The sequence below is a fragment of the Alteromonas sp. MmMcT2-2 genome, from assembly GCF_022348305.1.
Lineage (GTDB): Bacteria > Pseudomonadota > Gammaproteobacteria > Enterobacterales > Alteromonadaceae > Alteromonas > Alteromonas macleodii.
Map to the genome: position 1 here is coordinate 1 of NZ_JAKRFA010000024.1, position 57,671 is coordinate 57,671.

General features: G+C 45.1%; 53 protein-coding genes and 1 tRNA gene (1 of these 54 running past the window's edge). 38 read left to right on the plus strand and 16 right to left on the minus strand.

The window, feature by feature from the left end; genetic code table 11:
* Positions 1 to 186: 186 nt before the first annotated feature.
* Together MHM99_RS13930 and MHM99_RS13935 are read right to left on the minus strand one after the other, a co-directional pair.
* Positions 187 to 489 (minus strand): DUF3301 domain-containing protein, encoded by a 303-nt coding sequence (locus tag MHM99_RS13930; RefSeq protein ID WP_014948544.1) that lies wholly within the window; start codon positions 487 to 489, stop codon positions 187 to 189.
* Positions 490 to 1,539, minus strand: a complete 1,050-nt coding sequence (locus tag MHM99_RS13935) for a DUF3549 family protein (protein WP_239219863.1) — start codon at positions 1,537 to 1,539, stop codon at positions 490 to 492.
* A 210-nt stretch (positions 1,540 to 1,749) separates the two neighbouring features.
* Here MHM99_RS13935 and MHM99_RS13940 point away from each other — a divergent pair, with 210 nt between their 5' ends.
* The 3 genes from MHM99_RS13940 to MHM99_RS13950 all read left to right on the plus strand — a co-directional run bounded on the left by MHM99_RS13940 (position 1,750) and on the right by MHM99_RS13950 (position 3,442).
* A complete protein-coding gene (locus MHM99_RS13940) occupies positions 1,750 to 2,094 on the plus strand; it encodes a YqcC family protein (RefSeq protein ID WP_231506420.1) in 345 nt (114 codons plus the stop codon).
* Between the two features lie 16 nt (positions 2,095 to 2,110).
* Positions 2,111 to 2,926 carry a tRNA pseudouridine(65) synthase TruC gene (gene truC, locus MHM99_RS13945; protein WP_239219865.1) on the plus strand — a complete coding sequence of 272 codons (816 nt, stop codon included), beginning with the start codon at positions 2,111 to 2,113 and terminating at the stop codon, positions 2,924 to 2,926.
* A gap of 66 nt (positions 2,927 to 2,992) precedes the next feature.
* Positions 2,993 to 3,442, plus strand: coding sequence for a flavodoxin domain-containing protein (locus MHM99_RS13950; protein ID WP_039223258.1), 450 nt, complete (start codon positions 2,993 to 2,995; stop codon positions 3,440 to 3,442).
* Positions 3,443 to 3,572: 130 nt separating this feature from the next.
* Here MHM99_RS13950 and dapD read toward each other — a convergent pair whose 3' ends face one another.
* From dapD to map, 3 genes are all read right to left on the minus strand, one after another.
* Positions 3,573 to 4,397, minus strand: a complete 825-nt coding sequence (gene dapD / locus MHM99_RS13955; protein WP_014948549.1) for a 2,3,4,5-tetrahydropyridine-2,6-dicarboxylate N-succinyltransferase — start codon at positions 4,395 to 4,397, stop codon at positions 3,573 to 3,575.
* Complete coding sequence (gene glnD / locus MHM99_RS13960; protein WP_049585981.1) at positions 4,394 to 7,045, minus strand: [protein-PII] uridylyltransferase; 2,652 nt, start codon at positions 7,043 to 7,045, stop codon at positions 4,394 to 4,396. Before glnD ends, dapD begins: the two co-directional genes overlap by 4 nt.
* A 321-nt stretch (positions 7,046 to 7,366) precedes the next feature.
* Entirely contained in the window at positions 7,367 to 8,161 is a 795-nt protein-coding gene (map, locus tag MHM99_RS13965) for a type I methionyl aminopeptidase (RefSeq protein WP_014948551.1), read from the minus strand.
* Positions 8,162 to 8,573: 412 nt separating this feature from the next.
* On the opposite strand from map, the gene rpsB reads away from it, so the two are divergent.
* The 17 genes from rpsB to tilS all read left to right on the plus strand — a co-directional run bounded on the left by rpsB (position 8,574) and on the right by tilS (position 28,445).
* On the plus strand, positions 8,574 to 9,305 hold the full coding sequence (rpsB, locus tag MHM99_RS13970) for a 30S ribosomal protein S2 (RefSeq protein ID WP_014948552.1): 732 nt from the start codon (positions 8,574 to 8,576) through the stop codon (positions 9,303 to 9,305).
* Between the two features lie 121 nt (positions 9,306 to 9,426).
* Entirely contained in the window at positions 9,427 to 10,299 is an 873-nt protein-coding gene (tsf, locus tag MHM99_RS13975; protein ID WP_014978551.1) for a translation elongation factor Ts, read from the plus strand.
* A 237-nt stretch (positions 10,300 to 10,536) separates the two neighbouring features.
* The gene (gene pyrH / locus MHM99_RS13980; protein WP_014948554.1) at positions 10,537 to 11,274 is read left to right on the plus strand and encodes a UMP kinase; all 738 of its coding nucleotides are present in this window, start codon (positions 10,537 to 10,539) and stop codon (positions 11,272 to 11,274) included.
* A gap of 23 nt (positions 11,275 to 11,297) precedes the next feature.
* A complete protein-coding gene (gene frr / locus MHM99_RS13985) occupies positions 11,298 to 11,855 on the plus strand; it encodes a ribosome recycling factor (RefSeq protein ID WP_239219867.1) in 558 nt (185 codons plus the stop codon).
* A gap of 9 nt (positions 11,856 to 11,864) precedes the next feature.
* Positions 11,865 to 12,647 (plus strand): polyprenyl diphosphate synthase, encoded by a 783-nt coding sequence (gene uppS / locus MHM99_RS13990; protein WP_014948556.1) that lies wholly within the window; start codon positions 11,865 to 11,867, stop codon positions 12,645 to 12,647.
* A 54-nt stretch (positions 12,648 to 12,701) separates the two neighbouring features.
* Positions 12,702 to 13,565, plus strand: a complete 864-nt coding sequence (locus tag MHM99_RS13995) for a phosphatidate cytidylyltransferase (protein WP_014948557.1) — start codon at positions 12,702 to 12,704, stop codon at positions 13,563 to 13,565.
* A complete protein-coding gene (ispC, locus tag MHM99_RS14000) occupies positions 13,565 to 14,752 on the plus strand; it encodes a 1-deoxy-D-xylulose-5-phosphate reductoisomerase (protein WP_239219869.1) in 1,188 nt (395 codons plus the stop codon). The genes MHM99_RS13995 and ispC overlap by 1 nt, the downstream gene beginning before the upstream one ends.
* On the plus strand, positions 14,746 to 16,098 hold the full coding sequence (rseP, locus tag MHM99_RS14005; protein WP_049585985.1) for a sigma E protease regulator RseP: 1,353 nt from the start codon (positions 14,746 to 14,748) through the stop codon (positions 16,096 to 16,098). Before ispC ends, rseP begins: the two co-directional genes overlap by 7 nt.
* 58 nt (positions 16,099 to 16,156) lie before the next feature.
* The gene (bamA, locus tag MHM99_RS14010) at positions 16,157 to 18,634 is read left to right on the plus strand and encodes an outer membrane protein assembly factor BamA (protein WP_049585986.1); all 2,478 of its coding nucleotides are present in this window, start codon (positions 16,157 to 16,159) and stop codon (positions 18,632 to 18,634) included.
* Positions 18,635 to 18,696: 62 nt separating this feature from the next.
* Positions 18,697 to 19,212 carry an OmpH family outer membrane protein gene (locus MHM99_RS14015; protein ID WP_014948561.1) on the plus strand — a complete coding sequence of 172 codons (516 nt, stop codon included), beginning with the start codon at positions 18,697 to 18,699 and terminating at the stop codon, positions 19,210 to 19,212.
* 193 nt (positions 19,213 to 19,405) lie between these two features.
* On the plus strand, positions 19,406 to 19,855 hold the full coding sequence (fabZ, locus tag MHM99_RS14020; protein ID WP_156077995.1) for a 3-hydroxyacyl-ACP dehydratase FabZ: 450 nt from the start codon (positions 19,406 to 19,408) through the stop codon (positions 19,853 to 19,855).
* A gap of 1 nt (position 19,856) precedes the next feature.
* Complete coding sequence (gene lpxA, locus MHM99_RS14025; protein ID WP_156077996.1) at positions 19,857 to 20,627, plus strand: acyl-ACP--UDP-N-acetylglucosamine O-acyltransferase; 771 nt, start codon at positions 19,857 to 19,859, stop codon at positions 20,625 to 20,627.
* 2 nt (positions 20,628 to 20,629) lie between these two features.
* Entirely contained in the window at positions 20,630 to 21,778 is a 1,149-nt protein-coding gene (lpxB, locus tag MHM99_RS14030; protein ID WP_156077997.1) for a lipid-A-disaccharide synthase, read from the plus strand.
* Positions 21,771 to 22,343 (plus strand): ribonuclease HII, encoded by a 573-nt coding sequence (rnhB, locus tag MHM99_RS14035; protein ID WP_156077998.1) that lies wholly within the window; start codon positions 21,771 to 21,773, stop codon positions 22,341 to 22,343. Before lpxB ends, rnhB begins: the two co-directional genes overlap by 8 nt.
* 4 nt (positions 22,344 to 22,347) lie before the next feature.
* Positions 22,348 to 25,812: a DNA polymerase III subunit alpha gene (gene dnaE / locus MHM99_RS14040; RefSeq protein WP_239219871.1), complete on the plus strand. Its 3,465-nt coding sequence runs from the start codon at positions 22,348 to 22,350 to the stop codon at positions 25,810 to 25,812.
* A gap of 68 nt (positions 25,813 to 25,880) precedes the next feature.
* Positions 25,881 to 26,837, plus strand: coding sequence for an acetyl-CoA carboxylase carboxyl transferase subunit alpha (accA, locus tag MHM99_RS14045; protein ID WP_014948567.1), 957 nt, complete (start codon positions 25,881 to 25,883; stop codon positions 26,835 to 26,837).
* Positions 26,838 to 27,119: 282 nt separating this feature from the next.
* Positions 27,120 to 28,445 carry a tRNA lysidine(34) synthetase TilS gene (gene tilS, locus MHM99_RS21385; RefSeq protein WP_239219873.1) on the plus strand — a complete coding sequence of 442 codons (1,326 nt, stop codon included), beginning with the start codon at positions 27,120 to 27,122 and terminating at the stop codon, positions 28,443 to 28,445.
* A 125-nt stretch (positions 28,446 to 28,570) separates the two neighbouring features.
* Here tilS and MHM99_RS21390 read toward each other — a convergent pair whose 3' ends face one another.
* Complete coding sequence (locus tag MHM99_RS21390; RefSeq protein ID WP_239219875.1) at positions 28,571 to 29,470, minus strand: GGDEF domain-containing protein; 900 nt, start codon at positions 29,468 to 29,470, stop codon at positions 28,571 to 28,573.
* 263 nt (positions 29,471 to 29,733) lie between these two features.
* Here MHM99_RS21390 and MHM99_RS14060 point away from each other — a divergent pair, with 263 nt between their 5' ends.
* On the plus strand, positions 29,734 to 31,701 hold the full coding sequence (locus MHM99_RS14060; RefSeq protein ID WP_239219877.1) for a cation:proton antiporter: 1,968 nt from the start codon (positions 29,734 to 29,736) through the stop codon (positions 31,699 to 31,701).
* Positions 31,702 to 31,776: 75 nt separating this feature from the next.
* On the opposite strand, the gene MHM99_RS14065 is transcribed toward MHM99_RS14060, so the two are convergent.
* A complete protein-coding gene (locus MHM99_RS14065) occupies positions 31,777 to 32,004 on the minus strand; it encodes a hypothetical protein (RefSeq protein ID WP_156079099.1) in 228 nt (75 codons plus the stop codon).
* Between the two features lie 323 nt (positions 32,005 to 32,327).
* On the opposite strand from MHM99_RS14065, the gene tadA reads away from it, so the two are divergent.
* Entirely contained in the window at positions 32,328 to 32,951 is a 624-nt protein-coding gene (tadA, locus tag MHM99_RS14070; protein WP_049585992.1) for a tRNA adenosine(34) deaminase TadA, read from the plus strand.
* Between the two features lie 101 nt (positions 32,952 to 33,052).
* Here the strand turns inward: tadA and MHM99_RS14075 are convergent, their stop codons facing one another.
* Complete coding sequence (locus tag MHM99_RS14075; protein WP_014997583.1) at positions 33,053 to 33,208, minus strand: hypothetical protein; 156 nt, start codon at positions 33,206 to 33,208, stop codon at positions 33,053 to 33,055.
* A 267-nt stretch (positions 33,209 to 33,475) separates the two neighbouring features.
* On the minus strand, positions 33,476 to 34,879 hold the full coding sequence (gene mltF / locus MHM99_RS14080) for a membrane-bound lytic murein transglycosylase MltF (protein ID WP_239219878.1): 1,404 nt from the start codon (positions 34,877 to 34,879) through the stop codon (positions 33,476 to 33,478).
* Positions 34,880 to 35,055: 176 nt separating this feature from the next.
* Between mltF and purL the strand changes: the two genes are divergently transcribed.
* Together purL and MHM99_RS14090 are read left to right on the plus strand one after the other, a co-directional pair.
* The gene (gene purL, locus MHM99_RS14085; RefSeq protein ID WP_239219879.1) at positions 35,056 to 38,943 is read left to right on the plus strand and encodes a phosphoribosylformylglycinamidine synthase; all 3,888 of its coding nucleotides are present in this window, start codon (positions 35,056 to 35,058) and stop codon (positions 38,941 to 38,943) included.
* 259 nt (positions 38,944 to 39,202) lie between these two features.
* Positions 39,203 to 39,343: a hypothetical protein gene (locus tag MHM99_RS14090; protein WP_162889815.1), complete on the plus strand. Its 141-nt coding sequence runs from the start codon at positions 39,203 to 39,205 to the stop codon at positions 39,341 to 39,343.
* A gap of 169 nt (positions 39,344 to 39,512) precedes the next feature.
* On the opposite strand, the gene smrA is transcribed toward MHM99_RS14090, so the two are convergent.
* From smrA to MHM99_RS14105, 4 genes are all read right to left on the minus strand, one after another.
* On the minus strand, positions 39,513 to 40,100 hold the full coding sequence (gene smrA, locus MHM99_RS14095) for a DNA endonuclease SmrA (protein ID WP_239219880.1): 588 nt from the start codon (positions 40,098 to 40,100) through the stop codon (positions 39,513 to 39,515).
* Between the two features lie 161 nt (positions 40,101 to 40,261).
* Positions 40,262 to 40,387, minus strand: coding sequence for a hypothetical protein (locus MHM99_RS21245; RefSeq protein WP_014948577.1), 126 nt, complete (start codon positions 40,385 to 40,387; stop codon positions 40,262 to 40,264).
* A gap of 132 nt (positions 40,388 to 40,519) precedes the next feature.
* Positions 40,520 to 40,594, minus strand: a tRNA-Arg gene (locus MHM99_RS14100).
* A gap of 484 nt (positions 40,595 to 41,078) precedes the next feature.
* Positions 41,079 to 42,260, minus strand: coding sequence for a flagellar assembly protein T N-terminal domain-containing protein (locus MHM99_RS14105; RefSeq protein ID WP_239219881.1), 1,182 nt, complete (start codon positions 42,258 to 42,260; stop codon positions 41,079 to 41,081).
* Positions 42,261 to 42,580: 320 nt separating this feature from the next.
* Between MHM99_RS14105 and MHM99_RS14110 the strand changes: the two genes are divergently transcribed.
* Entirely contained in the window at positions 42,581 to 43,066 is a 486-nt protein-coding gene (locus MHM99_RS14110) for an LPP20 family lipoprotein (RefSeq protein WP_014948587.1), read from the plus strand.
* A 146-nt stretch (positions 43,067 to 43,212) separates the two neighbouring features.
* Here MHM99_RS14110 and flgN read toward each other — a convergent pair whose 3' ends face one another.
* The 3 genes from flgN to flgA form a co-directional block, all read right to left on the minus strand.
* Positions 43,213 to 43,644 (minus strand): flagellar export chaperone FlgN, encoded by a 432-nt coding sequence (gene flgN, locus MHM99_RS14115; RefSeq protein WP_156078006.1) that lies wholly within the window; start codon positions 43,642 to 43,644, stop codon positions 43,213 to 43,215.
* A 39-nt stretch (positions 43,645 to 43,683) separates the two neighbouring features.
* Positions 43,684 to 44,013, minus strand: a complete 330-nt coding sequence (flgM, locus tag MHM99_RS14120) for a flagellar biosynthesis anti-sigma factor FlgM (RefSeq protein ID WP_014948589.1) — start codon at positions 44,011 to 44,013, stop codon at positions 43,684 to 43,686.
* A 102-nt stretch (positions 44,014 to 44,115) separates the two neighbouring features.
* Positions 44,116 to 44,832: a flagellar basal body P-ring formation chaperone FlgA gene (gene flgA, locus MHM99_RS14125; RefSeq protein ID WP_049586007.1), complete on the minus strand. Its 717-nt coding sequence runs from the start codon at positions 44,830 to 44,832 to the stop codon at positions 44,116 to 44,118.
* A gap of 278 nt (positions 44,833 to 45,110) precedes the next feature.
* On the opposite strand from flgA, the gene MHM99_RS14130 reads away from it, so the two are divergent.
* The 13 genes from MHM99_RS14130 to flgL form a co-directional block, all read left to right on the plus strand.
* Entirely contained in the window at positions 45,111 to 46,040 is a 930-nt protein-coding gene (locus tag MHM99_RS14130) for a chemotaxis protein CheV (protein WP_049586000.1), read from the plus strand.
* A 15-nt stretch (positions 46,041 to 46,055) separates the two neighbouring features.
* Positions 46,056 to 46,886: a protein-glutamate O-methyltransferase CheR gene (locus MHM99_RS14135; RefSeq protein WP_014978562.1), complete on the plus strand. Its 831-nt coding sequence runs from the start codon at positions 46,056 to 46,058 to the stop codon at positions 46,884 to 46,886.
* Positions 46,887 to 47,088: 202 nt separating this feature from the next.
* Complete coding sequence (gene flgB / locus MHM99_RS14140) at positions 47,089 to 47,523, plus strand: flagellar basal body rod protein FlgB (protein ID WP_014948594.1); 435 nt, start codon at positions 47,089 to 47,091, stop codon at positions 47,521 to 47,523.
* A gap of 2 nt (positions 47,524 to 47,525) precedes the next feature.
* A complete protein-coding gene (gene flgC / locus MHM99_RS14145; protein WP_012517627.1) occupies positions 47,526 to 47,948 on the plus strand; it encodes a flagellar basal body rod protein FlgC in 423 nt (140 codons plus the stop codon).
* Between the two features lie 31 nt (positions 47,949 to 47,979).
* The gene (gene flgD / locus MHM99_RS14150; RefSeq protein ID WP_012517628.1) at positions 47,980 to 48,666 is read left to right on the plus strand and encodes a flagellar hook assembly protein FlgD; all 687 of its coding nucleotides are present in this window, start codon (positions 47,980 to 47,982) and stop codon (positions 48,664 to 48,666) included.
* Between the two features lie 14 nt (positions 48,667 to 48,680).
* Positions 48,681 to 50,066, plus strand: a complete 1,386-nt coding sequence (gene flgE / locus MHM99_RS14155) for a flagellar hook protein FlgE (protein WP_014948596.1) — start codon at positions 48,681 to 48,683, stop codon at positions 50,064 to 50,066.
* Positions 50,067 to 50,290: 224 nt separating this feature from the next.
* Entirely contained in the window at positions 50,291 to 51,034 is a 744-nt protein-coding gene (locus MHM99_RS14160; RefSeq protein WP_014948597.1) for a flagellar basal body rod protein FlgF, read from the plus strand.
* Between the two features lie 46 nt (positions 51,035 to 51,080).
* Positions 51,081 to 51,869, plus strand: coding sequence for a flagellar basal-body rod protein FlgG (gene flgG / locus MHM99_RS14165; RefSeq protein ID WP_014948598.1), 789 nt, complete (start codon positions 51,081 to 51,083; stop codon positions 51,867 to 51,869).
* An 11-nt stretch (positions 51,870 to 51,880) separates the two neighbouring features.
* On the plus strand, positions 51,881 to 52,561 hold the full coding sequence (flgH, locus tag MHM99_RS14170) for a flagellar basal body L-ring protein FlgH (RefSeq protein ID WP_014948599.1): 681 nt from the start codon (positions 51,881 to 51,883) through the stop codon (positions 52,559 to 52,561).
* 22 nt (positions 52,562 to 52,583) lie between these two features.
* Positions 52,584 to 53,696 carry a flagellar basal body P-ring protein FlgI gene (locus tag MHM99_RS14175; protein ID WP_014975877.1) on the plus strand — a complete coding sequence of 371 codons (1,113 nt, stop codon included), beginning with the start codon at positions 52,584 to 52,586 and terminating at the stop codon, positions 53,694 to 53,696.
* A 63-nt stretch (positions 53,697 to 53,759) separates the two neighbouring features.
* Positions 53,760 to 54,710 (plus strand): flagellar assembly peptidoglycan hydrolase FlgJ, encoded by a 951-nt coding sequence (gene flgJ / locus MHM99_RS14180; RefSeq protein WP_239219882.1) that lies wholly within the window; start codon positions 53,760 to 53,762, stop codon positions 54,708 to 54,710.
* A 16-nt stretch (positions 54,711 to 54,726) separates the two neighbouring features.
* Positions 54,727 to 56,769 carry a flagellar hook-associated protein FlgK gene (gene flgK / locus MHM99_RS14185; protein ID WP_239219883.1) on the plus strand — a complete coding sequence of 681 codons (2,043 nt, stop codon included), beginning with the start codon at positions 54,727 to 54,729 and terminating at the stop codon, positions 56,767 to 56,769.
* A 7-nt stretch (positions 56,770 to 56,776) separates the two neighbouring features.
* Positions 56,777 to 57,671 carry the 5' portion of a flagellar hook-associated protein FlgL gene (flgL, locus tag MHM99_RS14190; RefSeq protein ID WP_239219884.1) on the plus strand. The gene runs 329 nt beyond the window's last position, so 895 of the gene's 1,224 nt are visible here — the first part of the coding sequence; the start codon lies at positions 56,777 to 56,779; its stop codon lies beyond the right edge, outside the window.

A 57,671-nucleotide genomic window follows, 5' to 3' on the forward strand; every position in this document is an offset into this window, starting at 1 on the left:
AACTGGCGTCAGGCGATGAGTCGTTTTATTATCGAGTTCGAGGAACGCCTCGAAAAGCATATTAACTAATGGCAGTTACACAGAATCTGTTACAGGCTCTGTTATTACCAATCCGTGTGCACTTGTTATGTAAAACCTGACCTGAATGGTGAATTAAGAGCCGCTCACGCTCTTCGACATAGAAGCTTAAACCCTATGCGGCGGCACCTCTGTTCGCATAACCCTTACACCTATTAATTCAACTTCCCCAGTATATCGGTCCTCACCATTACTCGAGAACTCAAAGTTGAATACACTGTGCCAGTCTGGCTTACCATATTTAAACGAGAACCGAGTTTTTGCTCTTGCCACGCTCAACAACTGCAAACCATGTTTATCGCAGTATTGTTTTAGGTAAGCGTTTGTTCGTTCAGAAATAGCCCGTATGCGCCAAAACTGATAGCCAGTAAACCCAATAACCATCCACACCACTAACTCAAGTAACGTCATTTACTTTCTCGCTTGTGCAAACAATTGTTGAAATGCATTACTGAGAATCTGAGGGTTGGCTTTGGAATGCAGAAGTGTTAGCACTTGTCTGCGTAACTTCGGGATTTGAACTAAATCCGAAAAGAAGCCTGCGAATAAGGTGCCCTTATGACCCTCTTTTTCATCAACGTTTGCCGCCTGCTCTAAAAAGGCACTAAGCAGTAGTGGTTCCATTTGCTCGAAATGACGTGCTGCAATAACGCTTAAAATATCAAGTCTCTGCGACTTTTCGCTTTTTAATAGTTCGAGTAGTTTGTTGTTAATGGTCGGGTTAAAGGTACCCTCTGACGTGCCTCTTAACGCCGCTAAATTGATGTCGTCACTTTTATCTATCTCATCCAAATACGCCGCTAATAAATTTTCAGGCAGAGAAACGCTTTCACTCATTTCCATCAATGTGTTAAGGAAAACGTCCGAGTAAAGTGAGGTGTTGGTTTTAATTGCCTGCGCTAATACATCTTGTTTGGGGTGATGGCTTAGGCTATGTACAAAGTCGGCCACGCTCTGCATGGATATTTGCTGCCAATCAACAAGTTGCGGGGCTTGAACGTAGGCCTCAACTTTTTGCGCCTCTTCACTTAAAGGTTGGCTTAGGGTGCGTTTAACTAGTGCGTTAAATTGAGCAAGCTGCGATTGATTGGGAACAAACGAATAAGGATTGTCAGGCAGTGTTTGTGCGTTTTCAGTATCTTCAGCAACCGACTGACCTAGTGCATCAACAATAATCTCTAGAAAATGATTTCTTGCTGCGGCAACCACTAAGCCTTGCTCATCAAGCGGCAGTTTCACAAACCAAATATAGTGTTGCGTGGAGGCATTTTTATTCCAAAAGACGATGCCGAACCACGCATGCTGCTGACGAGGGTAGGGCGCGTAAGCACTGCCGTTTTCTATTTCTAGAAAGGTTTGACTATCGGTGGGTTCAAGGCGACGACCTAAATCAAAAACCTGATATTCAGTGCCTGCATGTAACAAAAACTCGCTGATAGAATTAATACCGTTAGCGCTCATAACTCGTTCCAAAATACTGCTTTAATCAAAATTTGCCAGGCTGTCACATCTATTCAAAGGGGCACATCGATGAGATACCGCCAACAAAGACGGGTAATGGTATCACAGCAGAAGAAATTCAACGATAAGACACGCGGACTTATGTTGACCTTTAGCCCCTGATATACTGCGCGCTTCGAAATAGAAGCGTTTTTGAATTGCGGAGAGGATGTGATTAAAACGAATAGCACTCATCACATAGCATTAAGTAAAGCATTGATACAATTAGAAACAGACATGTATCAGGATGGTATTTGGCCAAATGAAGAGCCTTCGGAACAAGACCTAAATAATGCTATGGAAAGTGCGGTTCCTTTTGCGGTCGACTGTTTAGCGTTTGAGAGTTGGTTGGCTTTTATTTTTATACCCAAAATGCGCATTTTGTTGAAACAGGAAATGCCTTTACCACCCATGCAAATTGCGCCCGCAGCAGAAATATATCTGTCATCGGCGCATCAGCGCACTCTGTCCCAGCTTCAAGTTATTGATAATATTGCCAATGGAGACATTGGGTGAGTAAACACAACGCACTATGCAGAACGATTTAAAAGGCCAATTAACTGTGCATTCAGATGAGCAAACAATAGGAAAGGTAGACGTTGGTGAGGAAGATAGCGTTAATGCTCTTCATTTACCTGTGCTGTACCAAGATGAACATATCATCGCGATTGAGAAGCCGCCTGGCCTACTAGTACACAGAAGCCCGATTGATAGACATGAAACGGTGTTCGCAGTACAGACACTTAGAGACCAAATAGGCCAGCACGTCTATCCTGCTCATCGTTTAGACCGACCCACTTCAGGTGTGCTGGTGTTTAGCTTTAGCTCAGAAATTGCAGCAAAGCTTGGACAGCAGATGATGGACAAGCAGGTAGTAAAAACGTATCACGCTATAGTTCGCGGTTTTGTGCATCACACAGGGTATATCGATTACGCCCTAAAATACCGCTACGACAAAATTGCAGACAAGCATAAGCGCCCGCAGCAGCCGCCACAACCTGCATCAACTATGTATCAGTCAGTGGCAAAGTTCGAAGTGCCTGAGCCTGTGGGCAAATACCAAAGTGCACGATATTCGCTAGTTAAGCTTTCTCCTAGTACCGGTCGCAAACATCAGCTTCGTCGGCACATGGTTCATATTCGTCACCCCATTATCGGCGACACGACTCACGGGGACGGTAAACAAAACAAATTCGCCAAGCAGCACTTTAATTTTAACAATTTGGCCTTAAGTTGTACTCAAATGGGCTTTTCTCATCCTATCACTGGAAAGTGGGTAACGATTAATTCACAGATGCACAGTGAAATGCGACTATGGCTCGAAAAATTAGCGCCGTTTTGCGTTTAGGTTGATAAAATAGTAAGAATTTCCGCCTGTCGACAAAGGCGACGATCATTGGTTTAAGAGGTAAAAATGGCAACATTGAAAATTATTGCGGGTACAGTTTACGGCAATGCGCAACACGTAGCTGAGCAGGTGGAAGAGAACTTAGCTGAACAGGGCGTGGATTGCTCACTTGAAAGCGACCCGTCGGTTGCAGATTTTACTGATGCTGACGCACTTTTGATCATTACCTCTACAACAGGGCAGGGCGATGTACCACCAAACCTTGAGTTTGTGTTTTCAGATCTGAAAGACGAATCGCCTATGCTAACCGGCAAGCCATTCGCGGTGGCAGCCCTAGGCGATAGCAGCTATGGCGAAAGTTTCTGTGGTGCAGGTAAACAGTTTCATGCGTTGCTTACCGAGCTACAAGGTAACGCAGTTGCCGATATGTTAGAGGTTGACGCGATTGAAACCCTAGAGCCCGAAAAAGACGTAGTTGAGTGGGTCAACACCATTAAAGACAAGCTGTTGGCTTAAGTCTTAGGAGTGTCCTGATTACGAAAAGAAAGAGGCGCATAAGCGCCTCTTTTAATTTGTGAGTCTTTCAGCATGTGGCTCGGCTAATTGAAATTAACCCGAGCCGTTAGCGATAAGCCAGAAGTACTGCTTATTCTACGCCGCGAAGTAGCGCGTTGATACCTACTTTCGCGCGGGTCTTCGCATCTACTTTCTTCACGATGATAGCGGCGTAAAGGCTGTATTTACCATCTGCGCTTGGCAGGTTGCCCGCCACTACTACTGAACCTGCTGGTACACGGCCATAGTGAACTTCACCGGTTTCGCGGTCATAAATACGAGTGCTCTGACCGATGTAAACGCCCATTGAGATAACAGAACCTTCTTCAACAATCACGCCTTCTACGATTTCAGAACGCGCGCCGATAAAGCAGTTATCTTCAATAATGGTGGGGTTAGCCTGAAGTGGTTCTAATACGCCGCCAATACCCACGCCACCTGAAAGGTGAACATTCTTACCAATTTGCGCGCACGAGCCTACTGTCGCCCATGTATCAACCATAGTACCTTCATCAACAAACGCACCAATGTTTACGTAAGAAGGCATAACAACCGCGTTCTTACCTACGAATGTACCCGTACGTACCGCTGCTGGTGGAACAATACGCGCGCCGTCAGCCGCAAACTGTTCAGCAGTATAGTTTGTATACTTAAGCGGTACTTTGTCATAAAATTTACTTTCGGCGCCTTCAATCACATCGTTGTTGTGAAGACGGAAGAAAAGTAGAACAGCTTTTTTAAGCCATTGATGTACTACCCATTCGCCAGCAATTTTTTCTGCAACGCGCGCTTTACCTGTGTTTAAAAGGTCAATAGCTTGTGCTACTGCATCTCTTACTTCATCAGGTGCAGATGAAGGGCTAATGCTATCGCGATTTTCGAAGGCGTCTTCAATGATGGCTTTCAATTCATTCATGGTATTGTGATATCTTCAAGTTGGTCGAGTTTGAACAGGATACGCTTTTTAAGGTTCACCTGTTGTTCTTGGGTTAATGCTTTGCCAGCCTCATTGCTGACGATAAAAATATCTTCGGCTCGCTCGCCAATGGTAGCAATTTTCGCAAGCTTAAGCGTCATATTAGTATCAACGAATGCGTGACCAATTTTAGCTAAAATGCCCGGAGCGTCTAGGGCTTCTAACTCAATAAGCGTGGCTTCATCGTTGATATTGAAAAAGCGTACCTTAGTAGGCACGTCAAGTTGTTTCATTTGCCGAGGCAATTTACGCTTATTTTCGTGCGAACGCCCCGGCTTTTCAAGTTGGGCAGAAATAGCATTTTCAATGGACGCAATGCGAGACTCTGAGCTTATACGACTGCCGTCATTTTCAAGAATAAGCATGCTATCGAACACATAGCCGTCTCTAGTTACGGTAACGTGGGCGTCGTGAATTGAACAGTTGCGACTGTCCAGCACTGACGCGACTTGCGCAAACAATGCTTTTCTATCTTTGCCGTAAACAAACACCTCAGTGCCACCTTTCGCACTGTTATCATTTGCTTTTACTAACAGACCATCGTGCTCTGGTGTAAGCCATTCATTCTGAGCTTTAATAATTTCGTCAGTATGCCACGCGATTTGAGTAGGCTTAAAGCGAACAAAGTAATCGTCGTCCAGGCGGGCCCACAATGCATCAATAGCAACAGGCTCAATAGCGCGCTCTTGCAAAATTTGCCTTGCTTGGTGTTTGTGAGTAGTTACTCGCTCGTTCAATGTTACTTGACACTGTAGTCCATTATCCAATGCCTTTTGCGTCATTAAATATAATTCGCGAAGTAAAGATGCTTTCCAGTCGTTCCAAAGATTGTCATTGGTGGCACGAATATCGGCAAGGGTGAGCGTATAAAGCAAATTAAGGTGATTGTGGCTTCTTACCGCGCCAGCAAACTCGCTTATAACGTCAGGGTCATAAATATCGCGGCGTTGGGCTACCACTGACATCAGTAGGTGGTTTTCTACAAGCCATGCAATCATTTCAGCATCGTCGCTGGGAACATCGTGTTGCTGACAGAACTTTGCTACATCTTGGGCGCCTAATGTGGAATGATCGCCATTTCTACCTTTGGCGATATCGTGGAAAATAGCAGCGATGTAAAGCACTTCTGGTTTATCAAGGTTTCTGCAAATTCTGCCGCAGCGTGGGAAGTCTTTATTTGCCTTTGAGAAAAAGTAGTTAACATGCTTCACTAATCGGTGAGTGTGTTCGTCCACCGTGTAGGCGTGAAACAGGTCGAACTGCATCATACCAACAATGGCATCCCATTCAGGAAGGTAAGCTTGTAAAATGCCGTATTGATGCATGATGTCCCATGCAAAATCAAAGAACTCAGGCTGTTTCATTAAGCGCATGAATTTTTCGCGGCACAGCGGGCGCTCAACATAGTATTCTGCTTCAAAAGCGCGGTGAGCGTTGCGCAGCTGACGTATGCAAATCGTACTGAGGCCTTGTACTTCTGGCGTGTTAGCCACCAAATGCAGAAAGTCCAAGATTGCTTCGGGAGAGGAGAACACGGTTTCGTGTCGTGGCGATATCATGTTATCGAGCAGTTCGAAATCTTCGTTTATGATCACGCTTTTCTGAACGCTTTGGTTCAGCATGTCGTACTTGAAGCGCTGAAGCAGCATTTGGTTTAGCTCAGACACCCGCGCCACGGTACGGAAAAAGTCCCGCATCATTTTCTCGACAGATGATTTGCCTTCTTCACCATATCCCATCATTTTTGCGACGTCAGGTTGGTAATCAAACAGCAGTCGGTTTTCGCTTCTGCCTGCAATCAGATGCAGTGCACAGCGCATTTTCCAAAGGTGCATGCGACAAGCAATTAACTCACTGTGCTCTTGCTCGGTAAAGTAGCCGTGGCCAACTAAGTTCCAGCCGTCGTATTCTTTAAAATGCTTTTTCGCGACCCAGCCAATAGACTGAATATCTCGCAAACACCCTGGGTTTTCTTTGATGTTAGGTTCAAGGTTATAAGCGGTACCGTTGAATTTGGCGTGGCGTTTTTTTTGCTCGTCATACTTGGCTGAGAAAAACGCTTTGCTCGACCATGAGTTTCGACCGTTAACTTCATCCCACAATTTATCAAAGGTGGCTTCGCTTCCACAAAGTAATCGGCTTTCCACTAAATTGGTTGCAATCGTAATATCGTCTTTTGCTAGCTTAACCGTTTCTTTAATAGTGCGAACTGACTGCCCAACATCTAATTTGATATCCCATAAAAGAGTGATGAACATGCCAATTTTTTCTTGTACATCGGGCTTAAGCTTCTTTTTACTAACTATGAGTAAATCGATGTCTGAATGAGGTTGCAGATGACCACGGCCGTAACCACCAACGGCGCAAAGCGATAATTCGTCGACGGTATCTAAACCATAAAGTTGCCAAAGGTGACAAAGCAACGCATCGACGAACTGTGCACGACCGGTAACGAGTTGATTAACCGGCGTAGCGTCGAAGGACTCCGTTATCCAGGCATAACTGGCTTCCACGCACGATTTAATGGCGGGGATTTCATCAACAGAGCTAATTGTGTCGATATTCTTTATCAGTGATTGCAGCGTCAAAATACACCTTTGAAATAGACTTCTTTTTAGACGCTAAGAACAATAGCATGAATTGCTAGTAGTTCGCAGTAGCAAATTAATGCATAAGTTAGGTTGAATTGTGAATATTTATGGTTTTTTGTTATAGGTGTGTAGCGCAGTAAATATGAGGGGAGTGCGAACACGATGCCGAACTTTGATAGTTGGAATTTGAGCTAACGAGCCAATAAAAAAGCAGCCGCGAATTCAACGGCTGCTTTGCATAATTCGATAGACTCAATCTTCTGAAATCATATTTTTAACGCGATTATTCGAAACGTTATCAATATTGTCGAAGTCGATTTATCCGTGAGAAATGATGCGTTCCAAGGTTTCTTCTTCGCGAAGCGTAAGAATCTCAACGCCGGTTTCAGTGACCAATAGGGTGTGCTCCCATTGAGCGCTTAAACTTCTGTCTTTAGTTACCACAGTCCATTGGTCTGGTAGCACTTTTGAGTAGCGCTTGCCTGCGTTGACCATAGGCTCGATGGTAAAGCACATACCTGGCTCTAACACATCACCTGTACCTGGCTTACCGTAGTGAACAATTTGTGGTTCTTCGTGGAAACTAGCGCCAATACCGTGGCCGCAGTATTCACGAACTATTGAATAGTTATGCGCTTCTGCGTGGGTTTGACAAATATGACCGATATCGCCAAGGCGCATACCCGGTTTCACTTGCTCAATAGCTTTATATAAGCATTCTTGGGTAACGCGAATTAGGCGCTCTGCAAGGATAGAAGGCTTACCCACCACAAACATCTTTGACGTATCGCCATGATAGCCATCTTTAATAACTGTGACGTCGATATTAATGATGTCGCCGTCTTTCAGTTTCTTATCAGAAGGAATACCGTGGCAAATACAGTGGTTTACTGACGTGCAGATAGATTTAGGAAAAGGCGGGTGGCCGTAGTTTAAAGGCGCAGGTACCGCTTTTTGCTCATTTACAATATAGTCGTGGCAAATAGTATTTAGCTCATCAGTGGTAACGCCTTTCTTTACGTAAGGCCCTATCATAGTAAGCACTTCGGCTGCCAATTTACCGGCTACGCGCATTTTTTCGATTTCTTCTGGGGTTTTGATAATAGCTGTCACAGCGCCTCTCAAATCGTTTGAAACTAGTTTGATGAAGAATTTTGATTACTTACGCATTATAACACTATTCAGGTCAATCTTAGTAAGGTTTTGATATTGCGGGATTTTATCTGGTAAGGGCTGAGGTGGAAAGCGAGCTCATTAAGGGTTCTATACTTTCTTTTACCTAAATACTTCAGTTTGTCGCTTTTTACCCTCAAAACTTGAGGCTTAGATGGGATTGTGGTATAAAGCGCGCGCCCTGACGGAAAGCTCATTTTGCCACGTGCATTTGGCACCGTTTTAGAGGGTAAATTTATTTTATTAAAACACACATATACCGACACTTCGTATCGGGGTGTTCAGTTCAATTTAGGTTGGCCTGAATCGATACAAGGGGTATATGGAGGCCTAACCCCAAGAGGAAAATAAAATGGCTAATGTTTCTATGCGTGACATGCTGAAAGCAGGTGTGCATTTCGGTCACCAAACTCGTTACTGGAACCCAAAGATGAAGCCTTTCATCTTCGGCGCTCGTAACAAAGTTCATATCATCAACCTTGAAAAAACGGTTCCACTTTTCAACAACGCACTTAACTACCTTTCAGGTGTTGCGTCTAAGAAAGGTAAAATCCTTTTCGTTGGTACTAAGCGCGCAGCTGGCGAAGCAGTTAAAGATGCTGCTCTTAAGTGCGACCAGTACTACGTAAATAAGCGTTGGTTAGGTGGTATGCTGACTAACTGGAAAACAGTACGTCAGTCAATCAAGCGTCTTAAAGATCTTGAGCAGCAAAGCCAAGACGGTACGTTTGAGAAGCTAACTAAGAAAGAAGCACTTATGCTTCAGCGCGAAATGGACAAGCTTGAAAACAGCCTTGGCGGTATCAAAGACATGGGCGGTCTTCCAGACGCGATCTTTGTTATCGACGCAGATCACGAGCACATTGCTGTAACAGAAGCTCGTAACCTAGGTATTCCTGTTGTTGGTGTTGTTGATACTAACTCTAACCCAGACGGTGTTGATTACATCATCCCTGGTAACGACGATGCTATCCGCGCTATCCAACTTTACTTGGATGCTGCTGCAAACGCTATCAACTCAGGTCGCGAAAGCAACCTTGAAGTACAAGCTGAGCAAGACGACTTCGTAGAAGCAGCAGAGTAATTCTGATTGCTTACTGTCATATCTTAATAATATGGCAGTACTACAATACGAAACGTATTGAGAGGGGCGACATCGCCCCTTTTACCTAACGAATTTATATTTAATGCTGAGGAATTGAAAAATGGCAGTGACTGCAGCACTAGTTAAAGAACTGCGCGAACGTACTGGCGCAGGTATGCTGGATTGTAAAAAAGCCCTGGTTGAAACGGATGGTGACATTGAGTTAGCCATTGAAAACATGCGTAAATCAGGCCAAGCGAAAGCGGCTAAAAAAGCAGGCCGTATCGCAGCTGAAGGTGTAATCCTTACTAAGGTTGAAGCAGGTCGTGCGACTATGCTTGAACTTAACTGTGAAACTGACTTCGTAGCACGTGACGAAGGTTTCCTTAAGTTCGGTAACGAGCTACTAGAAGTAGCTGCTGCTAACAACATCAACGACATCGACGCGCTTAACGATGCAGAACTTAACGGTTCTAAAGTAAGCGAAGTTCGTGACGCACTTGTTGCTAAAATCGGCGAAAACATCTCTCCTCGTCGCGTTATCAACGTTGAAGGCGATACACTAGGCGCGTATGTACACGGCGGCCGTATTGGTGTTATCTCTATTCTTACTGGCGGTGACGAAGAGCTAGCGAAAGACGTTGCAATGCACGTTGCAGCTGCAAGCCCGCAGTTCGTTAAGCCTGAAAACGTTCCAGCAGAAGTTGTTGAGAAAGAGAAAGAAATCCAAATCGAAATCGCTATCCAGTCTGGTAAGCCAGCTGATATCGCTGAGAAAATGGTTGCAGGCCGCATGAAGAAGTTCACTGGCGAAGTGAGCTTGACTGGTCAGCCTTTCGTTAAAGATCCTTCAATCTCTGTTGCTGAGCTTCTTAAGAACAACAGCGCAGACGTAATCAACTTCGTACGTTTCGAAGTTGGTGAAGGTATCGAGAAGAAGACTGAAGACTTCGCTGCTGAAGTAGCTGCTCAAATGGCTGCTGCTAAGAAATAATTGAGTGTTTATCTTTTGCATTAAGCAATAGTTAGATAAACTACAAAGCACCTCTTAGGAGGTGCTTTTTTATAGCTGAACGTCTTTAGTGTTGCCATTGCAATGCGTAAGTGTGAAGCTAGGCGAGATTAAGTACGCGCCTGCCTGACAAACGAAAGCGCTTTGTCCTATGTTTTTTACATCAGTGGCTTGTTGAAAGACATAGGACAAAACGGGTTTACGAGGACAATTCAAACTATGAGTATCACACCAAAATCAGCATACCGACGCATTTTGTTAAAGCTTAGTGGTGAAGCCCTAATGGGGGCGGAAGGCTTTGGCATAGACCCTAAAGTGCTAGATAGAATGGCGCAAGAAATTAAAGAGCTGGTTGAACTTGGTGTTCAAGTTGGTCTTGTTATCGGTGGTGGTAACTTGTTCCGTGGCGAAGGCTTAGCAAAAGCGGGAATGAACCGCGTTGTTGGCGATCACATGGGAATGCTGGCTACCGTAATGAATGGCTTAGCCATGCGCGATGCGCTTCATCGTGCATTTGTAAATGCGCGAATGATGTCAGCAATACCGCTAAACGGTGTTTGCGATGCCTACAACTGGGCAGAAGCCATTAGCCTTCTTAAGTCAGGCCGTGTTGTTATCTTCTCTGCCGGTACAGGCAACCCTTTCTTCACCACAGACTCAGCGGCTTGTTTACGCGGTATCGAAATTGAAGCCGATGCGGTATTGAAAGCGACAAAAGTTGATGGTGTTTATAGTGATGATCCGGTGAAAAACCCAGAAGCAACGCTTTACGAAGAACTGACTTATCAAGAAGTACTAGAAAAAGAACTTAAAGTGATGGACTTGTCAGCGTTTACTTTGGCGCGCGATCACAGCTTGCCAATTCGCGTATTCAACATGAATAAGCCAGGTTGCCTGAAGCGTGTTGTGATGGGCGAAAAAGAAGGTACTGTTATTCGCCACGCTGACAACGATTAATTAAGAACAATAGGATACAAATCGTGATTGATGAAATTGAATTAGATGCGCAAGAGCGCATGGAAAAAAGCCTAGTTTCTCTTAAGGGCCAATTCAGCAAAATCCGCACAGGTCGTGCGCATCCAAGCTTTCTAGATGGCATCATGGTACCTTATTACGGCGTAGACACGCCGCTAAAGCAAGTGGCTAACGTCGTAGCAGAAGACAGTCGTACCCTAGCGTTAACTGTGTTTGATAAAAGCGCCATTCAAGCGGTAGAAAAAGCCATTATGCAGTCTGATTTGGGTTTAAACCCAATGAGTGCAGGTGGTTCAATTCGTATTCCACTTCCTCCTCTTACTGAAGAGCGTCGTAAAGACCTTATCCGCGTTGTTCGCAATGAAGCGGAAGGTGGTCGTGTCGCTATCCGTAACATCCGTCGTGACGCGAACGGTGACATCAAAGATCTTCTTAAAGAAAAAGAAATCAGTGAAGATGAGAGCCGCGCTGCTGAAGAGAACATTCAATCTATTACTAACGATTTCATTAAGAAAGTTGACAGCATGCTTGCTGACAAAGAAAAAGAACTAATGGAAGTATAAGTAAGTATTATGATTGGAAAGCGTTTAAGCGCAGCCAAATCGACAAAAGCAGAGGTGCCAGCAGAATCTGCTGGCCCGAAGCATGTTGCAATCATTATGGATGGCAATGGTCGATGGGCGCAAAAGAAAGGGAAAATTCGTACCTTTGGTCATAAAGCCGGGGTAGAGTCTGTTCGTTCTGTTGTGCGCTTTGCACGTCAAAACGGTATTGAATCACTTACGCTATTCGCGTTTTCAAGTGAGAACTGGAAACGTCCTGAGGAAGAAGTCAGTGTCTTAATGGAGCTGTTCAATCTTGTCCTCAATAGCGAAGCAAAAAGACTACACAAAAATGGTGTACGTCTACAGGTTATTGGTGATGTTGAGGCGTTTGATGCCAAGCTTGTCGAAAAAATTCGTAAAGCTGAAGACATGACCAAAGACAACAAAGATTTGGTCTTGAATATCGCCGCAAATTACGGTGGTAGATGGGACATTGTAAACGCGGCTAAGCAGCTTGCTACGCAAGTGAAAAGCGGCGAACTTGATGTGGAAAGCATCTGTGAAGACGCACTGAATGCGCACATTTCAACAGCTAACCTTCCTGAGTTAGACCTTCTTATTCGCACAGGTGGCGAACACCGTATTAGCAACTTCTTGCTGTGGCAATGTGCCTATGCAGAGTTGTACTTTACCGACGTACTATGGCCCGACTTCAACGAAGACGTGTTTCAATTGGCCGTAGACGATTTTAACGTTCGCCAACGTCGCTTCGGTTTAACCGGTGAACAGGTAGTCACAGCCGATGGTTAACACCATACAGGCAATTATCAGGCTTGCCCTGGTAACGATAGCCAAGGGCAAATTATGCTAAAACAACGAATAATAACTGCATTAATCCTCGCGCCACTGGCGCTTTACGCTATTCTTTTTCTTCCTATTTTTTGGTTTGAAATAGCCATTGCTGGTGTTGTCGGCATTGGCGCTTATGAATGGGCGAATATGTCGGGCGTATGTGAACGTCCTAAAAAGCTCATTTATATGGCAGGTGCCTTTGCCATATGTATAGCTTTGTCTCTTATTGTTGATGCCAGCACGATTTGGTATCAAGGCCAATTACATGGTTTATACCGTGCCATATTAACGGTTGCCGTATTATGGTGGATAGCGTCTTTATTTATGGTGCTAGCCTATCCCAAATATTCCAAGTTCTGGAAAGACAGTCGCAGCGTTAGAACCTTATTTGGGGCACTTACGCTTATACCCACATGGGTAGCGGTTGTTGCGCTTCGTACGAGCTTGCACGATGTTGATCCTTTCTACGGCGCTTCACTCATCTTCTATGTGCTGGGGATTGTTTGGGCTGCAGATATAGGTGCATTCTTTGTTGGCGTGAAATTCGGACGCCATAAGCTACGCCCTAACGTATCGCCAGGTAAAAGTTTAGAAGGCTTGTTAGGCGGTATTGCAGCTTCATTCGCTATTATCGCTTTTGCGGCCCTTCACTATCAGGTAGAGCCTTCGCGTATTTGGCTTCACCTTGCTATTGGCGGTATTACGGTGGCTGTTTCCGCCCTTGGCGATTTAAACGAAAGCATGCTTAAGCGTTGTGCGGGCATTAAAGACAGCGGCAAAATTCTCCCTGGACACGGTGGTGTACTCGATAGAATCGACAGCTTAACCGCGGCATTCCCTGTTTTTGCGTTCTGCTATGTAACCTGGATGGCGTAATGCAAACAGTAACAGTGTTAGGGGCCACAGGCTCCATTGGTTGTAATACACTCGACGTAATAAACCGCCACCCAGACAAATATCGCGTATTTGCTATTACTGGCAACTCACAGCTTGAATTGCTTATGGAGCAGGCTCAAAAGTGCGCGCCGCGCTATGTGGTAATTGCAGATGACGCTCACTACAAACTAGCCTGTGAGTTAGCATCTCAGTACGGTGTTGATGCAGAGATCCTCGCTGGCGCTAAGGCGCTGGAAGAAGTATCGAGCGCGCCTGAAGTTGATGCTGTAATGGCAGCCATTGTGGGTGCAGCAGGGCTTTTACCCACACTGGCGGCAGTAAAGGCGGGTAAACGGGTTTTGCTTGCCAATAAAGAAGCGTTAGTCATGTCTGGTGCTTTATTTATCGAGGCTGCGAACCAAAGCGGCGCTGAAATTCTTCCTATTGACAGCGAACACAACGCCATATTCCAGTGCCTACCGCACGATTATGAATACGGTAACTTTGCCGCATCCGGCATTCGTAAAATTCTCTTAACGGGTTCTGGTGGTCCGTTTAGAGAAAGACCGCTTGATAGCTTCTCGTCAATTACAATCGATGAAGCCAGTACACACCCTAACTGGTCGATGGGCAGAAAAATTACAATCGATTCTGCAACTATGATGAACAAGGGGCTGGAGTTCATTGAAGCCTGTTGGTTGTTCGGTGCTGGTGCAGATGATATTGATGTGGTTATTCACCCGCAAAGTATTATTCATTCTATGGTGCAATATGTTGATGGCTCGGTGATCGCACAAATGGGTAACCCTGACATGCGTACCCCTATTGCCTATGGTTTGGCGCATCCTGAGCGAATCGAAGCGGGCGTTACGCCGCTCGACTTTTCTGACATTGGCAATTTCAGTTTTCAAACCCCTTGCTTTAAACGTTATCCGAATTTGAAGCTGGCTATTGATGCGTGTAAAGAAGGGCAATGTGCAACAACGCGAGTGAATGCGTCAAATGAAGTGGCAGTCGAGGCCTTTCTAGAAGGCAAAATTCAGTTTTGCGATATTGCTAAAGTAAATGACGCCACGCTTAATGCTCTGCCCAATGTGTCGGTGAATTCTATTCAGCAAATACTAGAGCAAGACAGCCTTGCAAGAACAAAGGCTAACGAGATTATTCGAGGTAAATTCCAGTGCTAGCATTTTTATGGAGCCTTGGTGCATTCATTGTAGCCCTAGGTATTTTGGTTGCCGTACATGAATGGGGACACTTTTATGTGGCTCGTAAATGCGGTGTACAGGTAGAGCGCTTCTCAATTGGTTTTGGAAAGCCTATATGGCGTAAAACAAGTAAATCAGGCACAGAATATGTCATCGCTATGATCCCATTAGGTGGATACGTGCGCATGCTCGATGGACGCATTGACGACGTACCGCCGGAGTTAGAAGATAAAGCCTTCAACAATAAACCCGTATTGCAGCGCATGGCGGTTATTGCGGCAGGTCCTGGCGTTAACTTTATTTTTGCGTTTTTCGCATTGTGGTTGATGTATTTAGTAGGCTTGGAAACCGTGAAACCTGTGGTTAAAAGCGTTGAACCAGAGAGCATCGCTGCACTAGCTGGTGTGCAAGCGGGTGATGAAATCATCAAAGTAGGCGACAGGGTTACGCCTGATTGGGAAGCGGTAAACCTGGAAATAGTCTCTAATATTGGCGCCGAAAAAGCCAATGTTACGGTTAAAAATTCGTCAAATGTTGAAAAAGAACTGACTTTTACACTGGGTTCTTGGAACTTTGACCCAGATAGCGAGTCTCCTTTAAGCAGCTTAGGGTTAACCCCTTATCGTCCAGATGCAACGTTAACCGTTGGGTTTGTAGGTGAAGGAAGCGCGGCTCAGCAAGCGGGTTTAAAACCCGGTGATGAGCTTCTTGCATTAAATGGCGCTAAGTTGTCATCGTGGGAGCGATTAGTTGACGTTATTGTTGAAAGTCCCGGCGAGAATATCTCGCTTGATATACAAAGGGATGGACAACAACTGACGTTAGATGCCACGATAGCGCGCCGCGATACACCACAAGGGCAAAGTGGATATCTCGGTGTAAGCCCAACATTTGAGCCTTGGCCAGAAGGGTATGTGTTTACGCATCAATATGGCATTATAGAGGCTATTGGGAAGGCGCTAGATAAAACATGGCGTCTTATGACACTCAGTGTCGAAATGATAGGTAAGCTCATCACGGGCGACGTGTCAGTGAAGAATTTGAGTGGGCCTATCTCAATTGCTCAAGGTGCGGGAACAAGTGCTGGGTATGGACTTGCGTACTTTTTGAGTTTTCTTGCCTTAATAAGCGTAAATTTAGGCATAATAAATTTATTACCCTTGCCCATGCTTGACGGTGGTCACCTCATGTTTTTTATCGTGGAGTGGATCACAGGCAAACCTGTGCCTGAAGCGGTGCAGGAATGGGGTTACAGAATAGGTGGCGTGCTTCTGTTTATGATCATGGGTATCGCAATTTTTAACGATATCGCTCGCATAACCTGATACAAATCAGGAAGTACAAAACAGCTAATACAAAACGCGGCCAGGAAAAGAAAAATAGATGAAGTTAAAACAGTTAGTAGCAGCCGGAGCCATTCTTTCCAGTGCTAGCTTTGCCAATGCTGCGGCGCAAGACAGTGAATTTGTCGTTGAAGACATTCGCGTAGAAGGTTTGCAACGAGTTGCACTTGGTGCAGCCTTAACCTACTTGCCCGTTCAAGTTGGCGACGAGCTTAATACATTCAGGGTAACGCAGCTTATTCGCTCGTTGTACTCTTCAACTCACTTTGAAAATGTTGAAATTCTCCGTGATGGCAATACGCTTGTCGTGCGTGTCGCTGAGCGTCCTACCATTAGTAATATCATCTTTGAAGGCAACGATGATATTAAAGATGAGCAACTTCAGGAAAGCTTAGACGGAAACGGCGTTCGTATTGGTGAGCCGCTCGATAAGACCGTACTAACCTCTATCGAGAATGGCCTGAAAGACTTCTTTTACAGCATAGGTAAATATAATGCTGACGTGACGGCTATTATAACGCCGCTACCGCGTAACCGTGTTGACTTGAAATTACTTTTCGAAGAGGGCGACGCGGCTGAAATTGAACAAATCAATATTGTAGGTAACGAAATCTTCTCAGACGAAGAGCTGATGGAGGCTTTCGAGCTGCAATACGATACGCCTTGGTGGGATTTCCTGTCGGAAACTCGCTACCAGCAGCAAACGCTGCAAGGGGATATGGAAACGCTGCGTAACCATTACTTAAACCGTGGTTACCTTCGCTTTAATGTTGACTCTACCCAAGTATCAATGACACCCGAAAAGTCGGGCATCTACATTGCTATGAATGTAACCGAAGGTGAGCAGTACACTATTTCAGAAGTTGAATTAGTAGGTGATGTACTTGGCCATGAAGAATATATTGAGCGCGTGCTTCCGCTGACAGAAGGTGAGCTATATAACCAAGCCGAAGTAACCTATACAGAAGAGTTCATCAGTAAATATCTTGGTCGTTTCGGATATGCTTATCCAACGGTTACTACCGTTCCTGAAATTAATGACGAAGACAAAACAGTTAAGTTGACGTTATCTGTTGATCCGGGCAAGCGTATTTATGTTAACCGCATTAAATTTAACGGCAACGTAGTAACTGCCGATAGTGTTCTGCGTCAAAATGTCAGCCAGATGGAAGGCACGTGGCTTTCAAATAACTTGCTAGAGTCTTCCAAGAACCAGCTTTCTCGACTTACTTATATGGAAGAAGTAGAGTATGAAACTGTACGTATTCCTGGCTCTGAAGATAAGGTTGACGTTAATTATAACGTTAAAGAGCAGCCTTCTGGCTCATTTAATGCGGGTATCGGCTATGGTGACAGAACCAAGTTAAGCCTACAGGCGGGTATCCAGCAAGATAACTTCTTGGGTACAGGTAAACGAGTTGGCCTTAACCTAAGCACAGTTTCATATCAGCGCAGCGCACAGATTACTTATAACGATCCTTACTTCACGATTGACGGGATTAGCTTGGGTGGTAGTTTAGGTTACAGTGAGTTTGACGGCTCAGACTTTAACGTTATCCAGTACAATTCTAAGCGTTGGTCAATTGGTGCGAATGTTGGTTATCCAATAAACGAATTCAACCGCATTAATTTTGGCTTAACCTATAGTAACGTTGAGCTATACAACCGTGGTTACTACGAGCAAACTGAGCAGTTTTATAACCAGTTTACGAACGGTGAAGACCCAGATGCAGCGATTAAATACGATAGTTACCTGGCAAGCATAAGCTGGAGTCGAAGTACGCTAAACCGTGGTTTGTTCCCAACGGCGGGTTCATCTCAACGAGCTTCATTTAGCATTACCACACCAAACTCAGATGTTAACTATTTTAAAACGGTATTTGACGGTAAGTGGTACTTCCCATTATCTCGTAACCAGCGCTGGTCTTTCCTAGCGCGCGTACGTCTTGGCTACGGGAATGGTTACGGTGATATTAACGGCAATGAGCAAATATTACCGTTTACAGAGAACTTTACAGCAGGTGGTTCTGATTCACTACGAGGATTCGAGAATAACACGGTAGGTCCTCGCGGTGTATTCCTAGGCAATACGGGTACTATAGTTGGGCCTGATGGTGAAGTGTTCCCAGGCGATCCAGCTGATGCGCAGCTGTCTTGGTCAACGCGAAGCCTAGGTGGTAACGCGATGGCACTTGGCGGTATCGAGCTTATTGTTCCTACGCCATTTGTTGAAGAAGAAATGGATAACTCAGTTCGTACAAGTTTGTTTGTGGATGTGGGTAACGTGTGGGATACTGAGTTCGACTATGACTATTACCGTCAGTTTGACATAGCATCTACACAACGCGGTGAGCTATTGGACTATTCTGATTGGAGCCTGTATCGTAGCTCGGCAGGTATATCGGTCCAATGGGTATCACCAATGGGACCGATGGTATTCAGCTTCTCGAAAGCGATACAGCAACGTGATGGTGACGATGCGAGATTCTTCACTTTCAACATTGGTCAAACTTTCTAAGACATTAAAGCGAGCGCGTTTTTAGGCGCGCTCTATAATAAGATTCACAAAAGGAGTTCCCTTTGAAACAGTTGGTTAAACATATCGTTGCAGGAGCAATGTTGGGTAGCGCTTTAGTTAGTACATCTGTAATGGCTGAGCAGAAAGTTGCAGTTGTCGATGTGCAAGGTATTTTCCAAGCGATGCCTCAAGCGGCTGAAATTCAAAACGCTATTCAGGCTGAATTTAAAGATCAGCTTGAAGAAGTGAATCAACTGCAGCGTGATGGTCAGTTCTACGCAGAACGTCTTCAGCGCGACGCAGCGACAATGAGCGATGCAGAGAAGAAAGAACTAGAACAAAAAATCTTGTCAGTACGTGAAGAGCTAGCTAAGAAAGGTCAACCTTTGCAGCAAAACATTCAACGTCGCAGCAACGAAGAGCGCAACAAGCTTCTTGGACTAATCAAGCAAGCTATTGACTCTGTTGCAGCAAAGCAAGGTTATGACCTAGTGCTTAACGCTGGTGCGGTTGCGTTTGCAAAAGAAGAGCACGACTTATCTGAGCAAGTTCTTCAGCAAGTAAGCAAAACTAACTAATAACTGCACTAGTCAGTTGTAAAATTTATCAGACCAACTCCCCAAAGGTGTTGGTCTGATTTGTTTTTTGCGCTTAACAGCGTATGGTTGCCGCCGTTTTTAGTTTTTACGGCGAGTTTGACCAGAATGCCAATCAATCATCTGTATTGGTATAAAATAGTTGTAGGTCATGCTTGTATACAGGAGAAAGTTTTTGGCCAATTCACTTAATACCATCGAAATTCAGGAAATATTGGAACTGTTACCTCATCGGTATCCATTCCTACTTGTTGATCGTGTAACAGACTATGTTCTGGGTGAGTCTGTAAAGGCTTATAAGAATATCACTATCAATGAGCCGTGTTTCATGGGGCACTTCCCTGAACAGCCAATTTTCCCAGGTGTATTAATTCTTGAAGCTATGGCACAAGCTGCCGGTGTTTTAGGATTTAAGACAATGGGTAGCAATGATAAGTTATACTTGTATGCAGGGATTGATAACGCACGCTTTAAGCGTCCTGTTGTTCCAGGTGACAGGCTTGAGTTTGATGTTGCTCTAGTTAAAGAGCGCAGAGGGATTTGGAAATTTAAAGGCACTGCAAGCGTTGATGGCGATATCGCTTGTGTTGCAGAGTTTATGTGTGCGATGAGAGAGATAGCTTAACGTGATCCATCCAACTGCGGTAATTTCAGAAAGTGCAACGATTGGTGAAAATGTCACCATTGGTCCATTTTGTGTGGTAGACGACAATGTCACCATAGGCGATGGCTGTATTCTGAAATCACATGTGGTGGTACGCGGCCCAACGCGTATCGGTAAAAACAATAAATTTTATCAGTTTTCTTCAATTGGTGAAGACTGCCAAGATAAGAAGTATGCGGGCGAGCCTACTGAACTTGTCATCGGTGACGATAATGAGTTTAGGGAAGGGGTAACCGTTCACCGAGGCACTATTCAAGACAACAGCATTACTATAATTGGTTCTCGCTGTTTATTTATGGCCAACTCTCATGTTGCCCATGATTGTGTCCTTGGCAACGACATTATTATTGCAAACAGTGTTGCGATTGCAGGCCATGTTCACATGGACGACCACGTCATTGTTGGCGGTGCCGCAGGTATTCACCAGTTCTGTAAGATTGGAGCCCATTCGTTCTTGGGGGCTGGCGGCATTATTCTGCGCGACGTGCCTCCCTTTGTTATGGTCAGCGGCCAGAAAAATATTCCTCAGGGTATTAATTCTGAAGGACTTAAGCGTCGTGGCTTCAGCAAAGAAGAAGTTATGGCCATTAAACGCGCTTACAAAGCAATATACCGTGAAGGCAATACCGTAGACGAAGCCATTGAAAAACTTGCCGATCCCGCACAGGAGTTCCCTGGTGTGGCCCTTATGGTGAAGTTCTTACAAGACTCTGAGCGAGGCATTATTCGCTAATTATGTCTACGCCTATCCGTATCGGCATGGTTGCCGGAGAGCCCTCTGGTGACGTGCTTGCCGCCGGAATGGTTGCAGAGTTAAAACGCCAATACCCTGATGCTGTTATCGAAGGTATTGGCGGTCCAAATATGATAAACGCGGGTTTTCATAGTCTTTTCGATATGGAAACCTTGTCGGTTATGGGACTTGTTGAAGTTCTCTCCCATCTACCTGCCATCTTGAAAGTTAAAAAGCAGCTTCTTGCTCACTTCGAGCAAAATCCGCCAGATATTTTTGTGGGTATTGATGCGCCTGATTTTAATCTAAGAGTAGAAAAAGCGCTTAAAGCACGCGGTATCAAAACCATGCACTATGTGAGTCCTACTGTGTGGGCGTGGCGTGAAAAGCGCATCCATAAAATAGCGAAAGCGACTAATCGTGTGTTGGGTTTATTTCCTTTCGAGCAGCAGGTTTACGATAAATACCACGTTCCCTATACCTTTGTGGGACACACAATGGCTGACGCTATAGCAATTGAGCCCGACCAAAATGCGGCGCGCCAAGAATTAGGTGTAGATGGTAATGCTTCCGTATTGGCTGTACTTCCAGGCTCACGCAGAGGCGAAGTAGAAACGCTACTTCCAGTATTTCTGGAGACCATAGAAGCTATTCATGCTAAACGCAGCGACATTCAATTTCTTATCCCTGCTGCTAACGAACATCGTCTTACGCAAATAAAGGCACTCTTGCTGGAAGCCAATAAGGCAGAGGAACGTTTACCCATTCAGGTAACGCAAGGCACATCGCGAGATGCGATGATAGCTAGCGATGTTATCTTGCTTGCTTCAGGCACGGCTACCTTAGAGGCCATGTTATGTAAGCGCCCCATGGTGGCCGCTTATTTACTCGCACCGCTTACATATAAAATTATGCAGCGCTTGTATAAAGCGCCTTTCTTCACGTTGCCAAATCTATTGGCTAATGAAGCTATTATTCCTGAATTACTACAAGAAGAAGTAAATGCAGAGAATATGAGCAATCAGCTACTCAACTTCTTCGAAAGTGATAATTCAGCCCTTATTTCCCGTTTCACCGACCTCCACCATACGCTAAAATGCAACGCTGATAAAACAGCAGCAAAAGCTGTCGTGGAGGAATTGTTTGCATAAGTTAATTGCCGGCGTTGATGAAGTAGGTCGTGGCCCGTTAGTTGGTGATGTGGTCACCGCCGCGGTCATTCTTGACCCTGAAAACCCCATTGAAGGGCTAACCGACTCTAAAAAACTGAGTGAAAAAAAGCGCGTAGCGCTTGCCCAAGAAATTCGTGAAAAAGCACTCTACTGGAATATCGGTAGAGCGAGCCCAGAAGAAATAGACAAACTTAATATACTGCACGCTACCATGCTCGCCATGATCCGCGCCGTCGAAGGTTTACCTGTAAAACCTGACTTTGTGCGTGTAGACGGCAACCGGGTTCCGGCGTGGAACTATGAGTCTGAAGCGGTAGTGAAAGGCGATAGCCTGCACGCAGAAATTTCAGCGGCTTCCATTATTGCCAAAGTAGAGCGAGATAACGATATGCTTTCGCTTCACCAGGCCTATCCGCAATATAACTTTGCCGGGCACAAAGGTTACCCCACAAAAGCACACTTTGAAGCCATCGCTGAATATGGCATCTTGGATTGCTATCGAAAAAGTTTTAAACCTGTAAAAGCGCTACTCGAAGAGAAATAACATCATGTCATCGCCATTTATTCATTTACGTGTTCACAGCGACTTTTCGATGATGGACGGCCTGAATAAGGTTAAACCTATTCTAGGTAAAGTGGCCGCGCTTGGCATGCCTGCCGTGGCGATCACCGACCAAATGAATATGTGTGGCTTGGTAAAGTTTTATTCCGAGGCACATAACTTAGGTATTAAGCCCATCATCGGCACTGATTTTTGGGTTACTAATGAAGTCTTTGGCGATGAACCTTTCAGACTAACCCTTATTGCAATGAACAATGAGGGATATAAGAACATTACTATTCTTATCTCCAAGGCCTATCTTCGCGGGCATCTCTCACACCGAGCGGTCATTGATCAAGAATGGTTGGCAGAGCACAGTGAAGGTGTGATTATATTATCGGGTGCACAGCATGGTGATGTTGGTGTGGGTTTAATGAAAAACAACGCCAAAATTCTCGACAGTGCCCTCGAGTTTTATAAAACTCATTTTCCCGACCGCTTTTATTTAGAGCTTATTAGAACCGGTAGACAAGGTGAGGAAGACTACTTGCACCTTGCCGTTGAGCTTGCTGAGCAGCGTGATTTACCCGTGGTAGCCACCAATGAAGTGTGCTTTATTGATCGTGAAGGTTTTGATGCTCACGAAATTCGTGTATGTATTCACGATGGCTACACGCTTGATGATAACCGCCGCCCTAAACGCTACAGCGACCAGCAATATCTGCGCACTGCTGAAGAAATGGCTGAGTTATTTAGCGATATTCCTGAAGCCATAGAAAATACGGTTGAAATTGCCAAGCGCTGTAACGTTACCGTACGGTTAAACGAATATTTCTTGCCACAGTTTCCAACTGGCGGCATGACCACCGAAGACTTCTTGGTTAAAGTGTCTGAAGAAGGGTTGGAAGAACGTCTAGAATTTTTATTCCCCGATGAAGAAGTGCGCAAAGCCAAACGCCCAGAGTACGATGACCGACTTCGCGTTGAGCTTGAAGTTATCAACCAAATGGGTTTCCCAGGCTACTTCCTTATTGTAATGGAGTTCATTCAGTGGAGTAAGGATAACGGAATTCCTGTAGGGCCAGGGCGGGGTTCTGGTGCGGGCTCATTGGTGGCGTATGCCTTAAAAATTACCGACCTAGACCCGCTTGAATTCGACTTGCTATTCGAACGTTTCTTGAACCCAGAGCGTGTATCCATGCCCGACTTCGACGTCGACTTCTGTATGGATAGACGAGACGAGGTAATCGACCACGTTGCTGAGCTTTACGGGCGTCAGGCGGTATCGCAGATCATTACATTCGGTACTATGGCGGCAAAAGCGGTAGTGCGCGACGTGGGCCGCGTGCTTGGTCACCCTTACGGCTTTGTAGACAGAATTTCAAAGCTTATTCCACCCGATCCTGGCATGACGCTTGAAAAGGCGTTTAAAGCAGAACCACAGCTACCAGAAGTGTATGAAAGCGATGAGGAAGTGAAAGACCTTATCGATATGGCGCGAATACTTGAAGGGGTTACCCGAAATGCCGGTAAGCACGCTGGTGGTGTTGTTATTGCGCCAACCACAATCACTGATTTCTCGCCTTTGTATTGTGATGACGAAGGTAAAAACCCCGTAACCCAGTTCGACAAAAACGACGTTGAAACGGCGGGCTTAGTAAAATTCGACTTCTTAGGTCTTCGTACGCTGACTATTATTCAGTGGGCAATAGATATGATCAAAGAAGGGAAGAACGTTGATGTAGATATCAGCGCTATTCCGCTTGAAGATCCTAAGAGTTTCAGAACCCTTCAAAACGCTGAGACAACTGCGGTATTCCAGCTGGAATCTCGTGGTATGAAAGAGCTAATTAAGCGCCTTAAACCTGACTGCTTCGAAGATATTATCGCACTGGTGGCCCTGTTCCGTCCGGGCCCGTTGCAATCAGGCATGGTGGATAACTTTATTGATCGTAAGCACGGACGTGAAGAAATTTCCTACCCCGATGCTGAATATCAGCACGAGTGCTTGAAAGAAATTCTAGAGCCTACCTATGGCATTATCTTGTATCAGGAACAGGTAATGCAGATAGCCCAGGAAATGGCGGGCTACTCACTGGGCGGCGCTGACTTGCTTCGTCGTGCTATGGGTAAGAAAAAGCCTGAAGAAATGGCGAAGCAGCGCGGCACGTTCGCCGAAGGTGCGAAGGGCAATAATATTGACCCGGACCTTGCGATGAAAATCTTCGACTTGGTAGAAAAGTTCGCGGGTTACGGTTTTAACAAATCTCACTCTGCCGCTTATGCCTTGGTGTCTTACCAAACCCTGTGGCTGAAAGTGCATTATCCTGCGGAATTCATGGCTGCGGTAATGTCGGCAGATATGGATAACACCGATAAAATCGTGACGCTTGTCGATGAATGTGAGCGCATGGGCATCGAAATACTGCCGCCAGATTTAAATGCAGGTAAATACAAATTTACCGTCGATAGCGAAGGTCGCATTGTTTACGGTATCGGTGCGATTAAAGGGGTAGGTGAAGGCCCAATTGAAGCGATTATTGAAGCGCGGGAGACCCAAGGGGCATTTAAGGATCTATTTGATTTCTGCGCCAAGATAGACATTAAACGGGTAAACAAGCGAGTGCTAGAAAAGCTAGTATTAGCGGGGGCAATGGACAACTTAGGTCCGCATCGCGCCAGCCTTATGGCGAGCTTACCCGAAGCCCTTGCCGCCGCTGGACAGCATGCAAAAGCCGAGTCTTTTGGTCAGTCAGACATGTTTGGCCTACTGACTACCGAGCCAGAAGACGTGAAGCAAGCGTTTGCCGATGTCCCTGAGTGGCCTGAAAAAGTATGGCTAGAAGGTGAAAAAGACACCCTAGGCTTGTACTTAACCGGCCACCCCATCAATCAGTACGCGGAAGAACTGCGTTACTACACCGACGGTCGATTAGTTGATTTAAAACCAACCAATAAAGACCAAATGGCCAGTGCAGTAGGACTGGTGCTTGGCGTGCGTGTTATGACGAACAAGCGGGGTCGTCGCTGGGCCATAGTGACACTGGATGATAAGAGTGCCAGAATAGACGTACGCTTCTTCCCCGATATGTACGAACAGTTCGAAAGTGTGTTAGAAACTGACAGAATATTGCTTATAAAGGGACAGGTCAGCTTTGATGATTTCTCTGGGGGCAATACAATCACCGCCCGTGATGTAATGGACATTGTTCAGGCACGAGAGAAAAACGCGAGAGCGCTGGCACTTAATATTGATACCCAGCTGCTTGAACCGAAGAAAATGAGTCAGATGCAATCTATCCTGCAGGCATTTAACGGCGGAAGTTGTCCTGTTCAGTTAGCGGTAACCCATCCAGACGCTGAAGTAATCTTAGCGTGTGGTGCAAGATGGTACGTTACCCCTGAAGACCAACTTTTGCACGATCTCAAACAATGTTTGGGAGACAAAGCCGTTTCAATTCTCTACCATTAAGGGTAAGAGTTCGATAGATTGGACATCTCGCGTTTGCATAGACGAGCGTAGTACGAATAGGACATGAAATGAGTATACAGTTTTTGGACTTTGAACAGCCAATAGCCGAACTAGAAGCAAAAATTGAAGAGCTTAGGTTGGTGAATCAAGGTGGCGAGTTTGACGTTGGTATTGAAGAAGAAATCAATAAGCTTCGCGGTAAAAGCGCAGAGCTGACCAAAAAGATCTTTTCTGATCTTGGCGCATGGCAAGTATCTCAACTTGCACGTCACCCAATGCGTCCATACACGTTAGATTACATTCCTCGTATTTTTACAGAATTCGACGAGCTTGCTGGTGATCGCGCATTTGCTGACGATAAAGCGATTGTTGGTGGCCCAGCAATGCTAGATGATCAGCCGGTGATGATTATTGGTCATCAGAAAGGGCGTGACACCAACGAAAAAATTAAGCGTAACTTCGGTATGCCTAAACCAGAAGGTTACCGTAAAGCCCTGCGTCTTATGAAGATGGCTGAGCGCTTTAACATGCCTATCATCACTTTTATCGATACGCCGGGAGCGTATCCAGGTGTTGGAGCTGAAGAGCGCGGCCAAAGTGAAGCAATCGCGAAAAATTTATTCGAAATGGCTGAGCTTACTGTTCCAATCGTGTGTACCGTAATCGGTGAAGGTGGTTCAGGTGGCGCGCTAGCAATTGGTGTTGGCGATCGTGTTAATATGCTTCAATATTCTACGTACTCGGTGATTTCACCAGAAGGTTGTGCGTCTATTCTGTGGAAAAGCGCAGAAAAAGCCCCACTCGCTGCTGAAGCGATGGGCGTAAGTGCGCCACAAATTAAAGAGCTAGGCCTGATTAACAGTATTGTTGAAGAGCCATTAGGTGGTGCGCATCGCGATCATAATGGCATGGCGGCTAATTTGAAGGCGGTCATTAAGCAGCAGCTTAACCAGCTTAAAGAGCTAGATAAGACTAAATTGATGGAAGAGCGTTACCAGCGTTTGATGTCGTTCGGTTATTGCTAAGCTCATTATAAGTTCATTGAGAAAACTAGCATGAAAGGTGCATTTAGCCGTTATGTACAGCTGCGTTCTATCAGTTTAAACGCTTGCTATAAAAACTAGCGAGCGGCGGCTTAATTCATGTCGGTCATGTAATGTCGTATACGAACAAGGGGGGTGTTTACCAAAGGTAACCAACCCCCTTGTCTTATTAGAAAGTGTGTTATTAGAAAGCCAGTGCTTAGCCAAATACAAAGTTAAACCTCAGTAAAATATAGCGTTGAAAGAATAAGGTATTACCGGTCTGTGACCCCTCTACAATCCCCAACAATCGAACATATCGTCAACCGCATAGCGACATCTCTCACTGATGTAGAGCTACCACTTCAAACGCCACTCGTCGTTGCTTACAGCGGTGGTGTGGATTCGACCGTTCTGCTCCAAGCCGTTATTGCGTATAGGGAACAGTTTGATAGCCCAATTCATGCTGTACATGTACATCACGGTTTAAGTGATAATGCCGAACAGTGGGCAAAGCACTGCGAATTACAGTGTCGTCTTGAAGATGTAGCATTTCATTTGTATCGAGTTGATGTTGACACGGGGTCGAGAAAAAGCCTGGAAGCAGAAGCGCGTAAGGTTCGATACAACGCATTGTTAGAAGTGTGTGACCAAATAGGCGGTGTACTGTTATTAGGGCAACATGCAGAAGATCAGCTTGAAACCGTATTGCTTCAGCTTAAACGCGGTGCTGGTCCTCAGGGCTTAGCGGGTATGGGAGAAGTTCAGTACCGAGGTGACATCTTGATAATGCGCCCTATGCTAGCACTAGAGAAAGCCGAGATTGTGGCTTATGCCGAAGAGGAAATGTTGCAGTGGGTTGAGGATGAATCTAATCAGCAAAATAGCTTTGATAGGAACTTCTTAAGGAACGAAATTATACCTCACTTGCTGGACAGATGGCCTAAGTTAACCAAAACCGTGGGGCGCAGCGCCGAGCTTTGTGCTGAACAAAGCGCACTAGTCAGCGATTCTGCCCAACAATATTTTGAAGATTGTAAACGCACAGATCTCAGGCTCGACGGACAGCAACTCGCTGGATTGTCGTTACCTTGGCAGGCTATGGTCATTCGCGCGTGGTTTCGAACTCAAGGCGAGCTGTCGCCCTCAAAAGCGCAGACAGACCAAGTACTTGCTATGTTAAAAGCAAAGCATGATGCAACCCCTGAAGTGAACTTTAAATGGGGCAGGGTTATACGGTTTGACCAAGACCTTTATTGGGTGGTGAACGCTACACATGAAGTACCGCAAAACCTAAAATTAGTGCCCAACCAAAATATCGCGCTTCCTTGGCTTAGAGGTCATATTCGAATTGCAGTACCAAAGGTGCGAGAAGAAGATACCGTTTCTCTGCAAACCAATGCTCGCAATCTTAAAGTAAAGCCAGAAAATGCGAACGTATCTAAGTTGCTGAAAGAATGGTTTAAGGTATGGCGCGTGCCAAGATGGGAGCGAAACGGCGTGCCGGCAATCTTGATTAACGACGAGCCTGTCGCACTGATTGTTGAAGGACGTTGTGTTTATCTGCAGCCCAAAGCGCCAGATATAGAAATAACCTTTAGTCTCGACTGAATCTATGTAGCACTAAAAGTGCCGTTTTTTGAAAGGGCTAGATACTCTTGCTTATGGTATCCATGGCAATAATGTGCAAAAGCGGCATTGCTTTGCCGCCATCCTGATAAATTTGAATCGCGACGTTACGCTGCGTGATAGCTATTTTTTCCAGAATTTTTCACGCGATACAGGGCGTTGTCAGCACGGTCAAATAGGCTACTCATCGTATCGCCGTCGCGATGAATCGCGCCGCCAAGGCTGGTTGATACGCCTAAGCGAGATAAGTAGCTAGAGCTATTGATACTCATTTGAATACGCTGGGCTGCACAAGCTAGTTGCTGTTGCGACTGACAGTCTAGCAAACAACAAAACTCATCGCCGCCATAGCGAAATGCTTCGTCTTCATCCCGCAGAACATTAGATAAATGTGATGCAACATGGACAAGTACTTTGTCACCTTCGCCATGACCAAAATTATCATTCACATACTTAAAGTTGTCTAAGTCGATCACCAAAAGTGCGAAAGGATCATCGTGTCTTTGCGCCCAGCCAAGTTGTCTTGTCATTGACTGCTCAAAGCCCGCTCGGTTACCTAAGCCAGTTAACACATCTTTAGTCGCCATCTGTTGCACACGCATCAATGAAAGAGCGTGCTTTACTTGTTTTCCAAATAAATCATGCAGTTGGAATAGACTCTCCCGTTGCGATAACGACAAGGGTGAACTAATGTAATAATAGACATGAGCTTGATCGCCATTAACGGCATTGGCACCTTGTAGTGGTAAATCAATGAGTGTTGACGATATCTTTGCATTACCGTACACCCAACGCGAGTCAAAGTCAGACAAGCTAAACCCGACAATAGGTAACAACGTGTTTAGCTGCTGAAAATACACGCCACCTAGCTCTTGTAGTTCAAGAGTAGAAAGTAGCTGCGTGATAAAGCCTGATAATTCACTAAAAGAGAGTGATTTACCTGTGCTCTCAGCAGGGTAAAAATTGTTATGTTGTGTGCTATCGTAGACTGACGTTGAAAAATCCACAGTAGTGCCCCTATACAAAATGCGTTGATATGCAAAGAAACAAGTGTCAAAGCCCTGACGTTTCTGTGGCCACATCTGCATTTTCGCGGAATTTATGGCGATCACAGCGGCAAAACTTGCCGGATCTGCATTTACACAGGGGATTTTGCAAACTAGATGCCAACAAAGTGTTTCAGGCACTAGTCTTTAGTTTAAAGCGTAAAATCGCGTGATTTATCGCGCTTGTTTTACAAATGGAAGTTTATGTAGCTTTAGGAGGTTGTGTGGGGACGAGCTTTTTAAATATCGTGATATTGATGTTCATATCGGTATGCGCGGTCGCATTATTTAAACGCATTCATCTCCCTCCTATTCTTGCTTATCTGTTTGCCGGCGTACTCGCGGGTCCACAACTATTATCTGTATTTGCCCACCCAGAAGAAATGCACCTGCTCGCTGAAGTGGGCATAGTGTTTTTGCTCTTTTCACTTGGTCTTGAGTTCTCGTTACCTAAATTGTTGGCAATGCGCTCTTTAGTATTCGGTGTAGGATTAGCGCAAATGGTGTTTACCACGGCAGTGTTTACCTGTGTTCCTCTGTTTCTCGGCATTCCAATGAGTGCGTCCATCATTATTGGTGGTACGCTGGCGTTAAGCTCAACCGCTATTGTAATTAAGCAAGCAACCGAAACGGGCATTCTTAATAACAGGCGTACACAATTAGCGGTAAGTATCTTACTCTTTCAAGACTTAGCGGTGGTTCCGTTCCTAATTGCTATTCCTCTTTTAGCCCAGACTGGTGAAGTAAGTATTGCGCTAGCTTTAGGCGAGGCGTTGCTTAAGGGTGTGTTTGTCATTGCGTTTCTAATGTCAGTAGGTAAGTGGTTACTACCTTGGGTGTTTAGAGAGGTAGCAAGAACAAGGACTGACGAGCTGTTTGTTCTGACCACTATATTGATTGCCCTATTGGCAGGAGGGCTAACTTATTACTTCGGGCTATCCATGGCGCTAGGCGCTTTCTTGGCGGGTATGATGTTGGGGGAAAGCCAATACAAGTATCAACTTGAAGCCGACATTCGTCCGTTTCGAGATATTTTAATGGGGTTATTTTTTGTTACCGTGGGTATGCAGTTAGAACTCACTGTACTGTGGAACAGCCTGTTTGAGATTGTTTTTGGCGTTTTTGCTTTGATGATAGTTAAAGTCATTTTAGTAAGAGGCGCATCTCTATTAGTTAAAACCGATGCAATAGATGGCTGGTCTGCTGGGGTTAAACTTTGTCAGATTGGCGAGTTTAGTTTTGTAATTGCTGCGCTTGCTACGACACACGGCGTGTTAACGTCAGAGCAGTCATCGCTGATTGTGTGTATGGGTGTAATCAGTATGGCGTTAACCCCGTGGCTTATGAATAACAGCGTCACTATAGCAAGGCGTATTGTTAACAAGGATATCTCGTTCGATGACAATGTGAGCTTTGGTAATGCAGAGCCGTTAACCAACCACGTCATTATTTGTGGGTTTGGCCGCGTTGGACAGTCGGTAGCACGTATGCTGAAAATGGAAGGCATTCATTTTGTTGCCATAGATATGGATCCTGTCAGAGTACACGAGAGTCGAAACGCGGGAGAGCCCGTCATCTTCGGTGATGCGAGTCAAAAAGATATATTGATTACTGCCAATGTAGAAGGTGCCAAGCTTGTGCTTGTTACGTTTGATCAAGTCGATAAGGCCAAGCAGGTGATAACGCAGACCCGAAGCATTACGAGCACTACAGATGTTATGGTGCGTACCAAACGAGACTACCAGCTTGAAAGCCTATACAGCGCGGGTGCCAATCAAGTCGTGCCAGAGCTGCAAGAGGGGAGCTTGATGTTGGTATCGCAGGTGCTGCATTACGCCGGCGTGCCAATGTCTCGTATTTTAAAGCGGGTGCGAGCTGAGAGAAAAGGTCGCTACGATCATATGCACGGCTTTTACCCGGGAGAAACAACAGAGATCACCTATGGCACAGAAGACAAGTTAGAGTTTATCCATGCTGTGGTGTTGTCCGAACACGCTTCCTGTATTGGCAAAGCCATAAAAGATATCGATTTCTCGAGAATGCGAGTAGCGATTAAGGGCCTAAGACGGAATGGAAATGAAGTTAAAGACCCAGACCAAGACGCTATTTTGCAAGCCCATGACGTGCTAGTGATTGCGGGTAAACCCCGGCGTGTGGAGCGAGCAGAGCGAAAACTATTAGAAGGGAGCTAGCACGCAGTTAAACTTAGCGTTGTTTAGTCTAGCGCGCTTGCCATGGAACATGTGTTGAATTACGTGAGTTCAAGCTTACGCTACGCGGTCGCTTTCTAAGTCTGCAAATTGCTTTTTTAGGTCGTAGCGCTCGTCTGTCACTATCTTCTCAAGCACAGAAACTCGTTCCTTAAGCTCTGCAATTTCGGCTTTATAAGCATCGGTTTCTTTGCTGCTAAGTTTCTTCTTACTTTTGTCTTTTGCACTTTCGACAATGGAAACTAAGGCCCAGGCACAAATGGCTACTATTGCAATCGCGGTCATATTCACGGTGGTATCCCTCACAAATGGCTTTAAAACAGTGTAGGTGAAAATTTGGCCTGTTGCCTAATTCACCCCGTATTTAGTTAAATACTCATCGGTAAAATTACTGCTTCGCTTCAGGTACTATAGCGGTTATCTAACATACTTTTTAGTAAAAAATGTAACCCGTTAAGTCCATCACACTAGCAGTGTTATAATGAGAGATTGCAAGTAGGTTGCCAAGTGACAAAAGTCATTACTTTCTAAGAAGTTAGAATGTTTACCTAAGCTAATACAAAATAAATGTTAATGAATTTCACCAACTAAAGTAGCAAAATTGACGAATGAGTGACCAAAATAGCAACCGTCCAACACCAAACTTCGACCTTGCAAACAAGCAAACGCAAGAAAAAGAGGCTGTGCAGGAGCCGTTGACTGAAATCGCAATGGAAGACATCGCGACAGAAGAAGACATAATGTGGATGAGGCATGCGTTAACGCTTGCCGATAAGGCTGAGTCGATTGGTGAGGTGCCAGTCGGCGCCTGCGTAGTATTAAACGGTGAGCTTATCGGTGAAGGCTTCAATACGCCGATAACGGATAATGACCCATCTGCGCATGCAGAGCTACGCGCTGTTAAAGAAGCAGCAGCTGCGGTGCAAAACTACCGACTTATTGATGCTACGTTGTATGTGACATTAGAGCCCTGCTCTATGTGCGCAGGTATGCTGGTACATGCACGGGTAAAGCGGGTGGTGTTTGGCGCAAAGGATGCGAAGACAGGCGCTGCGGGCTCGGTCATGAACCTATTGCAACATCCTGCGCTTAATCATCAACTTGAGGTTGTATCTGGCGTATTAGCTGACGAATGTGCTAACAAATTGTCAGATTTTTTTCGCAAGCGCAGGAAAGAAATAAAGGCTGCCAAAAAGGCGAAAAGACTGCTAGAGGGGGATGCTTCAAACTAGTGTTTTATGGTACCGCTTGAAGATGTGCTTAGTAGAGTAATTCGCCTAATTGATTTATCGTTTGCAGGTTTAATCAGTGAACCCTAAAGCTTTATAGCTATTTAGCTAGGCGTACGGGTTAACTGAGTGAACATATCGCTGGTAACAAATAGCTTGCGGCGCTGAAGTACTTTTTGGTGACAACGCTTGAGCATAAGTCTGCGTCTGTTGTTGTTTTTCAATTTTATTCCTTTTTTCATAAATCGATTTTTTTTCATTTGTTCTCCTTTCTCGCGTTGTGGCCACTTTATGTTTTTCGTGACCACTTTTCTTCCTTCGTGCGCAGCTCTCTTTATTTGAACAAGTCTCACGTTATTCGAGAGATGTTGTCATTTAAGAGCTGCAGCTCTTCTAGAGCTTGTCATCGTTGAGAAAATAATTATTACTGAGAAAGTAAGTCAGTGTCTGACTAACTTCTTTTTAGGGTACAGTACAAAGATGACATCGAAATGACAGTTTTCAAGAGAGAAGCAAGGTGAACTGCGTCAAATTTTTCCTTGTTCGTCCAACCATACTAAGCTGTCATAATAACGACGAATATTTTCTACATACTGTAACGCTTCATCGCCTCTTGCATAGCCATAGCGAGTAGTACGGTAATATTTCTTTTGCCTAAGCTGTGGCAAGCGACGCTTTACATCTACCCAAAGGTCTGGATTGCCACCTTGTTGCTCGGTAAGAATGCGTGCGTCTTCTAAATGGCCCATACCGATATTATACGACGCCATAGCCATCCAGGTTCTATCTGGCTCGCTAATTCGCGCAGGTATGCGATTGAGCAAACTGGCAAAATAACGAGAGCCTCCGCGAATGCTTTGTTCAGGATCGGTTCTGTCATCTACGTTCCAGTCACTTGCCGTATCCATGGTGAGCATCATTAGACCGCGAACGCCAGTTCTTGAGATAGCGTCACTGTCCCAGTGACTTTCTTGATAACTCATGGCCGCAAGCAGTCGCCAGTCTAATTCACCTGCATACTGTTGAAATAAGGGTTTGTATTGGGCAAGTGCTGTCTCGGCGGCATAATTAAACGCACGACTGTCGACGTAATCAAACTGGCGAATATGGCCAAAGTACTTGTCTTCTAACACCGTAAACCAGCCTGACTGATGTACAGTACCAAAATATTCAATCAGCGCTGCTTTCACTGAGTCATCTTGATGTAATGGGAGTGCCCACGCCATCGGCATATCTTCATTAAGGGTTTTTGCCACGGCTAAGTTAGGATATCGCCTGCGCTGAAGGGCTAGACGGTTGCTGTCTGCTACCGTATAAGCAATGTCGCCATTGGCAACTTGTTGCAACAGTTCTTCGGAGTCAGAATCTTCGGTGGTAACAAGTTGGGTTTTTATTATTGGGCTTTCACCATCACTTGCTTGGTCGGTTACCTCGTCTAATAAATTAGACAGTAAGTGAGCTTGGCTGCTACCTGCCACAGTAACAATAGGGGCATCAAGTTCTAATAAGTCTCTAGGTCTCGATGTCCCTGCTTGGAAGACGAGCTCTTGTTGAACGTGTTGATAGGCTGGACCGTAAGCAAAACGACTTTTAAGTGAAGGCGTTACCGCATCGCCTGTCGCGACAATGTCCAGATTACCTTCTTCTAACTGTTCTAACATGACTTCATAGCTGTAGAAGGGGTAAAGGTCGAGCGTCACGCCAAGGTAATCGGCAAATCCTGCCAGCAGTTCATATTCAAAACCCTGCGGCCCCTCTGCGCCGTTATAAAATGTTCCTGCACCATAAACAGTTCCGACGCGGATCGACTCTCGTTCCAACAATGAAGAAAGGGCAGTGGGTACGGAAGGAACGCCACAACTCATAACAGCAATAGATAATATGATTATTAACTGTAGTTTTAATCGTTTTTTATAGTCTTGTGACTGCATAGACCTTTACTTGTTGTCATTAAACCATCTAAGTTTAAAAAAAAGTTCATGTAAGCGCGTTATGAGGTTACTTACTGCGCATAATTACTCTATAATCCGCGCCGAAATACTCATCAATCCAAGAGGCAACGCGTCGCATTGGTGGTCGTTGTTTCTAACAAACCAGGTAAATCAATATGTTGGTCCTTCGAGGCGCTCCTGCACTATCAGAGTTTAACCAAACTAAACTGATTGCAAAGCTGGGTCAATCCGGCGTTAGGGTTAAAAACCTATATAGCGAATATGTTCACCTAGTCGATTCCCAAGGTGACTTGTCTAAGCAGCAAATAGAGATACTCGAGAAGCTGCTCACTTACGGCCCCGCGAGGCAAGCACAAACCCCTTCTGGAACCTTCTTCCTCATTACTCCTCGCCCCGGCACCATCTCTCCCTGGTCTTCTAAAGCCACCGACATCGCTCACAACTGCAGCCTAAAAAATATCAACCGCATAGAACGTGGTTGTGCGTTTTATATAGAGACAGAAAACGCTGTGAGTGAAGATGATTTTGCGCTTATCGCTAGTTTCTTACACGACAGAATGACCGAATCAGTGTTCACCAATACTGATGAAGCTGCGGTACTCTTTTCACATACCGAAGCCAATACTTTTACCAGTGTAGATGTATTAGGCGAAGGCAAAGACGCGCTAGTTAATGCAAATGTGTCGTTAGGCCTTGCTTTAGCTGATGATGAGATTGACTACCTGTTTGATAGCTTTACTAAGCTAGGCAGAAACCCGACTGACGTTGAACTTTATATGTTTGCGCAAGCAAACTCTGAACACTGTCGCCACAAAATTTTTAACGCTAGCTGGACCATTGATGGCGAGGACCAAGAGAAGTCGCTGTTTAAAATGATCAAAAACACCTACGAGTTGTTACCTGATCACGTGTATTCAGCTTACAAAGATAACGCAGCGGTAATGGAAGGATGGCAAGCAGGTCGCTTCTTCCCGAACCCGCAGTCACACCAATACGAATACCATCATGAAAATATTGATATTTTGATGAAGGTAGAAACCCATAACCACCCAACGGCAATTTCACCTTTCCCAGGTGCGGCAACAGGCTCTGGTGGTGAAATTCGTGATGAAGGTGCTACTGGTCGTGGTTCAAAACCTAAAGCGGGTTTGGTTGGTTTTACCGTATCTAACTTGCGTATTCCTGGTGCTGAACAGCCGTGGGAATTCGAATACGGTAAGCCACAGCGTATTGTAAGCGCCCTTGATATTATGCTTGAAGGCCCACTAGGTGGCGCAGCGTTTAACAACGAATTTGGTCGCCCTGCGCTACTGGGTTATTTCCGTACCTTTGAACAAGAAATCAATAGCTTCAACGGTGTTGAAGTGCGCGGCTATCACAAACCTATTATGTTAGCTGGTGGTTTAGGTAATATTCGTCGCGAGCATATTGAAAAAGGTGAAATTACGGTAGGCGCTAAGCTTATTGTGCTTGGCGGCCCTGCAATGAACATTGGTCTTGGCGGCGGTGCCGCCTCATCAATGGCATCTGGCCAATCAAACGAAGACTTAGATTTTGCTTCAGTACAGCGAGACAACCCTGAAATGGAGCGCCGCTGTCAGGAAGTGATTGATGCATGTTGGCAGCTAGGGGATAACAACCCTATTCAGTTTATACACGATGTGGGCGCAGGTGGTCTTTCAAATGCACTGCCTGAGCTGGTTAATGACGGTGGCCGTGGCGGTAACTTTGAGCTTAGAAAAGTATTGTCAGATGAGCCAGGTATGACACCACTAGAGCTGTGGTGTAACGAATCCCAAGAGCGCTATGTTTTATCAGTCGCACCGGAAAATATGCCAGTGTTCGAAGCAATTTGTGCCCGCGAACGTGCGCCGTTTGCTGTGGTTGGTGAAGCCACTGCCGAGCAGCATCTTAATCTAAACGACAGTCAGTTTGACAATAAACCTATTGATATGCCGCTAGATGTACTTTTAGGCAAGCCGCCTAAAATGCACCGAAACGTAAGTTCAACCAAGGTAAGCTCGCCAGCACTAGATGAGGCAGATATTACACTAAGTGATGCAGCAAATCGCATTTTGTCTTTGCCTACCGTGGCAGAGAAAACCTTCCTTATTACCATTGGCGACCGCTCGGTTACCGGCCTTGTAAGTCGCGATCAAATGGTAGGCCCATGGCAGGTGCCAGTGGCAGATGTTGCAGTTACTGCAACAGCGTTTGACACCTACCACGGTGAAGCGATGTCGATGGGTGAGCGTACGCCTGTTGCGTTACTATCGCACGGCGCGTCTGCACGTCTTGCTGTGGGTGAAGCGTTAACCAATATTGCCGCAGCAAACATCGGCGATATTAAGCGCATTAAACTGTCTGCAAACTGGATGGCAGCAGCTGGACACCCAGGTGAAGACGCGGGTCTTTATGAAGCGGTTAAAGCAGTGGGTGAGGAGCTGTGCCCAGAACTAGGTTTAACCATTCCTGTGGGTAAAGACTCAATGTCGATGAAAACCGCATGGAATGACAACGGTGAAGATAAAGCGGTGACTTCTCCGCTATCACTCGTTATATCAGCCTTTGGCGCAGTAAAAGATATTCGCAAAACCCTAACGCCTCAGCTACGTACAGACAAAGGCGCAAGCCGCTTGTTACTACTCGATTTGGGCGAAGGGAAAAATCGCTTGGGAGCTAGCTGCCTGGCACAAGTCTATACTCAGCTTGGTGATAGCCCAGCAGATGTGGTCTCTGCAACTCGCCTTAAAGCCTTCTTTGACGCAATGCAGACGTTAATTGAAAAAGGCTTGGTGTGTGCTTATCACGACCGTTCAGACGGTGGCCTGTTTACCACCGTTGCTGAAATGGCCTTTGCTGGTAAAACAGGTGTAAGCATTAACCTTGATAGCCTAGTTGGAAACGACATTGCCGTATTGTTCACTGAAGAACTCGGTGGCGTAATCCAAGTGCTTGAAAGCGATATGGATGCCGTTAACGCAGCACTGACTGAATTCGGTTTAACTGAATTGACTCACGATATCGGTACGCTTAATAGCACCGACATGATTGAGTTTAGTCGCGGTGGCGTTGCTGTACTTGCAGATAGCCGCGTATCAATGCGTACAACGTGGGCACAAACCACGTTTGAAATGCAGAAACTGCGTGATAACCCTGAGTGTGCTGAACAAGAACACGCGGCAAAGCAAGATGCTGCCGACCCCGGTTTGCATGCTGCGTTGTCTTATGATGTAAACGAAGACGTTGCAGCACCCTATATTGCCAAAGGCGTTAAGCCAAAAGTGGCGATATTAAGAGAGCAGGGCGTTAACTCGCATCTAGAAATGGCGGCTGCATTTACCCGTGCAGGCTTCGACGCTATCGATGTGCACATGAGTGACGTGTTGGCAGGTCGTATTACCCTTGAACAGTTTGCGGGCCTTGCGGCTTGTGGCGGTTTCTCTTACGGCGATGTATTAGGTGCAGGTGAAGGTTGGGCGAAATCTATATTGTTTAACAGCCTGGCTCGCGATCAGTTTGAAAGCTTCTTCAACCGTAACGACACGTTCAGCTTAGGTGTATGTAACGGTTGTCAGATGCTATCTAACCTGAAATCACTGATTCCTGGTACTGAGCACTGGCCACACTTTGTTACTAACCAATCAGCGCGATTTGAAGCCCGTGTTGCAATGGTCGAAGTGATGAAGTCTAAGTCTGTGCTGCTTGATGGCATGGCAGGTTCGCGTATGCCTATTGCTGTGTCGCACGGTGAAGGTCAGGCTGAATTTGCCAATGACAACGCGCTGTCACAAGTAGGCGCGCAGGTGGCGATGCGTTATGTAGACAACTACAGCAAGCCGACCATGCAATATCCGGCAAACCCGAATGGTTCACCGCAGGGGATCACAGGCTTAACTTCACAGGACGGGCGAAGCACTATCATGATGCCGCACCCTGAACGTGTATTCAGAGCCGTGGCAAACTCGTGGCGTCCAGACGATTGGCAAGAAGATGGTGCGTGGATGCGTATCTTCAGAAATGCCCGTAAATTTGTTGGGTAACAAAGCACGGTTAGTTCGATAAAAACAGGGGGAAACCCCTGTTTATCTTTCGAAAAAATACTGTTTAATATACGTTGATACCATAAATAGGTGTCAAAGCTTTGGCAAAGTGTCAAAAATTTGATTTTTGCCCTTGTCATCAGTTTGTCACTGATCTATTGTAATGTAAGCAAGGAATGCGATTAGGTTACAGGAGTTGAGTTAGGGTTGTACCAGTGAAAGGCATGTGCCAGCTGGTTTAAATAATAAGAGACGACCGATGAATCGTTCTTCTAAAGGGTTTGGCTTAACCGGAGTGGCTGTAGCTGTGGTGCTGATGTTCGTAACTGCTGTTTTTAGCACATCTGCGAAGTCTGCCGAAGCTCCAACAACGCTAAGTGTGCAGTCTTCAGTTAAGTAGTCTGAAAGAAAAATTCTAACGCCCGTATCAAGTTGCTTGATACGGGCGTTAATCATTAGGGAGTAATAAAAACGTTCAGCATATAGCGCTTCATGAAAAAGCCTAAAAGTTACACCTAAAGACAAGTCCAAAAAGGCAAAGCTGACTCAACGAGTTCTTGCCTCTCATTTTATCCTTTCTTATTTTTTTCTCTGTTAATTAATTTCTGCTGCGGATGCTTTTTCAAAAGCACATATGTAGCACCAAAGCCTCCGTGCATGGGTTGAGCCGTATGGTAGGCAATGACTTCGTCTAGTTCTCTTAGCCAATGGTTAACATAACTTTTTTTCAAAGCGGGAAAGGGTTTGCTATTTTCACCTGTTCCATGTTTTATGAGCAGTACACGAACCCCGCGTTCGTGACTAGATTTAATGGTGCTATAAATCAGGTCTCGGCTTTGTTCTAAGGTTTTCCCTGAAAGTGTTACGTTGGCCTCTAGAGGGTATTTACCAAGGCGAAGTTTTTTAAAAACGCCGTCTTGAATACCTGGCTGCTGGAAGTGTATGAAATCATCAGGAGGTACCGGCTTCACGCCTTCCATGCTCAGTGGGTTAGCGAGTTTTTCGCGGACGCTTAACTGCCTAGCCGCTCGTTTTTGTTTTTCAGCGAGCGCCTTTACAGGATCGTGTAATAAAGCCTTATCATCTGAAGCGATTGGTTTTACATCTTGCATTTCTGCAAAAAACGAATCGATATCGTCGTTTTCAAATTGGCTCATATTAATCCCCGTATAAGCTACTTCTCTATCTTTTATACGCTATTTCAGCCCCGATGGTCTATGGAGCATAACCGCTTGATATATCACCGGTCGCAACGAATAGCAGCACCGCCGATTGCAGTGTAATTATAAAGTGGGGATTAAATTCCAAAAATCATCGTTTAGTAAATGGCACCAGGTTCCGCTAAAGCTTCAATAGCATCCCATTCTTCTTCAGAAAATGGGCACTGCTCAGCTGTTTCGGCACAACTATCAGCGTTATCAGGTGGGGGGAAATCGAAAGTCATAATGCTCTCCTGTTTTGAAGAGTATTACTTAAATTGGCTAAATTACAACCAAAGTATAATGAATTCTTCAATATTACAGGCGACGGTGTGTATAAGCATCTTTACTAAAAAGCAGAACCGTTGCGCAATTAATGGCGTCCCCAGCTGGAATCGAACCAACATCTAAGCCTTAGGAGGGCCTTGTTTTATCCATTAAACTATGGGGACCTAATGCGTAGGGAGTTTTATTATACGGAGTTCGGGAAAATACGAAACCCTTTGTCAACGAGGTGCAGCGCTATGAGAAGAATGTCTCTGTCATTGACGTGAAAGTAATGAGCCCATGGCCTGGTTTTCTAATGCATATAAAAAGCCCTCGTAGATACGAGGGCTTTGGCTATGGTCAGCGTATTTTTAAATATCAAAGTGCACCGCTAGTCTCGTAAATCTAAAGAGCAGTGTATGGGGATTGTTCAATTTGTTAATTTTATATGCCGCTGTTGGACAAAACAGCATGTTTTGTTGAACAAATTCCCTATGATAGTTTGGATTCTTACAAAAACGAATTGAAGCAAAATATTATAGATACGCTTTATTCAATGCTTGAAGTAATTGATATTCGATACCTTTCCAAAGGCAATTAATTCACTTAGATGACGAAAGTACTATATAAACTGGGAACTCTAAACTGTTTAAGGCAGATCGAGAAAGACTATTTTTTTACTACAAAATCGTGTTCTTGAATGTTTGCGATAATTCCTGCACCTTCGTTTACTACTAGAGACGAATTACCGTAGGCACTACTCACTACAAATTTGCCAGGATATAGCGAGTACTGTAAGTATTTACGGCCACGGTTATCGACAATCTCTTTAGCTTGATAAAGGTATAGTTCATCTTTTTCAGAAATGCCATTGTCTCTGCCTAACGATACAGAAATTTTATCGCCGGCAACATTAATCACTCTGCCTGTCATTGGCTGGCATGCAGTGGCTTCTTTTATGTCTTCAATCGCTTCTGCTATTGTCGCGTTGACGGTTTGCCCATAAAGCGACTGCCAAAATTTCGTCGAAAACTCATCAACATCTTCGAATCTGTCGAATGTCCATTCTCCTTGGTTCTGATAAGACTTAGTCAACAACAGGCCTCCATTAATGCCGTCATAGACTTGAATGGTCATAGCAAAGGAGCGTCGAGAAGTACCTTCACGCCACGGTGTAAAAACCGAAGCCTCTTCCCGTGTCACGCTTAAATCATCTATTATGCCCACCAGCACAAATTGAGTATTACTTTGCGCTGAAAGCGTGCGTACATTTTGGTCAGTATATCGACTGTCAAATTTTGCAGTATGTGGCGCGATATAGATAATATCTAGGTTTTCAGTTTTATTTCGCATGGCCTGCGCTAGCTGCTGGGTGAATGAAGCATCGAAATTGGGAATATTACCCTGTGTTAGTTGTGCTCTGTTACGTACCCTGAAATGTGTGGTAGCGAAATGTTTTTGGTCATTTTGTGCGGCACACACTTTTTCTCTTGGAAAAATATCAGCGCGAATACTTACCGTAATCACATCGTCGCTATAAACTTCATCAACTAGTTCCAGTTGTTCAACTTCGCCGGTAGAGCGAATGGTCATCTCTTCATTTTTAAGAAGACCATTTGTAAGCTTGGCGACACTATGAACTGATGCGCCTGCAAAAAGCATGGCTTGCTTAAGTGCCTCTTGGGTAGCCGCATGTCTGGCAGTTTCCTTATCACCATTTCGCACCACAGCCTGTCCTATAGCCTCGTACCACACGGCATTTGCTTGCCCAACGAAAAATGCAAACAGGCAAGTTACCGCCACGACAGCATTTAAAATAGTTACCAGCGTTGTTTTGCTAATATGTCGCACCGCACACCTCTGGAGGTTTTTGTCTAACTGCGCTATGCAAAGCGCCCGGTTTATAAGGCTAAGCATGCGAAAAGAGTGCCAGTTGATGTGGTTTCGTCGCCATTAAATCAATCGGGCGCATATCTTGCACATATCTTGCAACGCGTATCTTGCTAAAGGTTTGTAAAAAGCGTCAGTTTAGAGTAAAAAGCGTCAGTTTAGATATGTCAAAATCTGCTACCGCGAGTATGGCAGTATCTCGTAGTTACAAGGCGGCCACCGACGAGAGCAGCGTAACTACACATTTAATTTTATTAATAATGTAATTTGGAAATGAAACTATGTGCTTGAAAAAAATACATAAATCAAAATCGCTGCTGCTGTCTTGCTTTCTTGGTTTAGCAATAAGCACTGGTGGATGCGGCATTATTGATAAACACGTTGAGTGGGAAACAATAGAACCAGAAAGCTATCCCGTGCTCAAGGCGGTAGGCTATGCGCCGATTTCTTCTCAGCATGGCGAAAGCGACAGCATGAAGCTTATAATGGCGATGAAAGCGTCAAAATTAGATGCATACCGAGAGCTCACTGAACAAGTCTATGGTCAAAAAATTGAAGGCAATCAGTCTCTGTCTCACTTGGTTATAGATAGCGAAACATTGCGAGCATCTGTAGAGGGGGTCATTAGAGGCGCTGAAGTCGTAAAAGCCTATCCGGTAGGTGAAGATACATACGTCACCGAACTCGCTTTAGATATGCAGCAGGTTTACGATATATATCTGTCGACCGCAAAACCGCGCCGAGTAAAGGATGTTAAGTATTATTAAACGATAGCGAAAGGGGTGTTTGCGCAAGTGGCTGTATCGTGAAGTCTTAAAACATGCGCAAATACACAGAGGTATAATTTACTTTTACCGGTTAAGGCTTAATGGTTAAAGCTCGCTGAGTGAGGTTTACTGAAATCGCAAAAAAATTAGGCGCTCACTCCCGACCCTAAAGTCCCGCCTTTCGGCTTTCCTTTTTTGTCATAGGTGAGCGATTCTTTGGCACGAACTTCCATCATCAAGTTACGTAAGTGTGTGAGGCGTAGCTGTCCTTGCTCTACGGCTTTTTGATTGACCTGCGTGCGGTATTTGCAATCGTCCAGAAGTTTCTTTGCATTAGCCATTAATGCATCATCTTCTTCTGACATTGAGCCTTGATCGCTAATTGTGCGCTCAATGCTTCCATCGAGAGCCTGAATAGACGTTAACAGTGCTGTCTTTTCGTCTAACAAATTCATTAAAGATTCGGCGTCTCGCGAACTGATAAGTTGCAATTCTTTTTCAAGCAATACGGCAAGTGAAGACAGTTGCTCCACTTGCTTTATTAGTGCTTGTGTCAATTGGCTTGCTTGTTCAGTCACGTTAGCTCTCTTCTGGTTAGTTACGAGTTTTGTCGCTCACTATTTAGCGCCAAAAATCTCACCTTCTAGTTTTGCAATCTTGTTGGCAAGCACTTCAGGATTAACTTTATACTCGCCACTTTGAATCGCTCGCTTAAGGCGATCGACTTTATCTTGGTTCACAGGCGCTTCCGAACCTTTCTTCTGAACCTGGTTGAGCTGCTGAGCAGATTGCGTCAACGATACAGAATCCTGACGCGGAACTGATGCGGTTTGCGCAGCCTGTGTTGATGCCTGCTGTGGAGATTGCTGCGTTTGGTTTTGCTGCGCAACCTTTCCATTATCAACGGGTGTTTTCGGTAACCCATTGTTTATATTGTTAATTGCCATAATTAGTCCTCACTACTTTTTCGCCTCTGTAAAGTGTATCGGCCTTTTGGCTAATTTCTTTAGCTAAATTGTGAACAAAAAAGTAGGTATTCGCTACCTCGTTTATAAGTGTATCACGACTTCTTCAGGGCTTGCGACTCTTGCTATCACCGCCTTTTGGCTACTGGCATTAATTACCTTAATATTGTCACCAACGACACCGTCTTGCTGAGCGATTCCGGCTGTTTTCACTTCCATACCTGCTACCTCAGCAGTTATGGTAATTCTGTCGCCTTTGCACACAAAGCATAGCATATTTGACTGTATAGCTTGTCCGTCAGTCACTCGGCGTTTTATTCTAGCCCCAATAAGCGCTTCTAGCTCAGTAAATGCGGTATGGCGTAATCGTCTTACATCAACTTTTGCCAGAGACAGATTCGATGATGTCAGTACGGTTCCTGGACTTATTGCGCCTTGAGTGACAACAATTTCTTTGGTACGCGTTACTTGCCCGCTGGTAAAAAGGTACCATTCATTGTTTCTGCAGCTCACTCTAACTGAAATATACGATTGGCTCAGCGCTTCTTGCGACGCATTGTATTCGAACCCAGTTGGGCAGTCAGGAATATTTATCCTATCGTCTATCTTCACAATAGATACATCAATGCTAGTATCCTGCGTATTATCAGCAAGTTGATTTATTAGGTATTGTTTTGCACCTTCTTCAACCTGTTTGTGATTGGTTTGTGTCGCCAAGCAGTTCATAGAAAGCACACTGAAAACGGTCAATGACAGTAATCGTGTGAATGTAAGGCGCGTTTTGGCGTTCATATTTTTCATCATGACTTTTCGTGTTCAGTTTACAAGTTATTGACTATGCTTAATACGGCCGGTTTGCTTAGTGCAAATAAATAACAGCCAAAGTAAATCCATAAGGTTTACAAGCACGAGCGTCAACGCAGGATCATTTATTAAGTTAAGGTATAAACCCTTACTACAGACTGAAAAATGCTATTTAGTGTCATTTTTCTGTCGTTTGACCTGCAAAAATTTAGTGATATTGTCTATCTTTATCATAAGAGGCAATGATCATGCCCAGTATTACTTAGAGGTGACCTATGTCGGGGATTTTAGATTCAGTAAACCAGCGCACGCAGCTTGTTGGGCAGAATCGCTTAGAGTTGCTGCTGTTTAGACTGAACGGCCGCCAACGCTTTGGAATTAACGTTTTTAAAGTGCGGGAAGTGCTTCAGTGTCCTCCGCTAACAGCAATGCCGAAATTAAACCCGTTGGTTCGTGGTGTGGCGCACATCCGTGGTCAAACCATATCGGTCATTGATTTAAGTATGGCAACACGCGGCCGTAAAATTGAAGATCTCTCTAATGCCTTTATTGTCATTGCGGAATATAACCGTTCAGTTCAGGGCTTTTTGGTGGGTGCCGTAGAGCGTATTATCAACACCAATTGGGATGCGATCATGCCGCCACCTCAAGGCACCGGCAGAGCAAGCTATTTAACGGCGGTGACTGAAGTTGAAAATGAACTTATTGAAATTCTAGACGTTGAGAAAATTTTAAATGAAATTTCTCCGTTGAATGCCGAAGTAAGTTCAGAGGTGGCAGAAGGTCTGACAACCGAAGGCCAAGAAAACAAAATTATCTTTATTGCAGATGACTCTGCGGTAGCGCGAAACCAAGTTAAAAAGGCGCTTACTTCACTGGGTCTTGAGATTGAGCTCGCTAAAAACGGTCTTGAAGCCTTAAATAGATTGAAAGAAATTGCGGAAGAGTACGGCGATGTAACGAACCGTGTAGGCGTGCTGGTCTCAGATATCGAGATGCCTGAAATGGACGGCTATACACTAACCGCCGAAATTAAAAATACGCCTGAACTTCAAAAGCTTCATGTTGTATTGCATACGTCGCTCAGTGGTGTCTTCAACCAAGCTATGGTGCAAAAAGTAGGGGCTGATGACTTTATCGCGAAATTCCACCCCGATGAACTTGCTACCGCGGTACAAAAGTGGCTAATGGCTGAGTGCGAATAACGGAGCAAGATAGGATTGGCTAATAAAGACGTTTCGCCAGCAAGTTACCTCAAGTTTAGAGAGTTTTTGGAAAAGCAATGCGGCATAGTATTAGGTGATAATAAACAATACCTGGTGCGCAGCCGTTTAGCTTCATTACTCTATAAGCATAAGTATGAGTCTGTTGACGAACTGATTGACGTGGTTGTGAAAGGGTTCGACAGAACTTTACTACAGAACGTTATTGACGCAATGACCACAAACGAAACGTTGTGGTTTCGAGACAACTATCCCTTCGATTTACTTGTAAAAGAGTTACTACCAACACTATCGGCAAAAAATCAGAAGCTTCGCATATGGAGTGCCGCTTGTTCGTCTGGACAAGAGCCTTATTCTATTGCGATGTCTGTACTTGAATATCAGCGCCAAAGGCCAGGTGCATTAAGAGCGGGTGTTGAGATTGTTGCTACTGATTTATCGTCAGAAATGTTGCAAAAGTGCGAGTTAGGTATTTATGACGAACTGTCCCTTGCAAGGGGATTGTCTCCTCAAAGGAGACAGGCCTTTTTCCAGCAAAATGATAGCGGGCTTATGCAGGTAAAACCCGACGTTCGCCGGATGGTAAGCTTTAGAAGTCTAAATTTACTTTCGAGCTATGCAGCACTTGGCCGTTTTGATATCGTTTTTTGCCGTAATGTTTTGATTTATTTCTCGGCCGAAGTAAAACAACGCATCCTGCAACAAATTGCCGGACAGCTGCAGCCTCAGGGTGTGCTTTTCCTTGGCGCCTCTGAATCAATCAGCGCTGCAAGTGATACCTACAGCATGGTTAAGTGCCACCCTGGCCTTTACTATCAAAAAAAATGATCTAACTTATCGGCCTGATAACTAATACTTTTTTTATGATCAGGCCGAGACTTTTGACTTACACCCTCCGTCAAAATCTCATTATGGCATTTGCCTTGCTAACTATTTCTACAAATGACAGTAAAACGCCAAGATTCGATATTTAATTGTCCGCTTACATTGTCACCACGAAACAAATTTTTAGTATGTCAGAGGTCATGTTATGGCTATTAATCTAGATAAGCTGGTTGGCTTTCATGAGTCAGCACTCACTATACGCACAGAGCGTATGGAAGTGATTTCTGGAAATCTAGCGAACGCAAACACGCCTGGTTATAAAGCGCGGGACATTGATTTTAATAAAGCAATGCAGTCGGCTATGCGAGAAGCATCTGGTGGTACAGCCAATCACGCTTCTTCAGGAATGGTGCGGACAAATGATCGCCACTTAAGCGGCAATTCTACGTCAGTAGCGGCAAACTTTGACATGCAATACCGCATCCCAACACAACCAGACACTGGCGACGGGAATACGGTTGAAGTTCAAGCGGAAAGAAATCGGTTTTTAGACAATGGATTGCGCTACCAAGCCAGCCTAGAGTTTTTGAACGGAAAAATTAAAGGCATGAAAAAAGCGCTTAGCTCAGGAGGTCAGTAGTCATGAGTTTATTTAATGTAATGCAAATTTCGAGTACGGGTATGGAGGCGGAGAATGTACGCCTTAATACTACGGCAAGTAATATTGCCAATGCTAACTCGGTTAGCAGCAGCTATGACGAAACATACCGAGCTCGCCATCCAGTTTTCGCTACGGCGTTGCAAGATGCAATGCGCGATCAGTCAAAAGGTGCAGGTGTTCAAGTAAAGGGGATTGTAGAAAGTGATGCTCCTTTGCAAGTGGAGTATTCACCTAACAATCCGATGGCAGATGAAAACGGCTACATCTATAAACCCAACGTGAACATTGTGGAAGAGATGGCGAATATGATGTCAGCGTCCAAAGCGTATGAAACTAACGTACAGGTTGCGGACACCACAAAGCGTATTTTCCGTCGCGTACTGCAGCTAGGTCAAGGGCAGTAACTTGCCGCTTGAATAATGTGAGGATTACTCAGTGAATACCATAAACAATACTGGCTTAAATACTGATCTGTATTGGCAAGAGGAAACCGTCAAAATAGCTGACGGCACCGAGCAGCAGTTAACCCAGGAAGATTTCTTCTCAATGTTAACTGAGCAGTTAGCCAATCAGGATCCCACTGCACCCGTTGATAACGATCAAATGGTAGCGCAGATGACATCATTTACGATGGCCGACGGTATTTCCCAGCTTAACGAAAAGTTTGAGTCGTTTGCAGCTTCAATGACATCGAATCAAGCGTTACAAGCTTCTAGTCTTATCGGGCAAAACGTGCTGGTTCAAGGTAACGTGGGTTATATGGCCAATGAAGGCGATGGCATTTCGGGTGTCATCGTGAATGAAAAAACAGTTCAGAATATGACGATCACTATTGAGAACCAGTTTGGTGAAGTCATAAAAACCATTGATGCAGGCACACAAAGCGCTGGCAACATTGAGTTTGAATGGGATGGCAAAGATAAGCATGGCAACCAGATGGCACCGGGTGAATATGTTATCAGTGCCACTGGCGAGTTGAATGGAGAAGGTGTTCAGCTGAATACCGCCGTTAATCGCCATGTTGGAAGTGTAAGCTTGGCTGGTAGTGGTCAAGGCGTAATTTTGAATTTGGATGGTGATGTCAGTATCAATCTTGATGACGTCATTCAAATCGGCAGTTAGTAGGAGAATCAATAATGTCTTTTAATATTGCACTGAGTGGCGTATCAGCCGCACAAAAAGATTTGGATGTAACCGCCAACAACATCGCAAACGTAAATACAGTTGGCTTTAAAGAATCTCGCGCTGAATTTGGCGATGTTTATGCGGCATCACTGCTTTCAGGTGGTAAAACTAAAGTAGGTGACGGTGTACTCACTCAAGAAGTTGCTCAGCAATTTTCTCAAGGTAGCCTTCAGTTTACCAATACCTCGCTTGATTTGGCGATCACGGGTAATGGTTTCTTTGCGACAGTACCTGAAATTACGTCTCGCGACTTCTCGTTCACACGTGCGGGTCAGTTCAAGTTAGATAGCGACAATTTCGTGGTTAACAGTAACGGCGATAACTTATTGGGTTTCCCCGTTAACTCTGATGGTACAAGTGCCTCGGTAGCACTTAGTACTACTGAGCCAGTGCGTATTCCAGACTCTTCGGGTTCTCCCGCACAAACCACAGAAGTTGACATTCGAATGAACTTGCCTGCTGGTGATGCAGCCCTAGATCCACAAGATTTTGACCCTGAAGATCCGCTTACCTACAACGCCGCAACATCGGTAACCGTTTACGATTCGTTAGGTGATAGTCACGTAATGACCTATTACTTCATAAAGGATGCGACACCGGGTGTTGATAATGAGTGGTATGTTGCTACTGCAATCGATGACACGCTAGTTGATATGACAGATTCAGCGGGTAATGACACAGACCCAGCAACAGCAGTAAATAGTGTCGGTGGTAACACTGGTAACGCCGTAACAGCATCTAAACTTATCTTCTCTCAAGGTGGTGATTTTGCTGGCATGGAAACGCCTGATGGCCTACCTACACTTGATTTCAAAATGCAAACAGAAGCGTTAGGCGCAGGTATTCTTGCTAATGGCTCAGATCCTACTCAGCAAATAAGCATTGATTTTAACCTCGATGTTAATAACGCGACGCCTAATGAGCCGACTCAGTTCGCCTCTGCGTTTGAAGTTACTTCACTAGAACAGGACGGTTTGCCTGTAGGTCGATTAACAGGTATCGACATTGGTCCGGATGGCTTGGTTCGCGCGACGTTCTCTAATGGTACGTCTGAACCTATTGTTCGTGTCGCTTTGGTTCGCTTTTCTAATGAACAAGGCCTAACTCAAGAGAGCAGTACTCAGTGGAAGGAAAGTATTCTTTCAGGTGAGGCACTAGCGGGTGAAGCAACAACCGGTACTTTCGGCGAAATTAACTCTTCGGCGCTAGAACAAGCTAACGTTAACCTTACCACTGAGCTCATCGACATGATTATCGCTCAGCGTAACTTCCAGGCAAACTCGCGCGCGCTTGAAGTGAACAACTCGCTAAACCAGACTATCCTTAACATTCGATAGTTTGCAGTAAGCCACATTAGCAGATTGCTAAGCGGCAAATTTTAGGCGCGGAAAACCGTACCTATTTGACCCGATTTAGAAAGGTCGCAACAATGCGACCTTTTTATTTTTCTATATATATCAATTTAATACCGCCCTTATTTTTCAATTGCACTAAATATCCACAGATTGGCACTGCCTTTGCAAAATCTTGTTTAAGGTTTAATCAGAGTCAAAAGTCAGTCATGGACAAACTTCTCTATATTTCAGCAAGTGGCGCCTCCCAAGACCTACTAGGAACAGGGATTAGGGCCAATAACTTGGCTAATGCACAGACAACGGGATTCAGAGCGCAGTTAGAGCAGGCAAGGTCAATGCCGGCCTACGGCGAAGGTTTGCCGACTCGCGTGTTTTCCATGACAGAGAGCCCGTCGAATAACTACGAGTCGGGTCCGATGATTAAAACAGACCGCGATTTAGACGTAGCCATTCAAGGTGATGGTTGGTTCGCTGTACAAGATCAAAATGGTCAAGAAGCTTACTCGCGTGATGGAAATTTCAAGTTAGGCGATGACGGAATTTTGACAGATATCCACGATCGCGTCGTGCTTGGTGACAATGGGCCAATATTCCTTCCTGTTCCTTTAGATAACCTCAATATCGCCGCCGATGGCACGTTGTCGATGAGACAGTTAGGTGCCCCTGCCAATGTTATTGAAGAAGTGGGGCGACTTAAATTAGTTAGTCCAAACTATGCAGACATGGAACGTGGCAATGACGGCTTATTTAGAATGGAAGATGGCTCAATAGCGCCAGCCAATGCCAACGTAAAAGTAATGTCGGGCATGCTTGAAGGTTCCAACGTTAATGCTGTTGACGAAATGGTGGACATGATAAGTCTGCAGCGTCACTACGAGCTTCAAGTCAAAATGATGAAGCAAGCAGAAGAGCTTGATACTCGCGGTAATCAGCTACTACGCATCCTGTAAAAGAATTTTTATCACCGTTGCCCTATGAGCAACGTCGGAGGTTAACATGCATCCAGCACTATGGATAAGTAAAACCGGACTAGACGCCGCACAGACTGATGTGGCCGTGGTGTCTAACAACCTAGCAAACGCATCAACAGTGGGCTTTAAAAAAGACCGCGCGGTGTTTGAAGATTTGCTTTATCAGAATATCAATCAGCCAGGCGGTCGTTCGTCAGCCGACACAGAGCTACCTTCTGGGCTTATGCTTGGTTCAGGCTCGAAGGTCGTTGCTACTCAAAAAGCACACACGCAAGGTAACCTGTTAACCACTGAAAACGCGCTTGATATGTCAATTCAGGGCCGTGGTTACTTTGAAATATTGCAGCCAGACGGCACCATTGCATATTCGAGAAATGGTCAGTTTTCACTGAACGACCAAGGCCAAATTGTTACATCTGGCGCGGGCTTTTTGCTTCAGCCTGAAGTGGCTATTCCCGAAGATGCGCAACAAATCACAATTTCTCAAGATGGTGAAATTAGCGTGAGCATACGGGGCCAAGCTGAACCGCAGGTACTCGGTCAGCTTAATATTTCTGACTTTGTTAACCCAACCGGATTACAACCAACCGGACAAAACCTTTATGTAGAGACAGCGTCAAGCGGTGCACCTATTCAGGGGATCCCTGGTCTGCAAGGTTTGGGTTATATCTCACAAGGCACGTTGGAAACGTCTAATGTAAACGTGACCGAAGAGTTAGTAAACCTTATCGAAAGCCAGCGCTTGTATGAGATGAACTCAAAGGTTATCTCATCGGTCGACCAAATGCTTGGTCAGGTTATTCAGCAACTTTAGTAGGTAGCATCATGCGTATTTTAGGTTTATCTGCTGCACTTCTGATACTTGGCGGTTGCGCCAGTACAAACGAGCCTCCCGTTCAGGCAAACGACCCGTCGTTTGCACCGGTAGTGCCAGATTACCCGCGTGAAACGGTAGTAGAAGATGGCTCGCTTTTTCGTTCGCAGCTTGCTAACAACTTATATTCTGACGTTACCGCAAGAAGAGTCGGTGACATCATCACTGTAACGTTAAGCGAGAATACCCAAGCGAGCAAATCAGCCGACACTAGCACAGCGAAAGATTCAAACGTCAATCTTAACCCTATTACCGGGCTTGCTGGGCAAGCGATAAATATTGGCGGAGAGTCGGTACAATTGGGAATAAGTTCATCCCGAGATTTCTCCGGTGATGCCACAGCTAACCAAAGCAACAGCTTAAACGGCGCTATCTCAGTTACTGTGGTCGACGTACTTCCTAACAGCAACCTTGTTATTCGTGGCGAAAAGTGGCTAACCCTGAATCAGGGCGATGAATATATCCGTCTTACCGGCATCATTCGTCCGGCAGACATTAGTCCCGAGAATGAAATCGTGTCCACTAAGGTTGCAAATGCGCGTATCCAATATTCGGGTACGGGAAGTTTTGCGCGAGCACAAGAAAAGGGTTGGTTAACCAAGTTCTTTGATTCTGCTTGGTGGCCTCTTTAGGTTTTAGGATAGGAGAGTGAACATGCGTTTGTTTTCAGTAGTATTAGCCGCTTTCACAATGCTTTTATCTTCACAGGCAGGTGCGCAGCGCATTAAAGATGTAGCGAGTATTCAAGGCGTACGTAGTAACCAATTAGTGGGATATGGTCTTGTTGTAGGTTTGCCTGGAACGGGTGAACAAAGCCCGTTTACCGAACAGAGTTTCAGAACCATGCTGCGTAACTTTGGTATCAGTCTTGACGCTAACACCAAGCCGAAAATACGAAACGTGGCCGCAGTGGCGGTACACGCCGACCTGCCTGCTTTTGCAAAACCCGGACAAACCATTGATATTACGGTTTCTTCAGTTGGCGAAGCGGCCAGTCTTCAAGGCGGAACGTTGCTCCAGACGTTTCTTCGCGGTGTTGACGGTAAAGTCTACGCTGTAGCGCAAGGCAGCTTAGTCGTGAGCGGGTTTGGCGCACAAGGCGGTGATGGCTCTCGTATTGTCGTTAATACGCCAACGGTAGGAAGAATTCCAAACGGTGCGATGGTAGAGCAATCTGTACCAACAGGCTTTGCCAATGGCGACACGTTAACGCTTAACCTCCATTATCCAGATTTCTCAACAGCCAAGTCGCTTGCAGATACGATCAACGAGCGCTTAGGTGCACAGCCGGAAAATGGCTATGTTATTGCTAAGCCCATTGATGCAGCGTCTGTTCGCGTGTCGGCCCCGCGAGATGTCGGTCAGCGCGTGGGCTTTTTGGCTACCTTAGAAAACTTCGAATTTACACCAGCTGATGCCCCAGCGCGTGTGGTAATAAACAGCCGTACAGGCACCATTGTTATAGGCAGTGACGTTCGCTTGTTGCCTGCAGCGATTACCCACGGTGGGTTAACCGTAACCATCTCTGAAAACCAGCAAGTTTCGCAACCTAACGCGTTTGGCGAAGGCCAGACTGCCGTTACGACCCAGTCTATTGTTGATGTCGATTTAGCAGACAGCCGCATGTTCAAGTTTGAGCCAGGCGTTACCCTTGACCAACTTGTGCGTGCGGTAAATGAGGTAGGTGCGGCGCCAGGCGATTTAATGGCAATTTTAGAAGCATTACGCCAAGCCGGTGCTTTGCGTGGTGAGCTTGTGATCATTTAAGACGAGCTAATAGCATTTATGAGAATTAAGCAAGCACGATAGGGTTATAGCGGAAAAAGTACGATGGAATCACTTAGCACAAAAAGTCAGCTTGATATGGCACGCAATGTCCACGATATGGGCAGCATTAATAAAATGCGCGAAGCTATCGCATCAGGTGACGAGACAGTATTGCAAGAGGCTGCCCAGCAGTTTGAAGCGATTTTTGTGCAAATGATGTTGAAGTCTATGCGTAAAGCGCAAGATGCCCTTGCTGATGAAGATAGCCCGTTTAATTCTCAGCAAGTTAAGTTTTATCGTGATATGCATGACCAACAATTAGCGACAGACCTTACCTCAGGTGGGGGATTAGGTCTCGCTGATGTTATTGTTAAACAGCTAGGTCAGACCGAGGATAGCTATACACCAGCCAGCGTTATCAGGAGCGACGGTGATATATCGTCACTGAATAGAAGCCGTGCGTATAAGGTGGCAGAAGCGCAAGACATAGCGCTTTCTTCTGAATCTATTCGCAGCCAATCGGCACAAAAAGATGCCATGTTTGAAAACCCTGAGCAGTTTGTTGAAAGCTTGATGCCTATAGCCGAGGAGGTAGCGGCAAAATATGGAATGGATCCTAAAGCAATAATTTCCCAAGCCGCGGTTGAAACCGGGTGGGGAAAATTCGTTATCCATAAAGCGGATGGGGAAAGCTCGCACAACTTATTTGGCATTAAAGCAAATAAGGGATGGCAAGGAGAGCAGGCTGTAGTCGACACGTTGGAATTTAACAATGGACTACCTCAAAAACAAAAGGCTGCTTTTAGGTCCTATTCGTCAGTAGAAGATGCAATGGAAGACTATGGTCGATTTATCACATCACAACCTCGCTACAGCCATGCTGTCGAGAATGCTTCTGATGCAGCGCGTTACACCCATGCGCTTCAGGAAGCGGGCTACGCTACCGACCCTGAATACGCGCGCAAGATAATGGCAGTGTATAACAGCGATCGTCTCAGCACGTTAATGCCATAGCATTGGAGATTACATTGTGAGTTCTGTCGATTTATTCTCATTAGCCACCAGTGGTGTTAACGCCAGTAGTAAGCTATTACAAACGACCAGTAACAATATTGCCAACGTCAACACGCCAGGCTATGTTCGCGAGCGCACTGAGCTTCAAAACAGCCAAGTCTTCGGTGTAGAGATCGGCAATACCGAACGTATCATCAACGTATTTGCTCAAAATCAATTGCGCAGGGACATTACTTCTGTCGGCGAGCTTGAGGCATTCTCTAGTAAAACAGCGGCCATTGACAATCTACTAGCGAGTGAAGCGAACTCAATTTCTCAAGGCCTGAGTGGATACTTTTCAGCTCTACAAACCGCCGCTGATGATCCAACAAATCTCGCATCTCGTGAACAGGTACTAAGCAAATCTGAGTCGCTCTATAACCGCATGAGAACCTTGTCGGATTATATGCTGGAAAAAGAAGAAGAGCTCAATTTAGAAGTCACTTCAATGGTTAATAGAGCCAATACGCTAATTGGAAGTATCGGCGATCTGAACCGCAACATAGTTATCGCTAATGGTAACAATACCAGCGACCAACCAAGCGCTCTGCTCAACGAAAGAGACCAAGCTATCGACGAGCTTGCTTCTATCATGGGTATTACGGTTAAAGAGAGTACTACGCAAAATGGTGCTGTAACCATTAACCTTACGTCAGGCGAGTCACTCGTTCTTGAAAACGGTGCATTTAATCTTTTTGAATTAAGTTCTAATGCAGACCTAACAACCAAAGAAATCAAACTAGAAACAAATTTCGGCTCACAAACCAAAAACGATACGTCGATACGTGTTATAGAAGATGACTTAGGCGGGTCCTTAGGTGGCTTGTTCAAGTATCGCAATGAAGTGTTAGGCCCAACAATGCGTGATGTAGGTCAGCTCTCTGTCGCTTTCGCCGATGCGATGAATACGCAGAATAAATTGGGTATGGATTTAGACGGTCAAATCGGCACTAACATTTTCGACATACCTTCTTTCAGGGGCTTAGCGTATGAAGATACTAGTGGCGACTACATAGTTACTGGGCAGCTTACAGAAGGAAAAGGAGCAGAGCTAACCGATGCTGATTACCGAATTGAGGTTATGGCAGTGTCTGCGGGCATGCCAACTCAAATTAAAGTAACGCTATTAAACCCCGATGGTACGCCTAAAAAAGATGGGAAGGGGCAGAATATTGTTGACCCTAGTGTTGCAGTAACAGCGGGCTTTGCAGAACTAGATGGCGGTATAGAAGTCAACTTCTCTGGAACAGGTGCATATACCGTTGGTAATGAGTTCTTGATTCAGCCGACGAAAAATGTAGCGTCCAACATTGAAATGGCGACTAATCGCCCTGAAGATTTAGCCTTCGCCAATCCGGTAAGAGCCGGTGCCGATCATGCAAACTTAGGCAGCGCTAACGTAATAGATGTAACTGTTTCAAATACGGAAGTGGGGACTTCTGCTTTTGATGGAGCGGGTGGCCTTTTAAATTCAGCGCCAGCTCAAATTAACTTTACGGCCGCAGATACATACGACGTTGTAGATGGAAGCGGTAATGTTTTAGCTACAGTGACGGGCACAACTGATTTAACTAACCTCATCAGTCAAGCGGGAATAAGCCCAGATCCAGGCTTTGATTTGAGCTTGGATGGCGTGCCAAAAGCTGGGGATAGCTTTTCAATTGGCTATAATACAGATGGCTTTAACGACAATAGCAATGCGCTTAATTTAGCTGCTCTTCAAAATGAAAACAAAGTACAGGTGAGCAGCGAAGCAACCAATAGGCCAAGAACGTTTCAAGATGCCTATGCGTCTATGGTAGGGCGTATTGGTGAAGATGCATCAATGGCAAGTGTCTCATTGGCTTCAGCTGAAGCGATGAAAGTTCAATCGCAAAACTGGTTTGAGTCTGTGTCTGGAGTAAGCTTAGACGAAGAAGCAGGAAACTTGATTAAATATCAACAAAGCTATGCCGCCGCAGCACGTATCTTGTCTACGGCGCAAGAATTATTTAATACCATTTTGCAGTCAGCAAGGTAGGTGAGTTATGCGTATATCAACGAATCAAATTTATGATCAAAACATGCGCTCGATTATGCAAAATCAGGGCGATTTAGCGAAGACTCAAGAGCAACTTGCTTCCGGTAATCGCATAATCACGCCCAGCGATGACCCTTTTGGCGCTGCGAAAGTGCTGCGTTTAACCGAAGAAATTGATGAACTAACCCAATTTCAGCGCAACAATGATCTAGTAACAGGTTCGCTTGAACAGCAGGAAGCTGTATTGACGAATATTACCAATTCAATTAACCGTGCGCGTACGCTAGTAATACAGGCAGGCAGCGGTGCTCTAGATTCTCCTGACAGAAAGGCTATTGGGGCTGAATTAGAACAGATCAAACTTGAAATATTTGATCTTATGAACACTCAAGATGCCGAAGGTAATTATTTGTATGCGGGTTTTCAATCAGGTAACCAAGCGTTTGAATATAACCCCACAGCGACAAGCAAGGCTATTACCTTTACCGGTGATGCCGGTGTGAGCTTTGTCCAACTATCTAATAGCTCAAAGATTCAATCAACCAGTAATGGTTATGAAGTTTTCGAAAACGTGCTTTCACGATATAAATTTTCCACTGATCCTGCTAGTACTGCAGTTGTTAGTGAAGCATCTGTAAAGCAGCAAGGAACGTTCGACACTTTTTTTGATAAAAATTATGATCCAGTAAATACGGGTAACAATGACTACCGTATAAACTTTTTAGCTTCAGGACAAGCTGAGTTAGTTAACCAAGGTACAGGCGTTATTGTCGAGTCTGTTGCCTATACTTCAGGTCAGCCATTTACTATTAAAGGAATGGAATTTGAGGCTACGGCCGTACCTGGAGATAGCATCGATTTGTCTTTAGATGCGCCGGAGAAGAAGAGCATGGCTCAGACAC

Excerpts from the sequence above, each read along its gene's own strand:
- truC (WP_239219865.1), top strand. The coding sequence starts at position 2,111 with ATGCAGAACGATTTAAAAGGCCAATTAACTGTGCATTCAGATGAGCAA.
- ispC (WP_239219869.1), top strand. The coding sequence starts at position 13,565 with ATGCAAACAGTAACAGTGTTAGGGGCCACAGGCTCCATTGGTTGTAAT.
- tsf (WP_014978551.1), top strand. The coding sequence starts at position 9,427 with ATGGCAGTGACTGCAGCACTAGTTAAAGAACTGCGCGAACGTACTGGC.
- MHM99_RS14175 (WP_014975877.1), top strand. The coding sequence starts at position 52,584 with ATGCGTTTGTTTTCAGTAGTATTAGCCGCTTTCACAATGCTTTTATCT.
- MHM99_RS14090 (WP_162889815.1), top strand. The coding sequence starts at position 39,203 with ATGAATCGTTCTTCTAAAGGGTTTGGCTTAACCGGAGTGGCTGTAGCT.
- bamA (WP_049585986.1), top strand. The coding sequence starts at position 16,157 with ATGAAGTTAAAACAGTTAGTAGCAGCCGGAGCCATTCTTTCCAGTGCT.
- flgB (WP_014948594.1), top strand. The coding sequence starts at position 47,089 with ATGGCTATTAATCTAGATAAGCTGGTTGGCTTTCATGAGTCAGCACTC.
- flgH (WP_014948599.1), top strand. The coding sequence starts at position 51,881 with ATGCGTATTTTAGGTTTATCTGCTGCACTTCTGATACTTGGCGGTTGC.
- MHM99_RS13950 (WP_039223258.1), top strand. The coding sequence starts at position 2,993 with ATGGCAACATTGAAAATTATTGCGGGTACAGTTTACGGCAATGCGCAA.
- purL (WP_239219879.1), top strand. The coding sequence starts at position 35,056 with ATGTTGGTCCTTCGAGGCGCTCCTGCACTATCAGAGTTTAACCAAACT.
- MHM99_RS13935 (WP_239219863.1), bottom strand. The coding sequence starts at position 1,539 with ATGAGCGCTAACGGTATTAATTCTATCAGCGAGTTTTTGTTACATGCA.
- uppS (WP_014948556.1), top strand. The coding sequence starts at position 11,865 with ATGATTGGAAAGCGTTTAAGCGCAGCCAAATCGACAAAAGCAGAGGTG.
- rpsB (WP_014948552.1), top strand. The coding sequence starts at position 8,574 with ATGGCTAATGTTTCTATGCGTGACATGCTGAAAGCAGGTGTGCATTTC.
- MHM99_RS14110 (WP_014948587.1), top strand. The coding sequence starts at position 42,581 with ATGTGCTTGAAAAAAATACATAAATCAAAATCGCTGCTGCTGTCTTGC.
- flgA (WP_049586007.1), bottom strand. The coding sequence starts at position 44,832 with ATGAAAAATATGAACGCCAAAACGCGCCTTACATTCACACGATTACTG.
- smrA (WP_239219880.1), bottom strand. The coding sequence starts at position 40,100 with ATGAGCCAATTTGAAAACGACGATATCGATTCGTTTTTTGCAGAAATG.
- MHM99_RS13995 (WP_014948557.1), top strand. The coding sequence starts at position 12,702 with ATGCTAAAACAACGAATAATAACTGCATTAATCCTCGCGCCACTGGCG.
- tadA (WP_049585992.1), top strand. The coding sequence starts at position 32,328 with ATGAGTGACCAAAATAGCAACCGTCCAACACCAAACTTCGACCTTGCA.
- MHM99_RS14130 (WP_049586000.1), top strand. The coding sequence starts at position 45,111 with ATGTCGGGGATTTTAGATTCAGTAAACCAGCGCACGCAGCTTGTTGGG.
- flgE (WP_014948596.1), top strand. The coding sequence starts at position 48,681 with ATGTCTTTTAATATTGCACTGAGTGGCGTATCAGCCGCACAAAAAGAT.
- MHM99_RS14065 (WP_156079099.1), bottom strand. The coding sequence starts at position 32,004 with ATGACCGCGATTGCAATAGTAGCCATTTGTGCCTGGGCCTTAGTTTCC.
- flgJ (WP_239219882.1), top strand. The coding sequence starts at position 53,760 with ATGGAATCACTTAGCACAAAAAGTCAGCTTGATATGGCACGCAATGTC.
- MHM99_RS14160 (WP_014948597.1), top strand. The coding sequence starts at position 50,291 with ATGGACAAACTTCTCTATATTTCAGCAAGTGGCGCCTCCCAAGACCTA.
- lpxB (WP_156077997.1), top strand. The coding sequence starts at position 20,630 with ATGTCTACGCCTATCCGTATCGGCATGGTTGCCGGAGAGCCCTCTGGT.
- dnaE (WP_239219871.1), top strand. The coding sequence starts at position 22,348 with ATGTCATCGCCATTTATTCATTTACGTGTTCACAGCGACTTTTCGATG.
- mltF (WP_239219878.1), bottom strand. The coding sequence starts at position 34,879 with ATGCAGTCACAAGACTATAAAAAACGATTAAAACTACAGTTAATAATC.
- flgG (WP_014948598.1), top strand. The coding sequence starts at position 51,081 with ATGCATCCAGCACTATGGATAAGTAAAACCGGACTAGACGCCGCACAG.
- flgC (WP_012517627.1), top strand. The coding sequence starts at position 47,526 with ATGAGTTTATTTAATGTAATGCAAATTTCGAGTACGGGTATGGAGGCG.
- MHM99_RS13930 (WP_014948544.1), bottom strand. The coding sequence starts at position 489 with ATGACGTTACTTGAGTTAGTGGTGTGGATGGTTATTGGGTTTACTGGC.
- MHM99_RS21245 (WP_014948577.1), bottom strand. The coding sequence starts at position 40,387 with ATGACTTTCGATTTCCCCCCACCTGATAACGCTGATAGTTGTGCCGAA.
- pyrH (WP_014948554.1), top strand. The coding sequence starts at position 10,537 with ATGAGTATCACACCAAAATCAGCATACCGACGCATTTTGTTAAAGCTT.
- accA (WP_014948567.1), top strand. The coding sequence starts at position 25,881 with ATGAGTATACAGTTTTTGGACTTTGAACAGCCAATAGCCGAACTAGAA.
- dapD (WP_014948549.1), bottom strand. The coding sequence starts at position 4,397 with ATGAATGAATTGAAAGCCATCATTGAAGACGCCTTCGAAAATCGCGAT.
- MHM99_RS14075 (WP_014997583.1), bottom strand. The coding sequence starts at position 33,208 with ATGAAAAAAAATCGATTTATGAAAAAAGGAATAAAATTGAAAAACAAC.
- flgM (WP_014948589.1), bottom strand. The coding sequence starts at position 44,013 with ATGGCAATTAACAATATAAACAATGGGTTACCGAAAACACCCGTTGAT.